We start from the raw sequence: 42,221 nt of genomic DNA, 5'->3' as shown, positions 1-42,221 counted from the left end.
ACCGAAGACAGCAACGTCAATACCTCGGGTAACCTGACCGCCAGCGGCGCGTTGACGGCGACCGATGCGGATAATGGCCAGAGTGGCTTCGTGCCGGGTAGCGCCAATGCCGCCGCCGGCACCCTGGGAACGCTTGCCATCACCGCCGGGGGTAACTGGAGTTACAGCGTTGCCAATAGTGCGGTGCAATACCTGAAAGCTGGCGAAACCAAGGTCGAGAATTTCACTGTCTCCACGTTGGATGGCACCACGAAAACGATCGCCGTGACGATCGTCGGCACCAATGAGCTGCCGGAGACGCTGGATGTGAGTGTCACTGGCAGGGAGGATCCGTCATCACTGATCGCGGTCAATCTTGCCGGAACCGATGTGGACGGCAACATTGGCAGTTTCGAGATCTCGAGCCTTGGCGCCAACGGTACCTTCTATCGTGACGCGGCGGGAACTCAAGCGCTGACGCCCGGTGCCTCGATCTCCGCCAGCAGCAATGGCGCGACGGTCTATTTCAAGCCGGCGGGAGATTGGGCTGGCACGACCACGCTCCAGTACGCGGCGATCGACAGCAGCGGCGCCAAAGATTCGACTCCGGCGACGGCAACGATCAATGTCACCGCGGTCGCCGATGCGCCATCGATCACCCTGAGCAGTAACACTGCCGCTGGCGCTGGCTTAACGCGCGACACCTTCTCCATCACGACGCTCGGGACCAACGGCAATGGCGCCGACCCGGCCGCCATGCAGGCCGCGATCGATCGCGCCGGTACACCCGCCAGCAGTGGCAATGTCACGGCTGCGGCCAATACCAATGTGGCCGTTGGCACTGGGACGCATCTGTCGGGACTAATCTATCTGGAAGCTGGGAAAACCTATGCCTTCAACGGCACTGGCGATGACAGTATCCGCGTGCTGATCGGCGGAAACGTGGTCGGACAGGGGACGTGGGGTGGCAGTTCCGGCAACTATTCCGGCAGTTACAAGCCGACGGTAAGCGGTTACTACACGCTGGATCTCTACCACCACAACCAGGCGGGGGCCGGCAGCTACTCGCTCAATGTCGGCGTCAACGGTGGCGCGTCGGTCCCGCTAAACGCGAGCAACTACGTGCTGATGCAGGATGTCAGTGCGCTGGATACGGCCAACGTCAACCATTCAGGGCTGTTGGGCTCCGATGGAAAGGGCAATGGCTACTATCAGCTCTACGCCATGAACCAGGGCGACGAGGATAGCGTCGTTCATCTGTCGAAGATCGCGGCAGCGCTGACCGATATCGATGGCTCCGAGACGCTTGGCAGCGTGCGCCTGAGTGGCATTCCTGTTGGTGCCACGATCAGTGATGGCACCAATACGTTCGTCGCCACCAGCGGCAAGACCAGTGTCGACCTCGGTGGCTGGAACCTCAACACGCTGACGGTCAAGCCGATCGCCGACTATAACGGGTCGTTCAATCTCGTCGCCTCGGTCACATCAACCGAGAGCAGCAACCGCGATACGTCGACTACCAGCGTAACGATTCCCGTCACTATCTATCCGGTAAACGACGCGCCCGTCATCGTTGGCCAGAGTAACGCTGCGACGGTTTCCGAGGACGGGCTGCCAGGCGGTGTGCCGGACACTGCCGGAACATCGGATACCACGGACTCCGCCGTCACTACAGGCAGAGTCGTTGCGACGGATGCCGATAGCGATACTCTCACCTATGCGTTGACGGCGCCGACCACGGCGTTGACCTCGGGTGGCGTCGCGATCACCTGGAGCGGTAGCGACAGCGGTACCTTGATCGGCTCTGCCGGTGGCAAGGAGATCGTCCGCGCGACGATCGATGCCAATGGCCAGTATCAGATAACGCTGAAAGCGGGTGTCGATCATCCGAAAGCGGGCGAGGACACGCTGAGTTTCAATCTCGGTGTGAAGGTCAGCGATGGCCGCGTGACGGCCAACAGCTCGATCGGCGTGACCGTAGAGGATGATTCGCCGGTGGCGAAATCTCAGTCGTTGAGCCTGGTCCAAGGCGCCGTCAGCACTAACGTACTGCTGGTGGTGGATACGTCTGCCAGCATGAGCGAGAAAGTCACGGTTGGCGGGGTCGAACAGACCCGGCTGCAAGTGCTTCAGCAATCGATCAAGGAAATGCTGACCCGCTATGACGATATCGGGAACGTCAAAGTGGCACTCGCGACGTTCTCGGACCAACTGGACACGTCGCCCAAGTACAGCTGGCTGACGGTGCCTGACGCGCTAAAAGTGGTGGACGCGCTCACGACGAGCGGAGGCACCAACTACGACTATGCGTTGAGCAACGCGCAAATGGCGTGGAATACCGGTGGTAAGCTGACAGGTGACGTGCAGAACGTGTCGTACTTCTTTTCCGACGGGGCGCCGACACTCTCGAGCGACAATCCGTCCGCTGGTTATTACGACCGGTACGGATACTTTTACGGCAATTCCGGCACTTCCACCGAAACGGAGTTGGGGGACGGAATCAGCAGCTCAGAAGAGTCCGCCTGGAAAGCGTTTCTCAGCAAGAATGCCATCGACTCGCTGGCTCTTGGGATCGGCGGGGACGCCAAGCAGACGTATCTCGATCCCGTGGCGTACGACGGGCGGGGCGGAGTAAATATCGACGCGGTAGTGGTCACCAACCTGGATACGCTGGCTAGCGTAGTCAGCGGTACGGTGGAAATGCCGTTGCTGCAGGATGGGGTGATCAGTGGCAGCGCGCATGGTCTCTCCTCGTTTGGTGGGGACGGTGGTTACATCAAGAGCCTGGTGATCGATGGCGTTACCTACTCCTTCGACAAAAGTAGCGGTGCGGTCACCGCATCCTCGAGCACGGCCGTCTTCAGTGTCGACAACAGCACGCATGCCCTGAGCGTGACCACGGCGCTGGGTAGCAAGCTGGTCATGGATATGGACGATGGTAGCTATCGCTATACCGCCAAGTCCGGCAGCTACGGTGTCGATTCGATTCTCTATACGCTGAGTGACAGCGACGGTGATACGGCCAGCGGGGTCATGAACATCAACGTCAAGAGCGGTGTGACGGTCGCGATGGATGATCGCATCATCACCAATATCATGAGCCCGAGTCTTACGATCGGGGCCGATGTCCTGCTGGCCAACGATGTCATCAAGGCGGATACAACCGCCACCGCGACGGGGCTGACACTGACCACCGGCTGGAAGGATCGCACGGCCGATTTCACCGCGGCGAGCGTGCAGACGCAGTCGTTTACCAACAGCGACAATTTTGCGCTCAATCGGAACAGCTTTTCGATCGCGAATCAGCCCGCCAATGTCGCCACGACGATCGTTCGCGGCTATCTGGCGGGTGCGACGGGACTGTTGTTCCCCTCTTTCGGGTCGAATGCTCGCGATACCATGACGTTGACTCTGCGTGCGGGCGAGTCAATGACACTGTCGACTACGGCAGCAGCAGGCGTTGCACTCTCTTATCGAGCAGAGGGCGGAAGCGATACGTCGCTTGCCGATGGCGGAACTTTTACAAACCTCAGTGGTGTTGATCGCAACTACACCATCACGGTCCAAAACGTACAGGATGCCAATGCAACACTCTTTAATCCTGGCCTGGGGGCCGAGAACTACGATCTCACCATGCAGATTGGTTATCCAAATAATCCAACGCTGACCTCCAGCTACACTCTCACCGACAGCCAGGGGGGCACCGATACCGCGTCGGTGACCGTCGACTATCAGCGCGGTCAGTCGCTGACAGGTACCGACAGCGACGATACGCTGGTGGCCAACAACAGTGCGACAGTGATCAGCGGTGGCAAGGGCGACGATGTCCTGATCGGTGGAAAAGGAAATGACATTCTCACCGGCGGAGAGGGCGACGACATCCTGCGGGGCGGCGAGGGCAACGATACGCTCAGTGGCGGTGCCGGTCGTGATCGCCTGTTCGGTGGCGTGGGTAACGATACCCTCGACGGCGGCGCTGGCGCCGACCGTCTCGAAGGTGGAAAGGGCAACGATATTCTGACCGGCGGCGACGGCAGCGATACCTTTGCCTGGATGCGCGGCGATCAGGGCTCCTCGGCGACACCGGCCATCGATCGGGTCACCGACTTCAAGAGCGGTGCCGGTGGCGATGTGGTCGATCTATCCGACATGCTCGACATCGGCTCGAGTAGTCTTTCCAATGCGGCACTGGCCTCGTTGGCTTCGCAGTATCTGCATTTCGAGAAAGGCACGACGGCGGGCAGCAACAATGGTTCTACGCTGCAGATCAAGACCGACGGCCCGGATGGCGCAGTGACGCAGAAGATCGAATTCGGCAACGTCGATATGACCACGCTTGGCAACTCGGATACCGATATCATCAGGACGTTGCTGGACAACGGCAATCTCAAGACGAACCTCGATGGGTAAGGCAAAGGCTGAACATCGACTGACAGGAGGCCGCAGGTTTGGCTGAAGAACCGACACCGCTTCGACCCGACCCGGTGGGAGAGAAGGAGATCGACCCGCTTCTTGGCGCGTTGATGTTTCTTTCCCGCCACCACGGCACGCCGAGATCGGCCGATGTCATCAGTGCGGGTCTGCCCCTCGACGATGGCAGGTTGACGCTGTCTTTGGTGCCGCGGGCGGCCCAGCGGGCGGGACTGTCGGCCAAGCTGGTGAGTCAGCGGGCGGATCGTGTCGCCGATATCCTGCTGCCGTGCATTCTGATCCTGCACGGGCGGCGTGCCGTGGTGATGCTGGCGCGCGACGAACAGCGTCGGCAGGCGACGGTGTACATTCCCGAGGCAGACGGTACCGAGACCGTCGACATGGCCTCACTGTGCGAGCAGGCGACCGGCCAGGTGATCTACGCCCGGCGAGAGCACCGCTTCGATGACCGTGCTCCCGAAACCGTGAAGCTGGCCGAGGGTCACTGGTTCTGGTCGACGCTCAAGCTTTCGACGCCGATCTATCGAGACGTACTGATCGCTTCGCTGTTGATCAACCTGTTCGCGCTGGCAGCGCCGCTGTTCACCATGAATGTCTACGACAAGGTGGTGCCGAACCTGGCCTTCGATACGCTCTGGGTGCTGGCGACCGGCATGGGGATCATCGTCTGCTTCGACCTGCTGATGCGTCAGGTGCGCTCCTGGTTTCTGGATACGGCCGGCAAGAAATCCGAGGTGCTGCTGTCGGCCAAGATCTTCGCCAAGGTGATGAACCTGCGTATGGAAGCTCGCCCCGTCTCGGTGGGTGCTTTCGTCAAGCATTTGCAGGAGTTCGATTCGGTCCGCGATTTCTTCACCTCGATGACCATGACCACGCTGGTCGATCTGCCGTTCGCGATTCTGTTTCTGATCGTGGTCTGGATCGTCGGCGGGCCGCTGGTCTGGGTGCCGATCGTGGCGCTGCTCATCCTCATCGGCTACAGCATCATCATTCAATGGCCGCTCAAGCGCTCCATCGAGCTGGGTTCGCGGCTGGCGACCGAGAAGCACGCAAGACTTGTCGAGAGCGTGGCGGGACTGGAAAGCATCAAGCTTGCCAATGCACAGGGCGAGACGCAGCGCCGCTACGAGCGCGCCGTCGGCGAGATCGCCAAATGGGGAGTGAAAAGCCGCAACCTGTCGACCTCGGTGTCGTCGCTCACGATGTCCGTCAACCAGATATCGACGGTAGCGCTGGTGGTGCTCGGGGTCTATCTGATCGGCAACGCCCAGCTTTCGATGGGCGGCTTGATCGCGGCCGTGATGCTGACGGGACGTGCACTGCAGCCGCTGGCGCAGATGGCGCTGCTGATCACGCGCTTCGGCCAGACCCGCAGCGCCATGGCGGCGATCGACCACATCATGCATCTGCCGGACGAGGTCGACGAGGCCAAGAACTACGTTCATCGCGACAAACTCAACATGCGCATCGAGTTCGACCACGTCGGCTTCCGTTACGGCGAACAGTCAGCGGAAGTGTTGACCGATGTCTCGTTCACCATCGAGCCGGGTGAACGTGTCGCGATCATCGGCCGCATGGGGGCGGGCAAGAGTACGGTCGAGCGGTTGATGAGCGGACTCTACCGCTCGACGGCGGGAAGCGTGCGCATCGACGGTCTCGATATCAATCAGATTCATCCCGCCGACGTGCGTCGTCATATCGGCTTCGCCGGGCAGGATAGCGCGCTGTTCTTCGGCTCGATTCGCGACAACATCATTCTCGGCCAACCCTACGCCAGCGACGAGTCGGTGCAGCGGGCGGCGGACATCGCCGGAGTGAGCGAATTCACCCGACGCGATCCCGATGGTCTCGATCGTCAGATCGGCGAGGGTGGCCGGCTGCTCTCCAGCGGCCAGCGTCAGGCTGTGATGCTGGCACGAGCGATCCTGACCAACCCTTCTCTGTTGCTGCTGGATGAGCCGGGCTCGCACATGGACAACCGTGCCGAAGCGATGCTGCGACGCACGCTGCGCGACCTGCCACGCAGCCAGACACTGGTGCTGGTGACGCACAAGAGTTCGATGCTCGACGTGGCGGACCGGATCATCGTCCTCGACTCCGGTCGGCTGATCGCCGATGGGCCCAAGCCGACGGTGCTCAAGGCGCTCAACGAAGGCCGCGTACAGGCGCCGCCGAGTGCCGACTCGATACCTGACGCAGCCCCGGGCGGCAACCAGCAGGAGGTGCGGCATGGCCAGCGCGGATAACGTCGTCAAGTGGCCGCGGCCCAGCGCGCGCGAACTGGAACTGGCCGACGACGCCAGTGCCGCTACCCTGTTGGCGACGCCTTGGCGCTCGCGCATCATCATCTGGATCCTGCTGGCCGCCTTCATCGCCTTTCTGATCTGGGCCGGGCTTTCCAGCATCGAGGTCGTGACCCGTGGCACGGGGCAAGTCGTTCCCTCCTCCCGTCTGCAGACGATCCAGAACCTGGAGGGCGGCATCGTGCGGGAGCTCTACGTCGACGAAGGCGATGTGGTCGATGCCGGTCAGCCGCTGGCACGCATCGATCCGACCCGAGCGACTTCCGACCTGGCCGAGCGTAACTCCACGCTGGCCGGGCTGCAGGCCACGGTGGCGCAGTATCAGGCCGAACTCTCCTCCGTCGAGGTCAATCCCGATGCCGCGGCGTGGCGCGATCAGGTCGCGATCAGCCGTCAGCCGATCCCGCTCAGTGATGAATTCCAGACGACCAATCAGGATATCTACACCGCGGCGGCGAGTGCCTACAGCGCACGCATCAATGGTCTGCAGTCGCAGCTCGACCAGGCCGCGGCCCAGATTCAGCAGCGCCAGCAAGAGCTTGAGGAGATCCGGGCGCGGGTCGGTTCGTTGTCGCGCAGCTACCAGCTCTCTCGGCAGCAGCTCGGGATTACCGCGCCGCTGGTGAAAGAGGGCATCGTCTCGCAGGTCGACCTGCTCAATCTGCAGCGCGAGGTCAATGATCAGCGTGGCGATCTGGAATCCGCCCAACTGTCGATCCCTTCCAAGCAGTCGGAACTGGAGGAGGCGATCAGCAAGCGTCGCGACGTCGCCGCGCAGTTCCGTTCGCGCAGCGCCGATGCGCTGACCGAAGCGCGCAACAAGCTGGACAGCCTCCAGCAGGGGCGGGTCAGCCTGCAGGATCGTGTCGACCGGACGCTGATTGTTTCTCCGGTTCGGGGCAGCGTGCAGTCGATCAACGTCAATACCATCGGTGGTGTGATCGAACCCGGCGCGAGTCTGATGGAGATCGTGCCGATCGAGGAGCAGCTACTGGTCGAGGCGAGGATTTCGCCGCGAGACGTCGGCTTCATTCGCGTGGGACAGCCGGCGACGGTGAAGTTTTCCGCCTATGACTTCACCATCTACGGGGGCATGAAAGGACAGGTCATGCGAATCAGCCCGGATACCGAAGAAGACGACAAGGGCAATACCTATTACGAGGTGACTGTGCGTACCGACAGCAATCACCTGGGGAAAAACGTCGATGACCTGGCGATCATTCCCGGGATGCAGGCGACGGTAGATGTGATCACCGGTGAACAGACCATCCTGCAATACCTGCTGAAACCGATACTTCGTGCACAGCAGGGGGCGATGCGTGAACGCTAACCGTACGCAGCGAGACAAGAACGAGGGGAACAAGGCGTCATGATGAAGCGATGGATTCTGTCCGCCGGCCTGGCAGCGCTTGCCGGCAATGCCCAGGCGCAAACGCTGACCCAGGCGGTAACGCAGGCGGTCATGGAATATCCCACCACGCGTACCGAGATGGCGCGCTATCAGCAGAACCTGGATGACGCGCGAGCGCAGCGGGGTGCCTACCTGCCCTCCGTCGATCTGGAAACGCGGGTCGGCTACGGCGAGAACGAGAGTGAGATCGACGGGGTTTCGCAGTCCAGCGATCCCCATAACTATCGTCGCGCCCAGATCACGTTGTCGCAGCTGATCTGGGACGGCAATACCACGATCGAGCGCATTCGCCAGGCCGATGCCGAGAGCGATTATCAACGCTGGCAGGTGGCGGCCGCCGCCAACCAGATTGGTCTGGTGACGGTCCAGAGTTATCTCGACGTGCTGCAGTCGCAACGTCTGCTCGAACTCGCGCAACGCAACGTCGATACCCATCAGCGGATCGCCTCGGACATTCGTCGACGTGAAGAGCTCGGTGCCGGCACCACCACCGACACCAGCCAGGTCGAGGGACGCCTGGCCCAGGCTCAGGCCAGCCTGATTTCCGCCCGCAACAACCTCGACGATGCCGTTTCGGCTTTCGTGCGTTACGTCGGCGAGTCTCCCCGTAATCTCAACTTGCCCGATGATGTCGACATGGGCGCCGTTCCCGGGGACTTCGATTCGGCCATGGCGATGGCGACCTCGGACAACCCGCTGGTGATTTCGGCATCGCATTCGATCGAGGCGGCGCGACACGAGGTGGCTGCCGAGCGTGGCGATTTCCTGCCCACCTTCCGGGCCGAGGCCAGCCGATTGGCCAGCCGCGATTACGACTACGAGGGCAACGACGCCGACGACTGGAATGCCGATCTGGTGATGTCTTGGAATCTCTATCGCGGCGGTATCGACAGTGCCGAGATGCACTCGCGGGAAGAAGCGTTGCGCGCCGTGCGGTATGACAGCGATCGCTCGTTGCGCGAGATCCGCGATGAACTGCGGCTGGCCTGGAATGCGCGGGACTACATCACCAGCCAGCTGCCGTTTCTCAGACGCCACGTCGAGGCCAGCGAGCAGACTCGGGTCAACTATCGCAAGCAGTTCGATATCGGGCGTCGCACGCTTCTGGACATGCTCGATAGCGAGACCGAGCTCTTCGATGCGCAGCAGGCGCAGGTACAGGCGGAGTTCTCGCTACGCCAGGCCAACTACCGACTGCTGTCCGCCACCGGCCAGCTGCTGGACACGCTGCAGGTGAACGTCGGCATGATCGGTGGTCCCGACGATCGCTATCCCGTGTCGGAAGCCGCCAACGACCGCCCCCAGGGCTGAGGAGATATCTATGAGCCTGTTTCGGCGTTCGGTCGCGATCATGGTCGGCCTGTTACTGCTGTTTTCAGCCGGTATCTTCGCGATCGAGGTGCATCAGACCCGGGCATCCCTGGCGGAACGTCAGCAAGCCGACGTCGATAACCTGGCCCAGGCCTTGAGTCTGTCGCTGGTGCCTTTCGTCGAGATCGGCGACTGGACCAGCGCCGAGACGCTCATGCGGGCGGCTGCCGACGGCGGCGCGGTACGTCAGATTCGTCTCGAAGCCGTCGGCCAGGAAGAACCGTTGGTCATCGGGTCGCGTCGTGAAAGCGAGACGCCGGGCTGGTTCCAGCATCTGGTCGCGTTGCCCAACGCGGTGAGTGAGCGCGAGATCAGCGGGGGCTGGTCGGCGCTCGGCAGCGTACGCATCGCATCCGAGAGCGCTGGCGCCTACGATCAGCTGTGGTCGCTGGCGCTGCAGATGCTGACCTGGATGGCCGTGGGTATGGTCGGTGCCGTGCTGCTGTGCGTGCTGGGTTTCAAGTTGCTGCTGGGGCCGCTCAACCGCCTGGCCCGCAGCATCGCCGACATGCAGATCGATGGCTTCGACACGCCGCTTCAGCCCAGCCGCATCCGCGAACTGCAGGGCATCACGGAGTCGGTCAACCGGCTCGGGGCCCGACTCAATCAGCAGTTCGAGCAGCAGGCGGAACAGGTCGTTCGGCTGCAGCGCATGACCGAACAGGACGCCGTGTCTCAGCTCGGCAACCGGGCCTATCTGTCGCGTTCGCTCGACGAATGGCTGTCGGCCCCAGTGGGGGGGGCGCTGGTGATTCTACGTATCGATCATCTGCAGGAACTCTACCGACGTGATGGCTTCGAGGCGCGTGATCAGGCCATTCGCAGTCTGGGCAGTCATCTGCAGGGCGCCCAGCTGGGCGGGCGAGCCGTACTGGCCGCGCGTCTTTCCGCCGAGGAATTTGCGCTGATCCTGCCGGACTGCGACGACGAAACGCGGGAGCGCTGGCTCGAGGAGACGCTGAATCGTCTCGACGACGTCGTCGATGCCAATCCGCTGGCCGAGACGCGTTCCGAGCACACCCGCGCGGGTGTGGTGCTGAAAGAGTCGGGAATGACGCGTGAAGGCGCGCTGGCACGCGCCGACAGCGCCCTGCGCGACGCGATCGAGCTGAGCAGGCGCTGGGTCGTGGTGCGTCCCGAGAACACGCTGGCGGCGCGGGGAAGGCAGGAGTGGCGGCAAGTCATCGATCATGCCTTGACCGAGCGCAACGTCAGTTTCGTGGCCCAGCCGGTACTGATGATCGACGGCAGCGAACTGCATCGCGAGGTTTTCGTTCGCCTGAACGAGGGTGATATTCAGCATCCGGCCTACGCGTTTCTCCCTGTCATCAACCACTTCCAGATGGGAGCACTGCTCGATCGTGCCGTGCTCGAGAGCCTCGGCGAGCGAGCGGGGCAGTTCGAGGGCCGGTTGGCGATCAACCTGACCGCGGATTCACTGGTGGATCAGGCCGCGTATCGACGGCTCATCGGTTGGCTCGAATCGCATCCACGGTTCGCCGCCATGCTCGATCTCGAAGTCAGTGAAGAGATTGCGCTCGAGCATCTCGATATCGTTCAGCAACTGTTTCGTAGCGCGCATCGACTGGGTGCCCGCTGCGGGGTGGATCGGTTTGCTCGCAACCTGCAGGCGATGGCCTATCTGGCGAGATTGCGTCCCGACTACGTCAAGATCGACCAGGGCTTCTTCGTGCGCGAAGAGGTGGATACCGAATTCCTGCGAAGCCTCTGCATGGCGGCGCATCAGGTCGAGTCGCGGGTGATCGTGACACGGGTCGAATCCGACGAGCAGCGCCAACGCGTGGAGGCGGTGGGCGCCGATGGGTATCAGGGTTACCTGGCACCGATCTCGCCGCTGACGTTGCAATGAGCCCGGACCGCACGCTCGTGGCGTCGGTCTGACACGATGAGGTCAGTTCTCGAGCGCGGCACGTCTGGCCGCCGCGCCTTGCGGCTGCTGGGCCTCGCCGGCATGGTCGTTCTGCTGCAGAGCGGACTGCCAGCGGCCGAGGCGCTGCCGCGGTTGCCCCCAGAGCAGCAGGTTGTCTCGATCTATGGCCAGACGGGGTGGCAGCGGATACGGCAATGGCAAGTGCTTATCGATCGGCTGCAAGGGCGGGCAGTGAATACGCAGCTGGCCGGGGTCAACGACTTCTTCAATCAGCTGCGTTTCGTCGACGATATCGATGTGTGGCACGTGGAAGATTACTGGGCCACGCCGTTCGAGTTTCTCGGCGTGGGCGCGGGGGACTGCGAAGATTTTGCCATGGCCAAGTATCTGACGCTGCGGGAGCTTGGCGTGCCGGATGCGCAGTTGCGGCTGCACTACGTCAAGTACATCCCCTACGATCAGTTTCATATGGTCGTGACCTGGGCACCGTCTCCGACGACGCCACCTGTGGTTCTCGACAATATCGTCAAGCCGATCGAACCCGCCTCCCGTCGCAACGATCTGGTCCCGATCTACAGTTTCAACGGCAGCCATCTCTGGATCAGCAAGCTGGGCGGGGGTGGACGTGAAGTCGGCGAGTCGAGCCGACTGAGTTTATGGCAGAGCTGGCAGCAGCGGCTGGATGACGGCACGCTGCGCGATCCGCGGCGCTAATTCCACCGTCGCTGTCAGCCCGAATCGCGAAGGGAGTTCCACGATGAGTAATACACGATGAGCCTTAAACGGGATTGGCGATCGCGGGCGTGGCTCGCTGTGGCGCCGACGGCACTGCTGTTGGCGGCATGTGCCACTTCGTCGCCCAGTCGCGATGTCGTCGTCGACCACCCGACATCCGCGGGCATCGACCAGGTCAGCGCCGACCATGTCTTCGAGACGGCGGATAGTGACGCCGATGGCTATCTGATGCCGGTGGATGTCGAACGGCTGGGACTGGGTGGCAACTGGCACACGCTGGATGCCGACGGTAGCGGCCGCGTCTCTCGCCCGGAGTTTCGCGATCAGTTCGCCGCGCCACTGATACAGGCTACGCTAAGATTGCCCGGTGACATCGAGAACGCTCAGCCGCTGGTTTCCAGCGAGTTTCTGCTGCCCCCGGAACCGCCCGCCCAGCGTTACGTACCTGCACCCGTCACGGCGCCGACCCCTGCAAGCATGACGATGCCGTTCAACGCGCCAGTGGTGATTCCGGTGCTGATTGACGATCAGGAGGCCGCCGCGCTCGATGAAGCCAGTAAAGATACCGAGGCCGATACGTCGGACACCGATATGTCGCTGCCTTCGAACTGACGCGATCTCAGAAGAGCGGCACCGATCATCATGTCCAACCGAATTTTGAGGTGGTTAACGACCATGTTTTCAGCGACCCCAATCGTGCGCTCGGCGGAAGTACAGAACGACATCGACCATGCCTGCCAGCGTCTCGCCCTTTATCACTTCAACAGTTGCCCGTTCTGCCAGCGCGTTCGCGTTCGGATTCAGCGGCTGGCGCTGCCCATCGAACTGCGCGATATCCAGCGTGATCCTCGGCATCGGCAGGACCTGATGGCGGGCGGCGGACGGACGATGGTGCCGTGCCTGCGCATCGAGAAGGAGAATGGTGCGGTGGAGTGGATGTACGAGTCGGCGGACATCAATCGCTATCTGGAGCGGCGCTTCGGCTGAAAACGGAGATCGATTGTCGGTGACTCAGGCCGGTGGGGTTTCGTAGAATGGCCCTTTCCCATTGATCAAGATTCAGGTGTGATGTCATGGCACAGGCCAGCGCCCGCCATATTCTCGTCGACAGCGAACAGAAGTGTCTCGAGCTCAAGCAGCAGATCGAAGCCGGCAGCGATTTCGCCGAAGTGGCGCGTCAGCATTCCAGCTGTCCCTCCGGGCGTCAGGGCGGCGAGCTGGGTACTTTCGGTCGCGGTCAGATGGTCAAGGAGTTCGATGAAGTCGTCTTCAATGGTGCCGTCAACGAAGTGCACGGCCCCGTGAAAACCCAGTTCGGATATCACCTGCTGGAAGTCACCTCGCGCACCTGACTTGCGCACCTGATAGGTCGTCGGGCCGCCCGCATTCGGGCGGCTTCTTTTCTTTCCGGTTACCCCCCCCCCCACCTTTCCTGCCTGTTTACCATTGCGGTGATCGGCCTCTTGGTATCGGTCCCGTGGTCACGCCCGCCACTCAAGCACAAAACATTACCAAATTTTCCATTTGGCTTTTCCGCGGCGAACTACGCTGAGGATACGCTCACCGTCGCCGAGGGTTCGGTATTGACAACGCGGCGAGCGGATAAGGATATCCACGAAAAGCGAGGTAGTACTGATGACTACGAATTCGAAGTCAGACAAGACGGAAGGCAAGGTCGACAAGGTCGCCGGTAAGGTAAAGGAAGCGGCTGGCAAGATGACCAAGGACCGCGAACTCGAAGGTAAAGGCAAAACTCAGCAAGCCAAGGGGGATGCCAAGTCTGCCAAGGGCAATCTCAAGGACGCCACCAAACCACGCCACTAACAACTCGAGTCATCGAACCTCGTAGTTGCCAATGTTTCATGACTCCAAGGTTCTTTATTCAGCAGCCCCGGCATTCTCCGGGGCTGCTCTCGTCTCAGACTGGCAGTTCAGTTCAGTTCAGTTCAGTTCAGTTCAATTGGGTTCAGTACCGAAACTCGACAGCCAGCATCGACTGGAGCACTCAAGCCTTGCCGCGACTGTTGTAAACCTCCAGATCCAGCTCTTTCTCGCTCTTGCCGACCAGTGTCGTCACCATCAGATCGCCGGCGACGTTGACGCTGGTGCGCGCCATGTCGAGGATACGATCGATTCCCGCCACCACGCCGATCGCTTCAAGCGGCAGTCCGATCTGCGCCAGCACGATCGACAGCATGATCAGCCCCGCACCGGGTACGCCGGCCGTACCGATCGATGCCAGCGTGCCGGTCAGTACGATCATGCCGTAATCCATCATCGTGAGATCGGCCCCGACCAGCTGAGCGACGAACAGCGCCGCGACACCCTGGTAGATCGCGGTACCGTCCATGTTGATGGTCGCGCCCACCGGCAGCACGAAACTCGATACACCTTCCGAGACACCGAGATTCTTCTGGGCACAACGAATCGAAACCGGCAGGGTGCCGGAGGAGGAGGCCGACGAGAACGAAACGACCAGGGCGTCGATGATGCCCTGCAGATAGCGCATCGGATTCAATCGGCCGACCAGGCTCAGCAGGCCGGTATAAACGACTAGAACATGAACGATGCAGGCGAGGTAGACCACGCCGATGACCTTGGCCAGCGGCAGCAGCACGTCCAGCCCATATTGTCCGGAGACGTTGGCCATCAGACCGAAGACCCCGAATGGCGCGAACGCCATGACGATGGCGGTGAGCTTGTACATCGCTTCGGCGAAGCTTTCGAAGACGCGCACGACGGGCTCGCCTTTCTCGCCGATCAGCATCAGGGAAATGCCGAGTCCGATGGCGAAGACGATGATCTGCAGGATATTGCCCTCGATCATCGCCTGAAGAGGATTCGACGGCACCAGGCCGACGACGATATCGACCAGCGACGGCGCGTCGTTGGTCTGCTGCGCCGCGCTCATCGACGCATCCGCGCCGACGCCCGGCTGGAAGATCGTCGCGGCGACCAGGCCGATGACGATCGCGAAAGCGGTCGTGATCAGGTAGAGCCCGATCGTACGGGCGCCGACACGGCCCATCTTCTGCGGGTCGCGCATCCCGGTGATGCCGACGACCAGGGTCGAGAAGACCAGCGGCACGATCAGCATCTTGATGCCGTTGATGAAGATATCGCCGAGCGGTTTGAACATGCTGGCCTGTTCGCCCATCAACGCACCGGCGAGCACACCCAGCACCAGGCCCGTGATGATCTTTTGCCACAGGGGAATGCGTCGCCATAGATTTGGCCGGGAGGTTGTTGCAGTCATGCGCGTGGTCCTTTTGCAGGCGAAATTGCCGAGGGCAAAAGCGCGCATTTTACGCATCCCCGGGCCTTTTGCGATCCGTCCATTCGAAAACGGGATGGCATATAACCTGATTGCGACCAAAGTCTCAGCGCGTCGATCCGGCAGTGAAGCCTGCGTCGACGCTCGGAAGACGCAGGCCCGCTTGCACAGGCGTTGTACCGCCGGCGGTATCAGATTTCCCGATACAGCTCACCGCCCTCACGCTTGAACCGCTCGGCCTGCTCGTTCATGCCGGCGTCCCGCGCGGCGATCACCTCGTCGGCATTGCCGCCGAAGCGTTCGCGGACCTCCTGGGTGATCTTCATCGAGCAGAACTTCGGCCCGCACATCGAGCAGAAGTGGGCCACCTTGGCGGCATCCTTGGGCAGCGTCTCGTCGTGATAGGCACGGGCGGTATCCGGGTCGAGTCCGAGATTGAACTGGTCCTCCCAGCGAAATTCGAAGCGTGCCTTGGACAGCGCGTTGTCGCGACGCTGGGCGCCGGGGTGCCCCTTGGCCAGGTCGGCAGCGTGAGCCGCGATCTTGTAGGTGATGATGCCGGTCTTGACGTCATCCTTGTTGGGCAGGCCCAGATGTTCCTTGGGCGTGACATAGCAGAGCATGGCGCAGCCGTACCATCCGATCTGCGCCGCACCGATGCCGGAAGTGATGTGGTCGTAACCGGGTGCGATATCGGTGGTCAGCGGGCCGAGCGTATAGAAGGGCGCTTCATCGCAGCACTCGAGCTGCTTCTCCATGTTCTCCTTGATCAGTTGCATCGGCACATGGCCGGGGCCTTCGATCATTACCTGCACGTCGTGTCGCCAGGCGATCCGGGTCAACTCGCCCAGCGTTTCGAGCTCGGCGAACTGCGCTTCGTCGTTGGCATCGGCGATGGATCCGGGGCGCAGACCGTCACCCAGCGAGAACGAGACGTCGTAGGCCTTCATGATCTCGCAGATGTCCTCGAAATGGGTGTAGAGGAAGCTCTCTTTGTGGTGATACAGGCACCATTTGGCCATGATCGAGCCGCCCCGGGAGACGATGCCGGTGACGCGCCGGGCCGTCATCGGAACATGGTGCAGGCGCACGCCGGCGTGAATGGTGAAGTAATCCACCCCCTGTTCCGCCTGTTCGATCAGGGTGTCGCGGAAGATTTCCCAGCTCAGGTTTTCGGCCACGCCGTCGACCTTCTCCAGCGCCTGGTAGATCGGCACCGTGCCGATCGGTACCGGCGAGTTGCGGATGATCCACTCCCGCGTCTCGTGAATGTTCTGGCCGGTGGAGAGATCCATGATGGTGTCTGCGCCCCAGCGGATGCCCCAGGTCATCTTGTCGACCTCTTCCTCGATCGAGGAGGTCACGGCCGAATTGCCGAGGTTGCCGTTGATCTTCACCAGAAAGTTGCGCCCGATGATCATCGGCTCGCTCTCGGGATGATTGATATTGGCCGGGATGATCGCCCGGCCGCGAGCCACTTCGTCGCGCACGAACTCCGGCGTGATCTCGTCGGGCAGCTCGGCACCGAAAGATTCGCCCGGATGTTGATGATCAAGCATGGGATCTTGGTAAGAGCCGAGCATCGGATCGAGATGGGCACGGCTTGCCTCTCGCCGACGCTGATTCTCCCGAATCGCGATGAACTCCATCTCCGGGGTGATGATGCCCTGGCGGGCGTAGTGCAACTGGGTGACGTTGGCACCCCGTCCCTCTGTTGTCATGCGGGCACGACGTGGCGTGCGCCGGAGCTGAAATCGCAGTGTCGAAAGGCGCAGGTCCTCCGCGCGCAGACGGCCGTAACGAGAGCTCGGGCCCTCGAGCCATTCGGTATCATCGCGTTGGTCGATCCAGCCACGGCGCAGCTCGGGCAACCCGCGACGAATGTCGATCTCCGCTGCAGGGTCGGTATAAGGGCCGGAAGTATCGTAGACGGTGAGCGGTGCGTTGGGTGCGAGTCCGCTTCGTGTCTGCGTCGGCGAGAGCGCGATCTCGCGCATCGGCACCCGGATATCGGGACGCGAGCCTTCGACGTAAATCTTTCGCGAGGCTGGCAACGGCGCGATGGCAGCGCTGTTGACGCGGGCGGTTTCGGAGAGAAACTGTGGGGATTTCATGTTCGGTCGTGCTCCGTGGCATGACTTGCCAGGCGTATTTGCCAAGGCTATCGGGTCAGGCCGGCGCACAGCGCAGGAGGGGGAGAACGAATCGACGGAACGGTATCCGGGAATGAGATTCTCCGCTTGATCCCTACGCCGGTACTAGCCGGATCAGGTTCGTCGGGATCCGTCGTGGCGCCGTCGAAAGACTCTCGGCGCAGGACGATCTCAGCCGGTTCCACCGGCACCCCGTCAAGCTGGCGATAGCGTTCATCGCCATCAGCAGTCTGTGGCGAGGGTCGGGCTGGGTCAAGCAGGGTTTACGTCCGGGCCACGGTTGTGGTGTCGATAAAACTGCGCTTCATGGATCGACGGCGCGCTCGACCAGATCGATGAACGCCTGGGCCTGTGGCGTCAGTTGGTGTCTCGTATGGGTCAGCCACACCTCGGAAACCGCGTCCCCGTCACTGATGGGCCGATAGCGAACATTGTCGACCTGGATATGCTGGAACGAGGCGGGCAGGATCGAGACCCCGAGCCCGCTGGCGACCAGGCTGATGATGGTGTTGGGACCGCCGACCTCCTGGACCAGCCGAGGCGCCAAGCCGCGTTTGGCGAATAGCGCATTGAATTGATCCAGCAGGCCGGTGCCGGCGGCGGGCGAGAAGTAGACGAACGGGTGGGTTGCCAGTTCGTCGAGCGTTAACGGTAGCGCGCTGCCGCCGAGCGGGCCCTGTTCATTGACCACGGCCATCAGCGGTTCGCGAATCAAGGTGAATGCCGCGAGGCCATCCGGCAGGGTCGCGGGGCGCATGATCCCGATATCCAGGTCACCCTGGAGCAGAGGTTCGATCTGGCGCTGGCTGTTGAGCTCGTGCATGCGAAGCTCGACGTCGGGGTAGCCTTGCCGATAACGCATCAGCGTCTGCGGCAGCGTTGGCGTCAACGGTACCGACGTGGTGAAGCCGATACGCAACTGACCGGCCTCGCCACGCCCGAGCCGGGACACTCGACGCGTGGCGCGTTCGGTTCGCGCCAGAATGTCACGCGCTTCATCGAGCAGCAGTCGGCCCGCCTCGGTCAGCTCGACGCGGCGATTGGTCCGAGTCAGCAGACGCGTGCCTAGTTCGCGCTCCAGCGCCTGGATCTGCTGGCTCAACGGTGGCTGCGAGATTCCCAGCCGCTCGGCGGCGCGGCTAAAGTGAAGCTCTTCGGCCACAGCGACGAAATAACGTAGATATCGTAGTTCCATGGGGAAACTCGCAGCTCCATTGAGTCGAAAAACCTCTCAAAAGCATCGAATAATATATTAGAAAGCTTAATGGCGGCGGCGTAACCTACCAAGGTCTACATCGAATCTCTAAACCCCTGATGCCCCCGAAGCACCTTCATTCCCGGTCGGCTTCGGTCATCGATATCGGGAGAACCGGGTTGTCTCGCCACTCCTCATCCGAGATCCACCGCGCTACGCAGGCCACTCATCATCAGCTGGAACGCGAGGCGGAAACCGTCGAGAGCGGTTTCATCGAGCGCGGGCAGCGCGGTTACCGGCCGACCATGCTGGCGCTCTTTCTCGGCGCCTTTTCAACGTTCGTGCTTCTCTATTGCGTGCAGCCGCTGATGCCGATCCTGTCGGACGCCTTCGGTATCGATGCAGCCACCAGCAGTCTGTCGCTGTCGGTATCGACTGGCATGCTGGCGGTCGGGCTGTTGATTACCGGTCCCATTTCCGATGCGGTAGGGCGCAAGTCGGTGATGACGGTCGCGCTGCTGGCGGCGTCGACCTGTACGCTGCTGGCGGCGGTGATGCCCAACTGGACCGGCATTCTGATCATGCGAGCGCTGGCGGGGCTGTCGCTTTCCGGGCTCTGTGCGGTGGCGATGACCTATCTCAACGAGGAGATTCATCCCCGCTACGTGGGGCTGTCGATGGGGCTCTACATCAGCGGCAACTCGATCGGCGGCATGAGCGGTCGCCTGATCAGCGGCGTGATGGTGGACTGGGTGCCGTGGCGCTGGACGCTCGCTACCATTGGCATCGTGGCGCTAATCGCGGCGTTGCTGTTCATGCGCTGGCTGCCGCCATCCCGGCACTTCACCCCCCGCCCGCTCAACTGGCGCAGTGTTCTTTCCGGCTTCACCGTTCATTTCAAGGATCGAGGGCTGCCCTGGCTCTTCGTCGAAGCCTTTCTGCTGATGGGCGGCTTCGTCACGCTCTACAACTATATCGCCTACCGTCTGCTGGCCGAGCCCTATCAGGTGAGCCAGGCGTTGGTGGGGCTGCTTTCGATCGCCTATCTGTCAGGCACCTACAGTTCGGCCTGGGCAGGGTCGCTGGCGGACCGGCTCGGGCGTCAGCGGATCTTCTGGATGTTCATCGCGATGATGCTGGCAGGCTTGGCCATCACGCTGTTCGAGCCGATCAGCCTGATCCTGATCGGCATGCTGGTCTTCACCTTTGGTTTCTTCGCCGCGCATTCGCTGGCTAGCGGCTGGGTCGGCCTGCGCGCCAGGCAGGCCAAGGGGCAGGCGTCGTCGCTCTATCTGTTCAGCTACTATCTCGGCTCCAGTGTCGCCGGCACGCTCGGTGGTGCCTTCTGGTACTGGGGCGGCTGGAACGGGGTGTCGCTGTTCATCGCGGTATTGCTGCTGACAGCGCTGGCGATCGGCGGATTGCATCTGCGGCGGCTTGCCTAGCGGCTGCGTCGTTTCTCAATGAAAAAAGCTGGCGATCTTCTGATCGGCAGCTTTTTTTTACGGCCTGAAGACAGGAATTTTACGCCCTGGCTAACCGGCAAAAATCACTTCGCGAAGAGCTGGCCCATATCCTTGAACGCCTTGAATTCCAGGGCGTTACCGCACGGATCGAGCAGGAACATGGTGGCCTGTTCGCCGGGCTGGCCCTTGAAGCGCACGTAGGGTTCGATCACGAACCGGGTGCCAAAGCCCTGCAGGCGCTCGGCCAGCGCTTCCCACTCCGGCCAGCTCAGCACGATGCCGAAGTGCGGCACCGGGACATCGTGACCGTCGACGGGATTGGTATGGGCCGATTCCTGCGAGGGCGTCTGCGGGTGCTCGTGGATCACCAACTGGTGACCGTAGAAGTCGAAGTCAACCCACTGTTCGCTGGAGCGACCTTCGTTCAGGCCGAAAGTCTCGCCGTAGAACTGGCGGGCGGCGGCCAGGTCGTGGACCGGGATTGCGAGATGAAAAGGGGAAAGTGCCATGAGGTGTTCCTTGTCGCTGTGAGGTTCGGGGTATTCTGACTGCGGGTTTATTTGATGAAAAGCGCATATTATTGCTGCCTGATATCAAATATTGTGGATTCTCGACGCGCTGGCTGCCCATGCTCAAACAACTCAGGACCTTTCTTGCCGTCGTCCGTCACGGCACCTTTTCTGCCGCCGGCAGTGCGGTCGGGCTGACCCAGTCCGCGGTGAGCACCCAGATCCGAACTCTCGAGGCCGATATCGGCGAGCCGCTGTTCGATCGGACGGGGCGTGCCGTTCGACTCAATGCGGCCGGACGTCGGCTGCTGCCGCAGGCCAATGAAATGCTGGCGTTGGCCAGCCGGATTCGGCACGCCGATGCGGATGGATTGACCGGGGAGTGGCATCTGGGTGCGATCGCCAGCCTGCAAAGCGGAGTACTCCCCGAGGTTCTGCAAACGCTGACCCGCGAGGCACCGGGGGTGATGACTCGCGTCGTGCCTGGCGTCTCGCTGGCGCTGCTCGACCAGGTCGATAAGGGCGATCTGGATATGGCGTTGATCGTCCGGCCACCGTTCGCGTTGCCTCCCGACCTCTATTCCCGAGTCATCGCTCGCGAGCCGTTCGTCATGATCGCGCCACTCGATGCCGAGGAGGGACCGGCGGAGTCCCTGCTCGAGAGCCATCCGCTGGTGCTCTACGATCGGGGCTCTTTCGGGGGACGTCAGGTGGTGCGGTTTCTCGAGCGTCGGCGTCTGCGCCCGTCGATTCGGCTGGAGCTCGACGAGATCGATGCCATCGCGCGAATGGTGGAATGCGGTCTGGGTGTCGCGCTGATTCCGCTTGCCGGGTTGTGGCGTCGCCAGCAGCCGCTGCCGGTGCGGGTGATCTCTCTGGAAGAGCAGCGGTTTCATCGTGAACTGGTCATGGTGTCCCGGCTTTCGCCGGCCGAGTCGCCGCTAGTGGCATTGATCGAACAGGCGCTGCTGTGTCTCGACCAGGCCAGCGACGATTCAATGCAATGAAACGGTGAAAATCATTCGCTTTTTTCGTACGTGGCCTGATCTAGACTGCGAATGAATCTATCAGGGAGAGCCTTCATGTCCGCGTCTACGCCACGCCGCGTCATCGCCCAGCACGCTGCGATCCGCGATGATATCGGCGATCTGACGACTCGCCGGCCGTTACCGGGTCCCGGGCTCGATCAGCTCGATCCGTTTCTGTTTCTCAACCATCACGGCCCGCAGGTCTACCCCACCAACAATCGCGGTTTGCCGTTCGGGCCACATCCTCACCGGGGCTTCGAGACCGTGACCTTCATTCTCGAAGGCTCGCTGGCCCATGCCGATAGCGCCGATCATCAGAGCGTGATTCGTGCCGGTGGCGTGCAGTGGATGACGGCGGGCAGCGGCATCGTGCATGCCGAAATTTCACCGCCCGAGTTTCTGCGCGACGGCGGGCCGCTGGAGATCCTGCAGTTGTGGATCAATCTGCCGGCCAGCCTGAAGATGAGCGAACCGCGCTATGTCGGATTACAGCGAGAGTCGATTCCTGCCATTTCACTGAACGGTGGCGGAGAGCTTTGCCTGATTGCCGGTGAGCATGGCGCATCGACAGGTCCCATCGAGACGCTGACCGACGTCTTCATGTCGACGCTGTCGTTTCCTGCCGGCGCGAGCCATCGACTGACGGCGCCCAGTGGCCGCCAGGTCTTTCTTTACGTCGTCGATGGCGAGGTGACGGTGGGCGGCGCGCCGGTCAAGTCGCGGCATCTGATCGAACTGGATCGTGACGGCGATGGCGTCGAAATCGAAGCCACCACCGACGCTCGACTGCTGTTCGGTCACGCTGATGCGATCGGGGAACCGGTGGTGTCGCACGGTCCATTCGTGATGAATACCCGTGAGGAGATCGTCGAAGCGATCGACGATTACCAGGCCGGGCGCTTCGGGGGGTTGGCACAGTAACCCGACACTGTTCAGCAATGGTCAGCGCTTGCTGTAGAGACGCTGCTCCCGATATCCGGGAACCTTCTGCTGCTCCTGCTCGGTTTTCTTCCAGCGCTTGTATTCCCACTGGTACTGCGCCGGGTCGAGAGCGATGGCGGACTCGACGCAGGCGTTGACGCCTGCGGCCGATGTGACTTCGTCGGTGTCATAGACGCGGTCGTCGGCGGCGAGAAAGTGAATCGCGAAGCCACGACCGTCGGGCAGACGCCTGGCGACCCCGGTCACGACACGAGCCTGAGTGCGGGCGACCAGTTTGGGTAGCAGCGTGGCGGTATAGGCGGGGCGGCCGAAGAAATCGGCAAACTCGCCGCTGCCCCAGTCGGGCTCCTGATCCGGCAGGATCCCGACGGCTTCGGCACGCTTGAGCGCCTTGAGCAAGGCGGCGACGCCACGCGGGTTGGTCGGCACCAGTTCCGCGCCCATGCGCTCGCGCCCATGGCGAATGACGGCATCGAGTTCGGCGATCTTGGGCGGCTCGTACATCGCGGTGAAGGGAAAGTGGCTGGACAGCCAGAAATTGAGCACTTCCCAGTTGCCGAAATGTGGCGCCAGCACGATCACGCCGCGATTGTCGGCGCGTGCATTGTCGAGTAGCTCGCGGCCGTGAACCTCGACGACTGACGCTTCGACGCGCGCCGGCTTGGCGATCCAGGCGAAACCCAGTTCCAGCATGGTGGCGGCGGAGTGGCGCAGGCTCTCGCGCACTCGCTCACGCCGTTGCTCGCTGCTGTCACCCGGATAGGCGACCTCGAGATTGCGTCGGGTCACATGGCGCTCGCGTCGGGAGACGGCATAGAGCACGCGGCTGGCAGCGCCTGCCAGCGACCACGTCGTTTTCAGTCGACAATGGGACAGCAGGCGCCAAAGCAGATGGATGGCGCGAGCTTGCAGACTTTCGATCATTCGTTTCTCTTCTTCAATGCGCGTCTACTTGACGGGCCGGTTACCAGAGCCAGCTATCGACCTTGTCAGGTGCCCGCTGTTCCTGCAATGCCTTGAATCCGATCACGCAACGGACGATCAGCCATACGGCCTGTAGCGCCATCAGCGCGAATCCGATCAGCACGAAGGCCAGCACCCAACTGATGCAAGCGTAGAGCAGGCCGATCCAGAACGTGCGGATGTGATAGCGATAGTGTTCGTCCAGCCAGCGTGGGCCGTTACCGCGGTAGACGTAGGCGATGACGACGCCGATCACCGGGGTGATGCCGGTTATGAAGACGCCGAGCAGCAAGGCATAGACGATCATGGCCAGCGTGGTGTCCGGTCGTCTCGCTTCGGTATTGGACTCGGTGACGACGTTATCGAGCGGCGAAGGCATGAGATTCCTCTCGTCGGCGTGCGGTAGTTGTCCGCATTTTGCCGTCGAGAGGCGTCGGGTACCAGTCCGCCGAGATACGCCGAAAGAGAGCGGTAAATGGTGGGCACTACTCGATAAGCAGATTGTCTCGGCGCGGTCCGGCTTTCGTTTCGACAAGGGGGGCGCGACCGCCACGCAGGATCGAGTTGCCCTCGAACAGCGTGCGCTGGTCGATGGGGGCGGGATCGAGCCAGTCGGAATCCTGTATCTGACCGCTCTTGCCGTAGACCGCGAGCGCATTTTCGTAGGTGACCTGGCGCACCACCGCCTCGGAAATACCGGATGCGAGGGCCAACCGTGCGGTCTTGGGGACGCCGAGACAGTCGGAAATTCCCCAGTCACAGGCGCTGTCGACGATGATGCGATCCCCACCATACTGTTTGAGCAGATCGACCATGCGCGCGTTGCCCATCTTGGTCGAGGGGTAGATGGAAAAGCCTGCCCAGTAACCGCGATCCAGCGTCTCGCGTACCGTCTCTTCGTTATTGTGATCGATCACGACCCAGGAAGGATCCAGCCCCATCTCTTCGCACACGTCCATCGAGCGCGACGTACCGCGCTTCTTGTCGCGGTGGGGGGTATGCACCATCACGGGAAGTTCGAGCTGCCTGGCGAGCGTCAGCTGGGCGCGAAAGTACTTGTCCTCCAGCGGCGTCTGTTCGTCGTAGCCGATTTCGCCGATGGCGACGACACCTTCTTTGAGGGCGAAACGCGGCAACCACTCCATGACCCCCTCAGCCAGCGCCTCGTTGTTGGCCTCCTTGGAGTTGAGGCCGATGGTGCAGTAATGGCGGATACCGAACTGGCCGGCGCGGAAACGCTCCCAGCCGACCAGCGAAGAGAGATAGTCGACGTAAGTGCCGACGAAGGTACGAGGCTGACCGACCCAGAAGGCCGGCTCCACCAGAGCCACGATGCCGGCAGCGGCCATGGCCTCGTAGTCGTCAGTGGTGCGAGACACCATGTGGGCGTGGGGATCGATGAACATCTCAGGCGGCCTCTTTGAGGGGCAGGTGATTCCAGTCGAGACGGCCGTCCGCGACCAGTGCGGTGATATCCGGCACCGTCCGAAGCAGGTCTCGGGCGGAAGAAGTGTCGGCAGCGATCAGCGCCAGGGTGGCTGCGCCGCGCTCAATGGGCGTCCCCGACAGCGCCCGCTGCAGCGCGCCGTAAGCCGATACGTGCTCCGCGAAGGGGCCGACGCAGCGCCACAGCTCCGGGCTGACCTCACGCCCGGCTGCCCAGCGTTCCTGGGCGTAATCGAGCAGAATCCTCGCCAGCTCCAAATTGGCCCGAGCATCGAAACCGACGATGGGGGAAAGCCGGCTGCCGACGAACAGCGCCTTGAGTACCATATGGTTCCAGCGGTGGTCGTCGAAGTGGTCGCGCGGGTACGGATTGCGATGCACGATGGATTCGAACACGGCTCGCATATTGGAGCGCAAGCCTTCGCCCACCTCGAACGTCAGCGATTCTGGCCGGGGGTAGAGCGCCAGGCCCCGATACAGCGTGATCAGCTCACGGGCATCGGCGGTCCTGACCAGATCCTGGAACGTGGCCGAGAACGGGCGAGAGCCCTTGAACGCGAGCAGCGCAGCGACACGAGCCGCACCATCGAGACTCCAGCCATCGGGATTCCAGCCCGGGTAAGTCTGATTCGCCATCGCCAGGTCTTGAGAGGTCAGCGTCAGATCCTGCTTGCCAACGCGGCGTACCACCAGACCGAGAAACAGATGAAGATCCTTCTCGTCGCCCATTTGACTCAACAACGCGTACTGTTCGGCGAGCCAATGGGCATGCTCGGGCGACTGACGACAGACCCATTCACGCAATAACGCCAACGATGTAACAGACATGGAAGGTTTCCGAGCCGGTTGTCTTTGACGCTACTTTATCGGGTGAGGAAAAGAACCCCCAAGCTCAATTATCTGGCTAATTGAGGGTTCGCGCTGCAAAGGTTTATTGCTTTTTTCAGATGAGTTTTATGAACTCAAGGCATTCGAAATCCAAACCTTTTCTCATGATAATTTCTCAAAATAGGGCTGTATCCATCATTCCGATTGTGTGGTGGATTTCGAGCTGATATGCAGGATTTACATATCGTTTCGATGTGGTTGGAACGGTACTGATAACGTAATGCCATCGGCAGGCAGGCCATGCAAAAGACTCTGGTAATTCTCGTGGTAGGGCTGACGCCTCAACTGGTCGGCGAGCATACGCCGGCCCTGAAACGACTCTCCGCGCGTGGCGGATTGAGACCGCTGAATACCGTAACGCCGGCGGTAACCTGCAGTGTTCAAGCGACACTATTGACCGGGTTGCCGCCAAGTGGGCACGGGGCCGTGGCCAACGGCTGGTATTTTCAGGATCTTGCCGAGGTCTGGTTCTGGCGCCAATCCAACCGGCTGGTGGCGGGCGAGAAGATCTGGGAAACCGGGAAACGAAGGAACCCCGGTTTTACCTGCGCCAAGATGTTCTGGTGGTACAACATGTATTCGACCGCCGACTGGAGTGCCACGCCGCGACCGATGTATCCCGCGGACGGCCGTAAGCTGCCCGATCATTACACCTACCCGGCGGATCTCCACGACGAACTCGACGCCAAGCTGGGCACCTTTCCCTTGTTCACCTTCTGGGGGCCGATGGCGGATATCACATCGAGCCGTTGGATCAGCGACGCGACGCGCCACGTGATGGAAACCCGCGATCCCACCCTGACGCTGAGCTACCTGCCGCATCTGGACTATAACCTTCAGCGGCTGGGGCCTGACCTTTCGCATCCCGAGCTGCAGCGTGATCTTCAGGACGTCGATGCGCTATGTGGGGAACTGATCGATGCGGCCGATCGGGAAGGTCGTCGGGTCATCGTGGTTTCCGAATACGGGATCACGCCGGTTCGCGATGCCGTTCATATCAATCGCGCGCTGCGCGAGGCGGGTCTGGTCGCGGTGCGTCGAGAGAAGGAGCGGGAACAACTCGATGCCGGTGCATCACGGGCATTTGCGGTGGCCGATCATCAAGTGGCTCACGTCTACGTCAGCGACCCGGCAGAGATTCCGAGCGTCAGGGCGCTACTCGAGGCACTCGACGGTGTGGAGGCCGTGTGGGGTGAAAACGAGAAGCGGGACAATGGCCTCGATCATCCCAACTCGGGCGCGTTGGTGGCGATCGCCGAGCCGGATCGCTGGTTCAGCTACTACTACTGGCTGGATGATGTCCGAGCCCCGGACTATGCGCGCACCGTCGACATCCATCGCAAGCCGGGATACGACCCGGTGGAGCTGTTTTTCGACCCGGCGTTGAAGTCGCCGAAACTGTCGGCAGGTTGGCGTCTCGCCAAGCGCAAGCTGGGCATGCGGCAACTGCTGGACGTCATCTCGCTCAAGGATACGACACTGGTCAAGGGCGCTCACGGACGCCTGACCGATGATCCCGACATGGGGCCGCTGGTGATCTCGTCGGAAGCTGGTCTGCTGCCCGAAGGGCCGGTCGAGGCGACGGACTTCAAGGCACTGGTATTGGCTCACGTCTTCGAAGGCGACGATGAGGATACGGCGTACCGCCGGACCGCTATCGATAACGCCAGCGCCTGACGCACGGCAAAAAAAGGCCGAACCCGCATCACCATGATGCGGGTTCGGCCTGGTCCGTTTGTCGAAGATCGTCCTGCCACCGGCGGCGTCCGCCACCGGTTGGCGTGTGTCGATTCAGGTCCCGGAAGTCACTCGCTGCAGTGCCAGCGTCGCGGCGAAAGCCAGGACGCCGAGCATGGCCATGGTGGTCGCTCCCATGGCGGCCATCAGCGTGGCGTCATAGAGCGAAATTGCGGCGATGAGGCCGACGACGGCGCGAGGTACGTCTCCCGGCGCCCGGCGAAACAGCCACATCAGACAGCGCGTCCCCCAGATCAGATAGCCCAGCCACAGGACCAGTGCGAGCAGCGACGGTTCGGGGCCGGTCAGCATGGCGGCCAACATGAACACGACCGGCACCGCCATGACGGCCAGTGGCCAGGTGGCGCCCAGCCGATCGTAGGCCTCCTGGCGGGCGGCGTAGGTCAGGCCGACGACATGGCAGGCCAGTCCGATCGCGCCCCACAACACGGCTTCATTGAGAACGCCGGCGACCACCAGCGCGGCCGTCAGATAGGTCAGGAGCCGGCAGGCGCCCATCAACAGCGGGCTCCAGCCGATACGCTTGTGCCACCAGTCATAGCTCAGGATCGCGGCAACCAGCGCGAGTCCGGTGATCCCGGCAGAAAGGTGGCTCAGAAACAGCAGCAGGCTGCCCAGACCCAGCATCCCGACGCCCAGCAGCGTGACGGTCAGGCGGTCGATATCACCTCGCGGGATCGGACGATTGGCACGCTCGCGCGCGTCGATCTCCGCATCGCAGGCATCGTTGAGGTACATGCCGCCAAGGTAGAAGAGCGTCAGTGCCAGCAGCAACGGCCAAGCCGCGGTGGCGCTCCATAGGGCGCCAGTACCGGCCCCCGCCAGAACGACACCGGCCAGCGCATTGCTCCAGACCGTGGGCAGGTTGGAAACCCTGCCCAGCTCCAGCCAGACCTTTGACGTCAGCCCCGGTATCCGAGACCTCGCCGCTCGCTGCTCCACCTCTTCGGGCTCGATGGCGGTCAGGTCAACTGCTGCTTGACCCACGTCAGCTCTCGCGACACGGCTGCTTCCACGCTCTCGGTGCGTAGGTTCTCCGGTAATACCTGCCATGTGTAGGTCTCCACTTCCAGATGCTGCGAAATCGGTTGCTGACGGTGCAGGGCGAGAATATCGGCGAGAAACGACTGCGTGGTCTCGAACGGCGCAATGGCGTCCACGAAGATCGGGACGTGGAAGTGCACTCGCCACTCTTCACCGTCGACTCTCGCGTCGTCGGCCAGCGCCTCGGGCAGATCCGCATACCGCACCCGTCCGTCTGCGGAGTCGACCACGACCTGATGCAGATAGGTGCGCTCGCAGAACGGCACCAGCGCCTCTCGCTTCGTCGCGTCGAACTGGGGGATCCGCAGCGCCGCGCTCAGTTGCAGTTTGTGGATAGGGATGCCTGCCGTGCGCAGGGCTTCGATGCTGGCGGCCGGATCCTCGAATTCGACCGCGGCATGGCAGACGTCGTAACACACGCCCAGATGTCGCGGCAGCGCCAGTTTCGCTTCATCGCGGGTCAATCCGCAGAGCTCTCCCAGACGATCGGCGGCAGCGTCGGAGTAGAGCCAATCGCGGAAGAAAGCGACGGTTTCCTCGATGGTTTCCAGGAAGCAGTGGGGTTCGGGCTCCAGCGCGATGGCGATGGTGACCTGGGTCTTCTGGGCGAGCTTGACGCAGTGGGATGCCGCTTTCAGCAGATTGTCGGCCATCTGCGCTTCCGCACCCTCGGCCATTGGCTTGTAGGTGCCGGGAACGGTGCTCAGGCTCAAGGTATCGCCAGCGGCACCGAGTTCACTCATCAGATCGGCCAGCCAGCAGGTGTAGTCGAGCCGGGCGCGCTGCTTCCAGTCGGGCTGATAGACATTCTGTTTGACCGGTATGCCGTGGAAGGGGCCGAACGGGAAGCCGTTCATGGTCACCACGCGGTAGTTCTCCCGCGCGAGGATGTCCTTGAGTTCGGCACGCGCATCGGGGGCGCGGAGCTCCTCCAGCGCCTGGGCAGACAGGCGCAGACCCACACCGAAGGTCGCCTCGGGGCAGACGGTTTCCCGCACTCGCTTGACCGGCCCGAGCAGCGCCTCGCGCACCGCTTCCCAGGTTTGAGTCGGATGAATATTGAGACAGTAGGTCAGTTGACCCAGATCATCAGGCAGCTGCATGGCGGTTCGCCTCTTCTTGCAGCCAATCGATCGCGGCTGTCATGGTGGTTTCATCGATCTCGTGAACGTCATGTCCACGCCCCAATCCGGCCAGCAACGTGACCGTCAGCTCACCGCCCAGATGTTCCTGGAACTCCTTTAGCCCCGCCAGAATGGCAAGTCGGTCGTCGTCGCCCAGCTCCATCAGCTGGGTGTGGAAGACCGGCAGACCCAGACGTTTCAACAGCCACACGATGCGCCATTCGGCACCGGCAGGCAGCAGGCCCTTGAGTACGGAATAGCGTGCATCCAGTGCGATACCGATGGCGACGGCTTCACCGTGACTGATGCCATGGTGAGTCAGGGCTTCGAGCTTGTGTGCCGACCAGTGGCCGTAATCCAGCGGGCGCGACGAGCCCAATTCGAACGGATCGCCACCGCGGCCGATCTGCTGCATGTGCAGCTCGGCACTGCGGCGGATCATGATCTCTTCGGTGCGCGGGTCGAACTCGGCCAGTGAATCGGCGTTGGCTTCCAGCCAGTCGAAGAATTCGCCATCGCGGATCAGTGCCACCTTGATCGCTTCGGAGATGCCGGCGAGCCTGTCGCGTCGGGAGAGCGTGCACAGGAAGTCGAAATCGTTGAGCACCGCCCAGGGTGGGGCGAAGGTGCCGATGAAGTTCTTGCAGCCCTTGAAGTTGACGGCATTCTTGACCCCGACACCGCTGTCGTTCTGAGACAGCACGGTGGTGGGTAGCCGAATCAGGCGGACGCCGCGATGGCCCATGGCTGCGGCGAGTCCGAGCGCATCCAGCACCGCGCCGCCGCCGATGACGATGACGTAGGCATGACGATCGACGCCGTAGTGCCGGATATCTTCCAGCACACCGTCGATCGTCTCCCGATTGGCCTTCACGAACTCTCCACCCGGCACGGTGATCGGTGGCGTCAGCAGTGTCATTCGGCTCGCATGAGCGGTGAAATAGGCTTCGATACGGCGGGTGAGATCCGGCCAGGTGGCGGCAATGCCCGCATCGACGTAAATCAGGCAACGGTGGTTCTTGTGGGGCTCCCGGCGCGAGATGACATCGGCCAGCAGCGTGTTGTCGGCAGAAAAGATCTCTCGCGTAAACGCCACGGGGAAGTCATACGCGACGGAAAATCGTTGCCAATGAATGTCGGTCAGGGAAGTGCGCTGGGCGGCGTCTTGCCGTATTGGCGAGCGAGACGGGGTAAAATCCGATGCATCGAAAGCGACATTGCCATCGATCGAAAACGATAAAGCGGGCCGGTTCATGAAGTTATCGCCTGCGTAAGGGGTCCGAAAACGAAAAAGCGGACCGCTTCATTAGGGGGCGATCGCGCTTGGCCTTTGGCCTAGGTTTCACGGGCTTAGCTTCGGGGTTGGACGGGGCAGGCGACAAGAATGGTTCTTTTGCTACGAAGTATTAGCAGCGTATCGAGTTTTCGAGCGTGTCGGCATTCATGAAAACGTCTCTGGTCGTCGAAGAGACGGCGTTATCTGGTCATGCCGTCTCGAGGTTTTCCGCCATTATGCTCCTCGTCGTCTCCTGTCACCCTTTCAGCGGCGAGGGCGTGACATCGTCGGGAATCGGGCAGCGATAGGGCTCGCGTTGCGTGGCCTTGTCCAGCTCCTCTCGGGCCTCAGCCAAGGCAGCCGGGTTCTGCATCAGCGCAACGGCAGTACCGGCCATCACCTTGGCGGCCTGTAGCATGCCCTTGTGGCCCAGGGAACTGCGGCCTTGCGCGACGACCTGCCAGGTATGCAGGGGAGTGCCCAGCGCAAAGCAGTTGACATAGCACTGAGCCGTCGGCACCACCCAACTGACGTCGCCGACATCGGTGGATCCATACATCAGTGCGTCGCTGGCGCTGTAGGGGGCGATATCGTCGACCAGAGCCTTGCCTTCGAGCCCATCGACATACACTTCGGCGGCTGCTCCGCCGGCGCTGACGATGTTGGCGTAGGTGGTGCGCAGGTCATCGGCGCTGACCGTCGAATGGATTCGCTCGGCGTAAGCCTTTTCCTTGTCATCGTGATGCGGGGCTCCGAACGCCTCGAACCGTGACTGCATCAGCTTTTCCAGGGTGCGATTGGGGCGATAGCCGGAGCATGCCTTGTCGAACTCCATTTCGACGGTGGTGCCGGTCATCAGCGCCGCGCCCTCGGCGATCTTCTGGACACGCTCGAAGATCGCCTGAACGTCGCCCATGCGCCGGGCGCGCATCAGGTAGAGTACCTCGGCATCGGCCTGGACGACGTTGGGCGAGGCACCGCCGGTGCGAGTGATCGAGTAGTGCAGGCGCGCATCCGGCACGATGTGCTCGCGCAGATAGTTGGCGCCGACGTTCATCAGCTCCACGGCGTCCAGCGCGCTGCGGCCGAGATGAGGCGAGTTGGCAGCGTGGGCCGAGGTGCCCTTGAAGCGGAAGTAGGCCTGGATATTGGCCAGCGTCGGGGTCGAGAAGATGGCGTTGAACGCCTGCGGATGCCAGGTCAGGGCAGCATCGACATCGTCGAAGGCGCCTTCGCGTACCATGAAGGTCTTGCCGGAACCGCCTTCCTCACCCGGGCAGCCGTAGAAGCGGATCGTGCCGGCGAGACCCTGTTTCGAGCGCCGTTCCTCGAGATAGTCGCGCACGCCGACGGCGCCGGCGAGCGCGGCGACGCCCAGCAGATTGTGGCCACAGCCATGGCCATTGCCATCGGGAATCAGCGGCTCCGCATCGCTCGCTTCGCCGCGCTGACTAAGTCCGGCCAGGGCGTCGTACTCGCCAAGCAGGGCAATGACCGGCTTGCCACTGCCGTAGCTGGCAACGAAGGCGGTATCGATGCCCGCGATGCCGCGCTCGACCCGAAAACCCTCGGCTTCCAGTGCGTCGCTTAGCGTCGCTGCAGAGCGGGTTTCTTCGAAACGGGTCTCGGCGAGCTCCCATACCTGATTGGCGTAATCGATGAAGCGATCGCGCTTGCTCTCGATCAGGGTGTCGAGTTGTCGGATCGTATCGTCAGTCGCATTCATATCCATGAAAAACTTTTTCCTTAAAGCGTCTCGGAAGGTCGGCGGTGAAGGGCCGGGTCGTCTGCCTGCAGTGCCAGATAGGCCAGGGTGCGAATGGCCAGCGGCAGCACGTCTTCGTCGAAATCGAAACGCTGATGGTGGTGGCCGGCAGCGAGCTCGGTACCGAATACCATGTAGGTGGCCAGCCCCCCACGTTCCCGCACGCGCTGCATCATGGTCGTGGCGTCTTCGGAGCCGGAAGGACGATTCTCGATGGGGATCACGGTGTCGATCCCGGGGAGCTCGGCGATATGCCCCCGAATGAACTCGACCAGCGCCGGGCTCGGTTCGCAGTTGCGCGCTTCGCCGGCAAGGCTGTACGCCATCTCGACACCCTGCATCGCCGCGGCGCCGTGCAAAACATTCCGTGCCCGGCGCTGCATCTCGGCATCGATCGCGCTGGTTTCTCCCCGCGTTTCGAGCTTGAGCGTGGCCGTGCCGGGCACCACGTTGCGGCCGCTGCCGGCATTGAGCACGCCGACGTTGATGCGCGAGGCGCCGGCGCTGTGGCGCGGAATGGCATGCAGGCCAAGCGCCGCCTGGGCCGCGGCCAGCAGCGCATTGTTGCCGGCCTCCGGGTTGGCACCGGCATGGGCGGGCACGCCGGTGAAAGTGACATCGAGCTTGGTGGTGGCGAGATAGCCGTTATGACCGCAGACGACCGTTCCCTTGGCCACGCCGGTGCCGATATGAGTGGCGATGAAGATATCCACGTCATCGAGCACGCCGGCTTCGACCATCGACCGGGCGCCGCGTACGCCCTCTTCCGCGGGCTGGAAGATCAGCTTGATTCGACCGCACAATTGCGGCGTCAGATCGACGAACAGACGCGCCAGGCCGAGGCCGATGGTGGTATGACCGTCATGGCCACAGGCATGCATCATGCCGGCGTTGCAGGAGGCGAATCCCTCCCGGCTGGGCCGGTGGTCGTTGTCACTGGACTCATCGAGATCGAGCGCATCGAGATCGACGCGATAGGCCAACGTCGGCCCCGGGCGGCCGGTATCCCATTCCGCTACCACGCCGGTGTAGCCGCCGGCGAGGGCCGGCAGCCAGCGTTCGACGGCGCCCTGGTCGCGGGCGCGCTCGAGTGCCCGGGCCATCACTTCCGGCTCGGGTACGCCCATGCGACTGTCGGCGTCGATCACGTCGCGGCCGACGCTGACGCCATAGCCGAGCCGGTCCAGCTCTTCCGCAACGAGAGAGGCCGTTCGGAATTCGACCCAGCCGGACTCGGCATGGCGATGGAAATCCCGTCGCCACTGGGTCAACTGCGGTATCAGGGCCTCGACCGCTGCCGTCAGCTCGGGTTTGGTCACGGTATTCATTGTGATGTTCTCCGCGTGTTGGGTGTCTTGATGCGCTTGCCCACAGTCGTGTCCTGTCGCCTCAAGCGGGCAGATAGGTGGTGATACCCGGGCCGTAGGGCAGCCCCAGCAGGTAGAACGCCGTCAGAAGAAGAATCCAGATGCTCAGAAATGCCAGGGTGTAGGGCAGCATCAGCGACATCAGCGTGCCGAGCCCGGCGTTCTTGTCGTATTTCCGGATGAAGGTGAGCACGACGATCATGTAGGGATTGAGCGGCGAGATGATGTTGGTCGAGGAGTCGGCGATGCGGTAGGCGACCTGGACGAAGGCGGGGTGATAGCCGAGCTGCATGAACATCGGTACGAATACCGGTGCCTCCAGCGCCCATTTGGCCGAGCCGCTGAAGATCAGCAGATTCATGAAGGCCGTGAAGACGATGTAGCAGAGGATGACCGGGAACCCGGTGAAGTCCATGGCGGTCAGCAGGTCGGCACCGTTGACCGCGATCCAGGTGCCGATGTGGGTCCAGTTGAACCAGGCGATGAACTGCGAGGCGGCGAAGATCAGCACGATGTAGCTGCCCAGATCGCGCATCGCCTCGGCCATGTTCTCGGACACGTCGCGCGAGCGCTTGATGCGGCCGACGGTGATGCCCCAGGTCACGCTGACCGTGATGAAGAAGAACAGGATGATCGGAATGATGCCGCTCAGGAACGGCGACGGAATCAGCTCGCCATCGGGGCCGCGCAGCGGCGAGTTCGGCCAGAAGAGGAGTGTCGCGATGGCAGCGACGTAGATCAGCGCGGCAATGCCGGCGTTGCGAAGACCGCGGCGGGCATTTGCCGGCTCGCTGCTTTCGACCTGCTCGACGTCGCCCTGATAGGTGCCGAGGCGCGGCTCGATGACACGCTCGGTGACGACGGCGGCCACGATGGTGAGCACGAACACGGAGACACAGTTGAAGTACCAGTTGTCCACGGGCGTCACCACGATGTCGGGACTGACGATGCGCGCCGCTTCGGTGGAAATGCCCGACAGCAGCGCATCGGTACCGACGATCAGCAGGTTGGCGGTGAAGCCCGCGCCGGCGCTGGCGAATCCCAGCGCCAGGCCGGCGATCGGATGGCGGCCGAGGGAGTGATAGACCATGGCGGCCAGCGGCGGCAGCAGGATTAGCGAGGCGTCGGAGGCGACGTTCATCATGATCCCGGTAAACGCCACGGTGTAAGTCACCAGCCGTTTGGGTGCCGAAAGAATGGTGTGGCGCACCAGCGTCTCCAGCAGCCCCAGCTTTTCGGCCAGGCCGATACCCAGCATCATCGACAACACCAGCCCGAGCGGCGCGAAGCCGGTGAAGTTATCGAGCATCGAGTCGAGAATGAACTGGATACCCTCGGCGGAGACCAGGCTGCGAATTGCCTCTACCTCGCCGCTGCCGGGATGTTCGACAGTGGCGCCGGCGAGGGCAAACAACACCGATGCCACCAGCACGGCGGCAGCCAGCATGACGAAGATCATGAAGGGGTCGGGAAGCCGGTTGCCGAAACGCTCGATGGCGTTCAGCAGCCGGATCGACAGCCGCGGGCGAGCGGCGTCACGGGACGCGGTCGCTTCCATGGGGAACTCCTGAGTCGGTTGTTGTAGATCGGATGAGCCGATCGAATGTTATATCGCGCTATTGCCGCGCTCGGAGCCGACGATCGATTGTGTTATGGCGTCTGGACCTCGAGCATGTCGTCGTCATCGTCTTCAGAACGTCAGACTGAAGATCTGGATCCGGAAACCCGGGGCTGAAGTCGGGAGTCTGGTGGCGTCGACTCGTCAACAGTAGAGCCGGCTCGAGATTCGCAAAAGATGTCGATTACTTTTTGGTGATAACCTGCGGTGATCGCGCAGTGGGAGTCGCCGTATGCAGTATCCGATCAAGCTCCACCAGATTCGGGCCTTCGTCGAGGTGTCGCGCCGCGGCAGTATTCGTGCGGCAGCGCGTGAGCTGGGGCTGTCCCAACCGGGGCTGACCAAGGCGATTCGCGAGCTGGAAGAGGGATTGGGCGCGGCGCTGCTGGTGCGCACTTCCCAGGGCGTGACGCTGACCGACTCCGGGCGAGCGTTCGATCAACACGCGCATCTGATCATCGAGGAACTGCGCCGGGCGCGGGAGAACGTCGAGCAGTTGAATGGGGTGCTGCGCGGGCAGATCGTGATGGGGGCTTCGGCCACGGTCGCGCGCACGCTGCTGCCACAGGTCGTCGCGCGCTTCCGGCGGGAACTGCCCAACGTCAGGCTACGGGTGATCGAAGGCCAGTTGTCATCGATGGTGGCGGGGTTGCGCGACGGTGAGCTGGACTTCTCGATCAATACGCTCTCCAGCGGCGTGCTCGATAGCGATCTCGAGGCGCTACCGCTTTTCTCGACGCCCTTCGTCGTGGTCCTGCGACAGGACCATCCCAGAGCGGGCGCCACCCGGTTGAAGGAGTTGATCGACTGCGACTGGGTGCTGCCAACGGCACGAAGCGGCTATTACGCGGATCTCGCCGACACCCTGGAACGTCACGGTTTCTCGCGTGATCAGGTGAGCGTGGTGTGCGACTCGTTCACCACTTCGCTCAATCTGATCCAGCACAGCGAGATGGTCGGTGCGTTTGCCTCGCAGATGACCGCGCAGCATGGCATGGGCGAACTGATGGAGCTGACCCTGGATGACCCGCTGCCGCTGGCGACCTTTCACATGATCAAACGTCGTGGCGTACCGCTGACGCCGGTAGCAGCGCGGCTGGCCAAGCTGTTCGAGTACGCAAGCCGGGACGCGTGATGGCGTTTGCCGGTCTTTTCATCGAATCACGCCGACTTGCCGGCGGGTTCGGGACGTGACGGGGCTGGCGGCTCTTCTTCGACGCCGTCGAGACGATCGGCGTGCCTCAGCACCGGGAAGCTCCACATCCATATCCCGACGATCGCCAATGTACCGACCGAGCCGATGACAGCTGCGGGCACGGTGCCGAACCACGACGCCGTGACGCCGGATTCGAACTCCCCGAGTTCATTGGAGGCACCGATGAACAGCATGTTGACGGCGTTGACCCGGCCGCGCATCTCGTCTGGTGTCGCGAGCTGCAACAGCGTCAGGCGCACGTAGACGCTGATCATGTCGGCGGCACCCGCGATCAGCAGGGCGCCGAACGAGAGCCAGAACCAGTGGGAGAGGGCGAACACCAGGTTGGCGATGCCGAACACCGCCACCGCGGCGAACATGATCATGCCGGCATGGCGCTTGATGGCGCGAACGCCGAGATAGAGTCCCATCAGAAACGCGCCGATGGCGATCGAGCTGCGAAGCGCGCCGAGCCCCTCCGGGCCGACATGCAGAATTTCATGGGCGTAGACCGGCAGCAGCGCAACGATCCCTCCGAACAGCACGGCGAACAGATCCAGCGAGATGACCCCGAGAATCACCGGCTTGTTGCGGATGTAATGAATGCCGGCGGTGAAACGCTGCCAGGCGGTATCGTCGGTCTGGACGCGCTCGAAGGCATAGCGTACCGGCACGCCGGCCAGCGCCAGTTGGGCGACCAGGAAGCAGGCCAGGTTGACGCTGTAGGTCAGCGTCGGGCCGAAGGCGTAAAGCAGCCCGCCCAGCATCGGGCCGCCGATGACCCCGATCTTCATGATCGACGAGTTGACGGCGATCGCCTTGCCCAACTGATCGCGCGGCACGATCTGCGGCAGCAGACTCTGCAGCGTGGGCCCGGTGAAGGCGCGGGCGGCGCCGAACAGCACCAGCACCGCGTAGAACGGTAGCGGCGAATCGGGCTGCTCCAGCGATAGCAGAATCAGCAACACGCTGCAGAGTGCCTGCGCGGCCCAACTGAGTTGCAGGATCCGCTTGCGATCGAAGCGGTCGACCACGTCGCCGGCCGGCAGCAGCAGCAGGACCATCGGTAGAAACTGCGCCAGGCCGACATAGCCCAGTGTCAGCGGATCGTGGGTGATGTCGTAGACCTGCCACGCCACCACGATCGCCTGGATCTGCATGGCGAAGACCGCGCAGAGACGGGAGGCAAGAAAGGGGACGAAACCGGGCTGGCGATAAACGGGGCTGTCGGGACTGGCGGAAGCGTCTGCGGGCATGGTGTCCTGGGCGTGAGGCAGGGAAGGGAAGAACGGACGGATTAGCGTGCTAATGGCCAAGCATACGCCGTTATGTGACAAAAAGCCGCTGGCGGCCACCCTTCGTTGGTGGTGGCGTGGTTGGTATTACGGTGTTCGACGCGATGTTGACGGTAATTTTCGTTTGTCAATCAGGTGCTTTGAATAACCACCGGTAATGATGATCCCGCCGTTGCGCCAAAACGGCGCAATGACCTATTTTAACGATGTTTTTCTGGCTTCTTTTGGCGCAACACCGGGCGTATAGTGCGCTCGCTGCTGGCTTCATGACGTTGCCTCCCTGGCGAGAGCCAACGCCACCACCGAGTCTGCGAGCACTCACACGCTTTCCTGATCGTTCGAGTCGATGTGATCCATCGCCGACTCGAATGGAACTGTCGGCGCGGTGCCTCACGCACGGGTCGCCGGCCTTATTCGATTTGCACGTTCGAGGTTCTTGGCCTTATGTCCCGGCAGTTGCTTTCCATGGCGCTGGCACCGCTACTCGGTCTTTTCATCCTGGGTATCGGTAACGGCTTTCTGGCCTCGCTGATTACCCTGCGCCTGGATGCGGCCGGTGAGTCGGTCACCACCATCGGCTGGGTTTCGGCGGCCTACTATATCGGGCTGGCCATCGGGGCGTTGTTCAACGATCGGCTGCTGCTGCGGATCGGCCATATCCGCGCCTATGCCTGCTTCGCGTCGCTGGTGGCAGTCACCGTGCTGCTGCAAGGGCTATGGCTCAACGCCGAGCTGTGGTTCACGCTGCGCCTGATCGGCGGCTGGGCGACGCTGGGCGTCTATCTGGTCATCGAGAGCTGGCTGCTGACCGCCGCCGATACGCGAGTGCGAGGCCGGCTGCTGGCGCTGTACATGATCGCGCTCTACGGCGCCGGGGTCATCGGGCAGCTGCTGCTGGGCGTGGCGGACCATGCCGGTGCCAGCCAGCCGTTCATGATCATCGCCATGCTGGCGTCGCTGTCGGTGCTGCCGCTGGGCATGATCCCGCGGGTCTCGCCGTTGATCGAGCACGCCGAACCGCTGTCGCCCTGGCGGCTGATCACAGTGACGCCGACCGGCGTGATGGGCTGTTTCGGTTCGGGACTGGCAGTATCGGCGATCTACAGCCTGCTGCCGCTCTACCTGCAGCGCAGCGGTTTCGAGGTGCAGCAGATCGGTGAAATGATGGCGATCGTGATTCTTGGCGGCATGCTGCTGCAATACCCCATCGGTCGCTGGTCGGATCGGCACGACCGTCAGATCGTGCTGATTCTGATTGGTGGAGTCCTGGCGCTATTGTGCGGCGGGGTGTTGCTGTTGCCGGATCTGCCTGGCGTGCTGGCGGCCATGCTGTTTCTGGTGGGCGGTGGCGTGTTTGCACTCTATCCGGTGGCGGTAAGCCATGCCGCCGACCGTGCGCCGGCCGGCGCGCTGGTGCGAATGAGTCAGGGTCTGCTGCTGATCAATGCGCTGGGTGCGACGCTCAGTCCGCCGCTGATCACGCCGTTGATGATTCATGTCGGCGACGCCGGGTTGTTCGTGGCGCTGTCAGGGCTGGGCGCGGTGCTGGTGGCATTCTTCGTCTGGCGCCGGAGTCGGCGTCCGGCGCCGATGCCGATGGCACCATTCACGTCCAATCCCCATCAAACGGTGGTGGGCGCCGAGCTCAGCGTGACCGACGAGCTGGTACAGGGCGCGATCGAGCACGAGCATCTGGAAGATCTGTCGCAGGTGGTGCCGGATGTGGAAACGGCGCTCCCCGATGATAGGGAGAACGACACCAGGAGCGACGGGGCAGGCGACGCTGCGACGCCCCTGGCGCAAAGACGAGACAATCCCAGCCATCGGACCTCGGCGACCGATTAGGCCGCCGGGTCGATCACCCCGCCCAATGAAGCATTGCGCCGGAACCAACCGGCGATACTGACGCGAGGCTGTCGAGTCGGCAGCACTTCATGCGGAATGCGATCAGAGAGAAAGCAGGCAAAGGTCCCGGCGTCGGGGTGAACGCGCGCCACCTCGCGTTCGGTCTCGTGTTCGTCGTAGAGCACCATTTCACCGCCACCGTCGACCGGCCAGTCCGGGTTGAGGTAAAGCACCGTCGAAATGATGCGATTGGCGCGACCGCGAAAGCTGTCGTAGTGCTTGCGGTAGAACGCCCCGGGCGGATAGTGGGCGAAGTGAGCCTCGAATTCGAACAGTCCGGCGTAGAGCGCGATGTTGATCTGCTGCTGGAGTTCGCTCATCAGCGCGAGGTAACGCCGTTGCGCCAGGCTCTCCCGATCCAGCCAGTGGATGGCGTCGCCGCGAATGTCGCGCCTCAGCGTGCGTTCGTCCCCGCGACCGATGGCTGCTTCCTGAAGCGCCGCCCGCTGATGCAACAGCTGCAGTTCGTCCAGCAACTCCTGACATAGTCCGGCACCGAGAAAGCGCTCGCCGACATACCAGCCGCGCTCTACCAGCCCGTCGATCAACGCGGGTAGTTGGGTACTGTCCCAGAAGGCGTGATGGGCATCTCGAGGTGTCATGAAGCCCTCACTTGAGAACCTTGCCGGATTGGTCGGAACGCGCCGCGGTCTGGCGCCGGCGCTGCGGGTGATAGCGCAGCTCTCCCTGCTCGGGTTTGCGGTCCAGCGCGATGTCGCTTTCGAACCCGACGGCCAGCAGCTCGACCAGCATCATGGCCGACAATCCCCAGATCACGCGGCCCTCGAAAGGGTAACTGGGAACATACCAGGACCGGTCGTCGACGGGGATGACATCGGTGTGGCTGCGGCGATCATCGATGAAAAGACGCAGCGGTACCTCGAAGATCGTCTCGATTTCCCCCGGCTCCGCCACCAGCGACAGATCGGGGGCGATCAACCCGACGTATGGCGTCACACGCAGACCGTAGAGCGAGATGACGTCACTCAGCCGGCCGATGATCTCGACCTGCGCGGGTGCGAGGGCGATCTCCTCCTGCGTTTCCCGCAGCGCAGTGGCGAGCAGGTCGATATCCTCGGGCTCACGCTTGCCCCCCGGAAAGGCGACCTGTCCGGCGTGCTGGGAGAGATGAGCCGTGCGCTGGGTGAACAGCAGCGTGGGCTCGGGCCGAGCGACGATGGGTAGCAGAACCGCCGCCTGAGGATAGGCATTGTTCAAACGACGCGGGCGATGTGCTTGCAGGCGTTCACGGACTTTCTCTAACATGCATTTTGACTCTAGCTTTCGACCCTGGCTTTCGACCTTGAACGGCCCGGCGTACCGATCCACGGCGACCGGCGGCTCCCGCGAAATCTCGAATCCCGCTCCCGTGAAACCGAGGCGCTCTGAACCGAGACTCTATGAATTACTGTAGCCACTGCGGCCATACCGTGCGTTTTGCGATTCCCGATGGCGACGATCGTCCCCGGTTTCTGTGTGATGCCTGTGGCACCGTCCATTACCAGAATCCGCGCATCGTGGCTGGTACGCTACCGGTCGCCGGAGAGCGTATCCTGCTGTGTCGACGCGCCATTTCGCCGCGCAAGGGGTTCTGGACCCTGCCGGCGGGTTTCATGGAAAACGCCGAAACCGTCCAGGAGGCCGCGCTGAGGGAGACTCGCGAGGAGGCTCGCGCTGTCGTCGACGATCCGACACTGTATACCCTGATCAGTTTGCCGCACATCAATCAGGTCTACATGATTTTTCTCGGTGATCTCGATGGCGATTTCGCGGCCGGCCCGGAAAGTCTCGAGGTCGAGCTGTTCGACGAGTCGCAGATTCCGTGGGATGAACTCGCGTTTCCGACCATCGAGCGCACGCTGCGACACTTCTTCGACGATCGCCGTCGG

General features: G+C 62.4%; 34 protein-coding genes and 1 riboswitch (1 of these 35 only partly in view). Of the genes, 17 read left to right on the top strand and 17 right to left on the bottom strand.

The annotated features are described in order from the left end of the window. The 10 genes from BTW07_RS16585 to BTW07_RS16540 form a co-directional block, all read left to right on the top strand. A partial coding sequence (locus BTW07_RS16585) for a VCBS domain-containing protein (RefSeq protein WP_144076942.1) occupies positions 1-4,389 on the top strand: 4,389 nt, incomplete at its 5' end. A 38-nt stretch (positions 4,390-4,427) separates the two neighbouring features. Next, positions 4,428-6,656: a type I secretion system permease/ATPase gene (locus BTW07_RS16580; protein ID WP_075571281.1), complete on the top strand. Its 2,229-nt coding sequence runs from the start codon at positions 4,428-4,430 to the stop codon at positions 6,654-6,656. After that, positions 6,640-8,043 (top strand): HlyD family type I secretion periplasmic adaptor subunit, encoded by a 1,404-nt coding sequence (locus tag BTW07_RS16575; RefSeq protein ID WP_075571280.1) that lies wholly within the window; start codon positions 6,640-6,642, stop codon positions 8,041-8,043. Before BTW07_RS16580 ends, BTW07_RS16575 begins: the two co-directional genes overlap by 17 nt. A gap of 39 nt (positions 8,044-8,082) precedes the next feature. Then, entirely contained in the window at positions 8,083-9,435 is a 1,353-nt protein-coding gene (locus BTW07_RS16570; protein WP_075571279.1) for a TolC family outer membrane protein, read from the top strand. Between the two features lie 10 nt (positions 9,436-9,445). Beyond that, the gene (locus BTW07_RS16565) at positions 9,446-11,365 is read left to right on the top strand and encodes an EAL domain-containing protein (protein WP_075571278.1); all 1,920 of its coding nucleotides are present in this window, start codon (positions 9,446-9,448) and stop codon (positions 11,363-11,365) included. Positions 11,366-11,401: 36 nt separating this feature from the next. Further along, positions 11,402-12,100, top strand: coding sequence for a transglutaminase-like cysteine peptidase (locus BTW07_RS16560; protein ID WP_110661427.1), 699 nt, complete (start codon positions 11,402-11,404; stop codon positions 12,098-12,100). Between the two features lie 57 nt (positions 12,101-12,157). After that, positions 12,158-12,733 (top strand): EF-hand domain-containing protein, encoded by a 576-nt coding sequence (locus BTW07_RS16555; RefSeq protein WP_144076940.1) that lies wholly within the window; start codon positions 12,158-12,160, stop codon positions 12,731-12,733. Positions 12,734-12,796: 63 nt separating this feature from the next. Next, a complete protein-coding gene (locus BTW07_RS16550) occupies positions 12,797-13,108 on the top strand; it encodes a glutaredoxin family protein (protein ID WP_075571276.1) in 312 nt (103 codons plus the stop codon). Positions 13,109-13,194: 86 nt separating this feature from the next. Then, positions 13,195-13,473, top strand: coding sequence for a peptidylprolyl isomerase (locus BTW07_RS16545; protein WP_075571275.1), 279 nt, complete (start codon positions 13,195-13,197; stop codon positions 13,471-13,473). A 283-nt stretch (positions 13,474-13,756) separates the two neighbouring features. Then, positions 13,757-13,945: a CsbD family protein gene (locus BTW07_RS16540; protein ID WP_075571274.1), complete on the top strand. Its 189-nt coding sequence runs from the start codon at positions 13,757-13,759 to the stop codon at positions 13,943-13,945. A gap of 181 nt (positions 13,946-14,126) precedes the next feature. On the opposite strand, the gene BTW07_RS16535 is transcribed toward BTW07_RS16540, so the two are convergent. The 3 genes from BTW07_RS16535 to BTW07_RS16525 form a co-directional block, all read right to left on the bottom strand. After that, positions 14,127-15,377, bottom strand: coding sequence for a dicarboxylate/amino acid:cation symporter (locus BTW07_RS16535; RefSeq protein ID WP_075571273.1), 1,251 nt, complete (start codon positions 15,375-15,377; stop codon positions 14,127-14,129). A gap of 209 nt (positions 15,378-15,586) precedes the next feature. Further along, positions 15,587-17,509: a phosphomethylpyrimidine synthase ThiC gene (gene thiC, locus BTW07_RS16530; protein ID WP_075571272.1), complete on the bottom strand. Its 1,923-nt coding sequence runs from the start codon at positions 17,507-17,509 to the stop codon at positions 15,587-15,589. 113 nt (positions 17,510-17,622) lie between these two features. After that, positions 17,623-17,753: riboswitch (TPP riboswitch) on the bottom strand. Positions 17,754-17,852: 99 nt separating this feature from the next. Further along, positions 17,853-18,743, bottom strand: a complete 891-nt coding sequence (locus tag BTW07_RS16525) for a LysR family transcriptional regulator (RefSeq protein ID WP_075571271.1) — start codon at positions 18,741-18,743, stop codon at positions 17,853-17,855. 179 nt (positions 18,744-18,922) lie between these two features. On the opposite strand from BTW07_RS16525, the gene BTW07_RS16520 reads away from it, so the two are divergent. After that, entirely contained in the window at positions 18,923-20,188 is a 1,266-nt protein-coding gene (locus BTW07_RS16520; protein ID WP_244158419.1) for an MFS transporter, read from the top strand. Positions 20,189-20,292: 104 nt separating this feature from the next. Here BTW07_RS16520 and BTW07_RS16515 read toward each other — a convergent pair whose 3' ends face one another. Continuing rightward, positions 20,293-20,718, bottom strand: a complete 426-nt coding sequence (locus BTW07_RS16515) for a VOC family protein (RefSeq protein ID WP_075571270.1) — start codon at positions 20,716-20,718, stop codon at positions 20,293-20,295. Positions 20,719-20,837: 119 nt separating this feature from the next. On the opposite strand from BTW07_RS16515, the gene BTW07_RS16510 reads away from it, so the two are divergent. After that, a complete protein-coding gene (locus tag BTW07_RS16510; RefSeq protein WP_075571269.1) occupies positions 20,838-21,725 on the top strand; it encodes a LysR family transcriptional regulator in 888 nt (295 codons plus the stop codon). Between the two features lie 75 nt (positions 21,726-21,800). Next, positions 21,801-22,667 (top strand): pirin family protein, encoded by an 867-nt coding sequence (locus BTW07_RS16505; RefSeq protein WP_075571268.1) that lies wholly within the window; start codon positions 21,801-21,803, stop codon positions 22,665-22,667. A gap of 21 nt (positions 22,668-22,688) precedes the next feature. Here BTW07_RS16505 and BTW07_RS16500 read toward each other — a convergent pair whose 3' ends face one another. The 4 genes from BTW07_RS16500 to BTW07_RS16485 all read right to left on the bottom strand — a co-directional run bounded on the left by BTW07_RS16500 (position 22,689) and on the right by BTW07_RS16485 (position 25,925). Then, positions 22,689-23,612, bottom strand: a complete 924-nt coding sequence (locus tag BTW07_RS16500) for a lysophospholipid acyltransferase family protein (protein ID WP_075571267.1) — start codon at positions 23,610-23,612, stop codon at positions 22,689-22,691. Positions 23,613-23,652: 40 nt separating this feature from the next. Further along, on the bottom strand, positions 23,653-24,030 hold the full coding sequence (locus BTW07_RS16495) for a DUF4870 family protein (protein WP_075571266.1): 378 nt from the start codon (positions 24,028-24,030) through the stop codon (positions 23,653-23,655). Between the two features lie 106 nt (positions 24,031-24,136). Beyond that, positions 24,137-25,057 carry a TatD family hydrolase gene (locus BTW07_RS16490; RefSeq protein WP_075571265.1) on the bottom strand — a complete coding sequence of 307 codons (921 nt, stop codon included), beginning with the start codon at positions 25,055-25,057 and terminating at the stop codon, positions 24,137-24,139. A 1-nt stretch (position 25,058) separates the two neighbouring features. Next, positions 25,059-25,925 carry an EboA domain-containing protein gene (locus tag BTW07_RS16485; protein WP_075571264.1) on the bottom strand — a complete coding sequence of 289 codons (867 nt, stop codon included), beginning with the start codon at positions 25,923-25,925 and terminating at the stop codon, positions 25,059-25,061. 300 nt (positions 25,926-26,225) lie between these two features. Between BTW07_RS16485 and BTW07_RS16480 the strand changes: the two genes are divergently transcribed. Then, complete coding sequence (locus BTW07_RS16480) at positions 26,226-27,662, top strand: alkaline phosphatase family protein (protein ID WP_075571263.1); 1,437 nt, start codon at positions 26,226-26,228, stop codon at positions 27,660-27,662. Between the two features lie 114 nt (positions 27,663-27,776). On the opposite strand, the gene BTW07_RS16475 is transcribed toward BTW07_RS16480, so the two are convergent. The 6 genes from BTW07_RS16475 to BTW07_RS16450 all read right to left on the bottom strand — a co-directional run bounded on the left by BTW07_RS16475 (position 27,777) and on the right by BTW07_RS16450 (position 35,877). Beyond that, positions 27,777-28,730 carry a UbiA family prenyltransferase gene (locus BTW07_RS16475; RefSeq protein WP_208605425.1) on the bottom strand — a complete coding sequence of 318 codons (954 nt, stop codon included), beginning with the start codon at positions 28,728-28,730 and terminating at the stop codon, positions 27,777-27,779. Further along, positions 28,706-29,890, bottom strand: a complete 1,185-nt coding sequence (eboE, locus tag BTW07_RS16470; protein ID WP_075571262.1) for a metabolite traffic protein EboE — start codon at positions 29,888-29,890, stop codon at positions 28,706-28,708. The genes BTW07_RS16475 and eboE overlap by 25 nt, the downstream gene beginning before the upstream one ends. Next, positions 29,877-31,007, bottom strand: a complete 1,131-nt coding sequence (locus tag BTW07_RS16465) for a 3-dehydroquinate synthase (RefSeq protein ID WP_244158418.1) — start codon at positions 31,005-31,007, stop codon at positions 29,877-29,879. Before BTW07_RS16465 ends, eboE begins: the two co-directional genes overlap by 14 nt. Before the next feature lie 436 nt (positions 31,008-31,443). Beyond that, complete coding sequence (locus tag BTW07_RS16460) at positions 31,444-32,919, bottom strand: M20 family metallopeptidase (protein ID WP_279626546.1); 1,476 nt, start codon at positions 32,917-32,919, stop codon at positions 31,444-31,446. A gap of 14 nt (positions 32,920-32,933) precedes the next feature. Further along, positions 32,934-34,280: an amidohydrolase gene (locus tag BTW07_RS16455; RefSeq protein ID WP_075571261.1), complete on the bottom strand. Its 1,347-nt coding sequence runs from the start codon at positions 34,278-34,280 to the stop codon at positions 32,934-32,936. A 61-nt stretch (positions 34,281-34,341) separates the two neighbouring features. Continuing rightward, positions 34,342-35,877 (bottom strand): AbgT family transporter, encoded by a 1,536-nt coding sequence (locus BTW07_RS16450; protein WP_075571260.1) that lies wholly within the window; start codon positions 35,875-35,877, stop codon positions 34,342-34,344. 292 nt (positions 35,878-36,169) lie between these two features. On the opposite strand from BTW07_RS16450, the gene BTW07_RS16445 reads away from it, so the two are divergent. Continuing rightward, a complete protein-coding gene (locus BTW07_RS16445) occupies positions 36,170-37,072 on the top strand; it encodes a LysR substrate-binding domain-containing protein (protein ID WP_075571259.1) in 903 nt (300 codons plus the stop codon). A 26-nt stretch (positions 37,073-37,098) separates the two neighbouring features. Here the strand turns inward: BTW07_RS16445 and BTW07_RS16440 are convergent, their stop codons facing one another. Further along, the gene (locus tag BTW07_RS16440) at positions 37,099-38,388 is read right to left on the bottom strand and encodes an MFS transporter (RefSeq protein WP_083941962.1); all 1,290 of its coding nucleotides are present in this window, start codon (positions 38,386-38,388) and stop codon (positions 37,099-37,101) included. A gap of 483 nt (positions 38,389-38,871) precedes the next feature. Between BTW07_RS16440 and BTW07_RS16435 the strand changes: the two genes are divergently transcribed. Beyond that, positions 38,872-40,272 (top strand): MFS transporter, encoded by a 1,401-nt coding sequence (locus BTW07_RS16435; RefSeq protein ID WP_083941960.1) that lies wholly within the window; start codon positions 38,872-38,874, stop codon positions 40,270-40,272. Here the strand turns inward: BTW07_RS16435 and BTW07_RS16430 are convergent. Beyond that, positions 40,269-40,934, bottom strand: coding sequence for a 2OG-Fe(II) oxygenase (locus BTW07_RS16430; RefSeq protein WP_075571258.1), 666 nt, complete (start codon positions 40,932-40,934; stop codon positions 40,269-40,271). The two genes, BTW07_RS16435 and BTW07_RS16430, sit on opposite strands and share 4 nt — an antisense overlap. A gap of 7 nt (positions 40,935-40,941) precedes the next feature. Next, positions 40,942-41,598, bottom strand: coding sequence for a CoA pyrophosphatase (locus BTW07_RS16425; RefSeq protein WP_075571257.1), 657 nt, complete (start codon positions 41,596-41,598; stop codon positions 40,942-40,944). A 134-nt stretch (positions 41,599-41,732) separates the two neighbouring features. On the opposite strand from BTW07_RS16425, the gene BTW07_RS16420 reads away from it, so the two are divergent. Continuing rightward, a protein-coding gene (locus tag BTW07_RS16420) for an NUDIX hydrolase (RefSeq protein WP_075571256.1) crosses the window boundary here: on the top strand, positions 41,733-42,221 show its 5' portion. The gene runs 69 nt beyond the window's last position; the window shows 489 of its 558 coding nt (coding positions 1-489); its start codon is at positions 41,733-41,735; its stop codon lies off the right edge, out of view.

Source organism: Salinicola socius (assembly GCF_001937195.1).
In the GTDB taxonomy this organism is placed as follows: domain Bacteria; phylum Pseudomonadota; class Gammaproteobacteria; order Pseudomonadales; family Halomonadaceae; genus Salinicola; species Salinicola socius.
The sequence above is the reverse complement of the archived record's forward strand: the minus strand, read 5'-3'. Positions and strand labels throughout refer to the sequence as shown.

Coding starts and splice junctions, on each gene's coding strand:
- BTW07_RS16460 (WP_279626546.1), bottom strand. CDS start 32,919: ATGGATATGAATGCGACTGACGATACGATCCGACAACTCGACACCCTG.
- BTW07_RS16525 (WP_075571271.1), bottom strand. CDS start 18,743: ATGGAACTACGATATCTACGTTATTTCGTCGCTGTGGCCGAAGAGCTT.
- BTW07_RS16565 (WP_075571278.1), top strand. CDS start 9,446: ATGAGCCTGTTTCGGCGTTCGGTCGCGATCATGGTCGGCCTGTTACTG.
- BTW07_RS16495 (WP_075571266.1), bottom strand. CDS start 24,030: ATGCCTTCGCCGCTCGATAACGTCGTCACCGAGTCCAATACCGAAGCG.
- BTW07_RS16455 (WP_075571261.1), bottom strand. CDS start 34,280: ATGAATACCGTGACCAAACCCGAGCTGACGGCAGCGGTCGAGGCCCTG.
- BTW07_RS16510 (WP_075571269.1), top strand. CDS start 20,838: ATGCTCAAACAACTCAGGACCTTTCTTGCCGTCGTCCGTCACGGCACC.
- BTW07_RS16435 (WP_083941960.1), top strand. CDS start 38,872: ATGTCCCGGCAGTTGCTTTCCATGGCGCTGGCACCGCTACTCGGTCTT.
- thiC (WP_075571272.1), bottom strand. CDS start 17,509: ATGAAATCCCCACAGTTTCTCTCCGAAACCGCCCGCGTCAACAGCGCT.
- BTW07_RS16570 (WP_075571279.1), top strand. CDS start 8,083: ATGATGAAGCGATGGATTCTGTCCGCCGGCCTGGCAGCGCTTGCCGGC.
- BTW07_RS16540 (WP_075571274.1), top strand. CDS start 13,757: ATGACTACGAATTCGAAGTCAGACAAGACGGAAGGCAAGGTCGACAAG.
- BTW07_RS16545 (WP_075571275.1), top strand. CDS start 13,195: ATGGCACAGGCCAGCGCCCGCCATATTCTCGTCGACAGCGAACAGAAG.
- BTW07_RS16555 (WP_144076940.1), top strand. CDS start 12,158: ATGAGCCTTAAACGGGATTGGCGATCGCGGGCGTGGCTCGCTGTGGCG.
- BTW07_RS16485 (WP_075571264.1), bottom strand. CDS start 25,925: ATGTCTGTTACATCGTTGGCGTTATTGCGTGAATGGGTCTGTCGTCAG.
- BTW07_RS16440 (WP_083941962.1), bottom strand. CDS start 38,388: ATGCCCGCAGACGCTTCCGCCAGTCCCGACAGCCCCGTTTATCGCCAG.
- BTW07_RS16430 (WP_075571258.1), bottom strand. CDS start 40,934: ATGACACCTCGAGATGCCCATCACGCCTTCTGGGACAGTACCCAACTA.
- BTW07_RS16535 (WP_075571273.1), bottom strand. CDS start 15,377: ATGACTGCAACAACCTCCCGGCCAAATCTATGGCGACGCATTCCCCTG.
- BTW07_RS16575 (WP_075571280.1), top strand. CDS start 6,640: ATGGCCAGCGCGGATAACGTCGTCAAGTGGCCGCGGCCCAGCGCGCGC.
- eboE (WP_075571262.1), bottom strand. CDS start 29,890: ATGCAGCTGCCTGATGATCTGGGTCAACTGACCTACTGTCTCAATATT.
- BTW07_RS16480 (WP_075571263.1), top strand. CDS start 26,226: ATGCAAAAGACTCTGGTAATTCTCGTGGTAGGGCTGACGCCTCAACTG.
- BTW07_RS16445 (WP_075571259.1), top strand. CDS start 36,170: ATGCAGTATCCGATCAAGCTCCACCAGATTCGGGCCTTCGTCGAGGTG.
- BTW07_RS16505 (WP_075571268.1), top strand. CDS start 21,801: ATGTCCGCGTCTACGCCACGCCGCGTCATCGCCCAGCACGCTGCGATC.
- BTW07_RS16425 (WP_075571257.1), bottom strand. CDS start 41,598: ATGTTAGAGAAAGTCCGTGAACGCCTGCAAGCACATCGCCCGCGTCGT.
- BTW07_RS16500 (WP_075571267.1), bottom strand. CDS start 23,612: ATGATCGAAAGTCTGCAAGCTCGCGCCATCCATCTGCTTTGGCGCCTG.
- BTW07_RS16550 (WP_075571276.1), top strand. CDS start 12,797: ATGTTTTCAGCGACCCCAATCGTGCGCTCGGCGGAAGTACAGAACGAC.
- BTW07_RS16515 (WP_075571270.1), bottom strand. CDS start 20,718: ATGGCACTTTCCCCTTTTCATCTCGCAATCCCGGTCCACGACCTGGCC.
- BTW07_RS16450 (WP_075571260.1), bottom strand. CDS start 35,877: ATGGAAGCGACCGCGTCCCGTGACGCCGCTCGCCCGCGGCTGTCGATC.
- BTW07_RS16490 (WP_075571265.1), bottom strand. CDS start 25,057: ATGTTCATCGATCCCCACGCCCACATGGTGTCTCGCACCACTGACGAC.
- BTW07_RS16560 (WP_110661427.1), top strand. CDS start 11,402: ATGAGGTCAGTTCTCGAGCGCGGCACGTCTGGCCGCCGCGCCTTGCGG.